Source organism: Bacillus sp. 16GRE42 (assembly GCF_019837435.1).
In the GTDB taxonomy this organism is placed as follows: domain Bacteria; phylum Bacillota; class Bacilli; order Bacillales; family Bacillaceae_G; genus Bacillus_A; species Bacillus_A wiedmannii.
On record NZ_JADAXF010000003.1, the window covers coordinates 575363 to 631752 of the forward strand.

Genomic DNA, 56390 nt, shown 5'->3' on the forward strand with positions numbered 1-56390 from the left:
TTCAATGCCTCTCGATTTACAAGCGAAAATGCTACGTGTGTTAGAAGATGGTGTAATTCGTCGAATTGGTGATAATAAGACGAGAAAAGTAGATGTTCGCGTTATTACCGCAATGAATCAGCCACCAGAAGTATGTTTAAGAGAGAATAAAATTCGTACGGATTTATATTATCGATTAAATGTCTTTTCATTATATATTCCGCCGCTACGTGAAAGAACTGAGGATGTATTATTATTAGCGTCTTATTTTTTGAACGAATATAATAAAAGTTATAAAAAAGGTGTACTTCAAATGGATAGGGAAGCGAAAGAAAGACTACAAACTTATCAATGGCCTGGCAATGTTCGTGAACTAAAACATACGATCGAACATGCTGTCATTATTGCAGAAGGGGATACACTAACAGCCAATTGTTTACCGCGTACATTTCGGAAAGAGGATCTGCCAAAGAAGAAGAGCATATTGCCACTTAGAGAAGCACTTCATCAAACGGAAAAGGAATTAATAGATCAAGCGTTAATTGAAACGGAAGGGAATATATTACAAGCTGCAAAAATGTTAGGTATCCCTCGCCAAACGCTTCAATATAAATTGAGTAAGTACGACAAAACCGCCGAATAATTGGCGGTTTTTGTGTGTTTGCACCAATAAAAGCGTGTTTACATATATAAAAAGTAATGAATATGATAGTATGTATGGATTTCATACAGTGCTTACAAATATTTTTTTGTTTATGTAATAGCGTTCTCCATACATTTACTTATCAATAATGTAAAGTTGGCATAACTATTGCTTATATAAAGGATGAGCGTATAAAAAGGGGGAATAGCAATGTTACATGATGTATACAAACCAAATCGTCACTGGAAGGATATCGAGTTGTGGAAGGATGTTACTGAAGAGCAATGGAATGACTGGGTTTGGCAATTAACGAATACGATCAAAACTTTGGATGACTTAAAGAAAGTGATTAATTTAATACCTGAAGAAGAAGAAGGCGTTAAAATTTCAACAAAAACGATCCCGTTAAATATTACACCGTACTATGCTTGGCTAATGAATCCTGATGACCCACGCTGTCCGATTCGGATGCAATCTGTACCGATCTCGGAAGAGTTATATAAAACAAAATATGATTTAGAAGATCCGCTTCATGAAGATGAAGATTCACCAGTTCCAGGGCTAACACATCGTTATCCAGACCGCGTATTGTTCTTAGTAACGAATCAATGTTCTATGTATTGTCGTTACTGTACACGACGTCGTTTTAGTGGACAAATTGGAATGGGTGTGCCGAAGAAACAATTAGATGATGCAATTGGTTACATTCGTGATACACCACAAGTACGAGATGTATTAATTTCTGGTGGTGACGGTCTTCTTATTAACGATAAAATTTTAGAATATGTATTAAAAAATTTACGAGAGATTCCGCATGTCGAGATTATTCGTATCGGAACGAGAGCGCCGGTAGTATTCCCGCAGCGTATTACAGAAAACTTATGTAATATTATTAAAAAATACCATCCAGTATGGTTAAATACACATTTCAATACTTCTATTGAAATTACAGAGGAATCGAAAAAAGCATGTGAAATGCTAGCGAATGCTGGTGTTCCAGTTGGAAACCAAGCAGTAATTTTAGCTGGTATTAACGACAGCGTTCCAATTATGAAAAAACTTATGCATGACTTAGTAAAAATCCGTGTACGTCCATACTATATTTATCAATGTGACTTATCTGAAGGTATTGGTCATTTCCGTGCACCAGTATCTAAAGGTCTTGAAATTATTGAAGGTTTACGCGGTCATACATCTGGTTATGCGGTTCCAACATTCGTTGTAGATGCACCAGGAGGCGGCGGGAAAATTGCGCTTCAACCAAACTATTTAATTTCGCAAAGTGCAGATAAAGTTGTACTTCGTAACTTTGAAGGTGTTATTACAACGTATCCAGAGCCAGAGAGTTATATCCCAGGAAGAGCAGAAGGGTACTTTAAAGAAATCTATCCAAACTACGAAGAAAAACGTTCAGATGTTGGTATTGCAGGTCTTATGAGTGATAAGAAATTTAACCTTGTTCCAGACGACTTACAGCGTATGAGCCGTCGTAAAGACTATGAAGATAATGACACTCATGCATCACTAAAAGATAAACGTGATAAGCGTGATCAACTTAAAGATAAAAAGTATCAATCGCAAATGGCTAAATTAGAAGAAAACGACAAAAAAAATGAGGGTGATGCAGTATGAATTGTATGTGGTGTGACAGTACAGAAGCGAAAGAAAGCTTGAATACTGTATATTGGGAATTACCAGATGGTACGAAAGCCATTGAAATCCAAGAGACACCATGCATTTCTTGTTCCTCATGTGGTATGGACTATCAAGCAGATCAAACAGTGAAAGAAATAGAAGATCAATTGTTTCTAATTTATACGAAAGATTTACCAAAACAACTAACATATGAAGAATTAATGGGAAGACCACGTCTATTAAAAAGAAATTATTTCGACTTTTAACCAGCTTTTATGCTGGTTTTTTTCTTTTTTGCCTTGTATAATGTATCCAAGTTAGAAAGGCAGGGAATATTTTTGAAAAAGACATTTTACCACTATATGATGAAGCATCGTGCAGCTTTATTTAGTAATGAAGTATCGAATTTAGCAGAAGCAATGTATGATGATTTAAGCTTTCCAAAGCAATCTGAAGATTATGATGAAATTAGTTCATACTTAGAGTTAAGTGGATTGCTAGAAAGTATGTCTATATTTGATGAAGCTTGGGATTTATACATACAAGAGAGATAAGAACTATATGAAATTTTTGACGTGAAGCTAGTCTATTTGCTAGCTTTTTTTACGTTGTAAATAATTTTTTTTATACAGTGATATTTTTTATTGAAAAAATTTATGAATATACGCTTCTGTGATAAGCGTTTTTATGTAGGTTGCATATACTGTTATCAAAATCACGACGTCAAAAAAAGGAGAGATATAGATGGCGAGAAAAAAGCAACCTAAATATAACGTAGGGGACATAGTCGTGATTACGCTATATGGAACCGTTGGTAAAATCACAAATATGAAGGTTTTAGATGGAGTTTACGTTTACGAAGTCAATAATCACGATGGGTTTTACGTAGAGCAAACGTTGCAGCACGTTTCAGAGCAAGATATGAAAAAAGGTGAAACTGAGTGGATTGAATTAAACTATAATTTCACATTTGGTGATCTCGTGCAAGTAACAGGATATGATAAAGATGTGTTTCGTATTGTTGGTTTTCGTACAGAAGTATGGAGATATAAAAATGACGCATGGGAAGATACTATATACGAATTGTCACGAATTACGGATGGTGAATGGTTAGAAGCGGATGAATCAGATTTAACGTTACTTGCTAATGCTCAAACGGCAAATGCAATTTTGAAGAAAATGAAACAAGATAAAGCTGGTATGAATAAATTAGATTTAGGAAAATTAAAGTCAATTAACAACTCAAAAAAAGTGAGTGTTAAGACAAATCGTCAAGAAATCATTGATGGATTACTTGATATTTATAACGATTATCAATTGTTATTCGATACATTTAAAGATGAAGAATACAAAATTGTTATGGATGTTGTTCATAATTATTTAGTTAAATTGACAGAGAAAAAATAGTTAACTAGAAAGAGAGAATGAATTGAACAACAACATATGCAGTATAAGGTATGCCTACAATTATTAAAAAAATAAAAAGCCATTTAATAAGAGAGTCTGCCCATTGATCTTCATGCATGAACTCTTCTTTTGTTTGCCCTACTTCTTGTTCTACCTCATATTGGTACTCCATAATTAAATCCCCCTTTTTGATAGCTTGTACTACCATCGTATGTATCTCGTCCAAAGGATATGACCTATAAAAAAAGAAAAACTATTTTTCTAATCTCATATACATAATTTTGAGATTTTTTCATAAAACAGAAATAAAGGAGTGATGCTCATGAAGGAAATTGAGGTCGTAATTGATACGGAAGAGATTGCGGAGTTTTTTTATGAGCAACTAATTGAAAGAGGATACGTCCCAAAACGAGAAGAAATTGAAGATCTCGCAGATATTACATTCGAGTATTTATTAGAGAAATGTATGATTGATGAAGTTTTTGATGAAGAGGATGAGTGAAAGTAACGGCGGGCTTAACTCGTCGTTTTTTACTCTTTACAAACTTGTCACAACTATAGTCGGAAATTATTGGTATAATTAAAAGAAAATTTTACTCAAGAGGTGAAGGGATGTTCAAAAAAATTATTGATTCTTTATTAGGTAGGAAAAAAAATCGTTCGTATTCTAGTAGTGATTATCGCCATAGAGGTCGCTCTTATTCAAGTAGCGATTATAAACGACGTTCATCTGGTTATGGGCATCAGCATTATAAAAGAAAACGTAAAAGCCGTAGCTTCTTTTCAAGTAGCTGATGAAATGGCGTCGTATACTAGCTTTATTTGATAGACCACTGCGAAAAAATACAATCGTTGCAGAACGTTATAAAATTGAATCAGTAATTGGAATGGGCAGTTATGGGGTTACATATGTCGTTAATGATTTACAAATAAATAGAAATAAAGTCTTAAAACAATTAAGACAAAGTAAACAAAGGTATGAGTCTGGTAGAAAATCATTTGAACAAGAGAAAATGATTTTACAAACATTAAATCATCATGCAATTCCTAGTTTATATGATCATTTCGTATGGGAGAAAAAAAGCTTTTTCGTGATGGAATATATGCCTGGTAAAAATTTCGAAGATTATATTTTCTTAGATGGGCATGCATATACAGAACGTGAAGTTTTAAAAATTTTATATGAAATATTAGAAATTGTATCGGTGTTTCATAGTAAAGGTATTATTCACCGAGATTTACGCATTCCAAACATATTAATGAAAGAAAACCAAATTAGTATTATTGATTTTGGATTAGCTAAATTGAAGGGTGAGGGTGATGAACGAGCTACAGCTTATGAAGGTGAACAAGCTTTGATGCGAGAAGTTCACTTTCGTAGCGATTTTTATGCGCTTGGTCATTTCTCGTTATTTTTATTATATGCAGGCTATGAATCTAATGAAAAACATGAAAAACCATGGTATGACGAATTAACTTTGGAAAATTATAACCGTGAAATGCTTATGCGAATGTTACAAATAAAAACGCCGTACTATGAGAATGTACAAGATTTAAAAAAAGATATAGCTTTTGCTTTAGAAAGGATGGAGGTTCCATGTTTCAAAAGTTTTTAGCAAGTGTTGGTATTGGTAATGCAAAAGTAGATACAGTTCTTGAAAAAGATGAGTATATTGTTGGAGAAGAGATACTAGGGAAGGTTCATATAACTGGTGGTTCAGTTAGCCAACAAATTGAAAGCATTTACTTAACGTTATCGACGTCGTATGTACGAGAAGTGGATGATAAAAAAGTAACAGCAACATATGATTTAGAGCGAGTTCGTTTAACAGAACCTTTTTCTGTTGAGCCAAATGAAAAAAAAGAAATTCCATTTTCATTTATAATGCCAGTTGAAACGCCGCTTACACTTGGAATGAAAACAGTTTGGGTGCATACAGGTCTTGATATTAAACGCAGTATAGATCCAAGTGATCGTGATTACATTCAAGTGTTGCCCAATGCACTATTAAATAGTGTGTTAGAGAGTGTAAATCAATTAGGTTTTAAAGCGCGTCATATAGAATGTGAAGAATTACCGTATCGATTACGTAAGCAAGTTCCGTTTGCACAAGAATTTGAGTTTGTTCCTGTTTCCGGAGAGTATTATGGGAAATTAGATGAACTAGAATTATTAATCTTACCAAGCGCTTACGATCGCTTAGAAATTATTATGGAAGTAGACAGAAAATCTCGCGGATTAGCAGGTTTATTTGCAGAGGCGCTTGATCTTGACGAGAAAGTGATTCGCTTTACAGTAACGAATGAAGATATTCCAACAATGCAAGAAAAAATTAACAATTATATTTTTTAATAAACTATGCATAAAAAAGAAATGGAGAGGAAAACTAAAACAACCGCTCCATTTTTTTGCATAGTGAGGTTATGTATGTGAAACGATATCGACATTTATACTTGTTAAGTTTTACGCTACTCATTTGTTTTGTCGTATTATCACTTTCGTATCATACCGCTTGTATTGAGAAATTTGACAATATAGTCGCGCATTTTATTCAAAGCTTTCGAAACGATTACTTGACAGCCTACTTTACTTGGATGTCTTTTATCGGTTCCAAAAGAATATATTTTCCGTTACTCATCATTCTTGTAATGTATTTTCTCGTTAGAAAAAAGTTGCTTAGCGCATTACTTCTAACAATTAATTATTATGGATCTCGTTATTTAAACAGTATGCTTAAACTATGGTACGAACGAGCAAGACCGGATGTAACGCAGCTTGTTACGGCAACTGGATATAGTTTTCCGAGCGGTCATACGATGAATGCTACTGCTTTTTTAGGATTTATTGCATACGTCACAATTACAGAAGAACGTATTACATTGCATAAAAAATTGTTGATTATTTTTATAGCGAGCTTTGTTGTATTATCTATTTCAGTTAGCCGAATATATCTTGGCGTTCACTATCCATCTGACATATTAGCAGGATGGGCAGCTGGCGGTAGCTGGCTCGTTTTATGTGTTATATTTCATAAAGCGTTCATTAAAAAAGAACCTATGTCATAATAGGTTCTTTTTCCATTGGTTCAACATGAATGTGTGCATGGTAAATGCCAAACTTTTTCCGAAGCATAGCCTCGATGTTGTCAGTAATACAATGACTTTCACCAACATCCATACGAGCATCTACCTCGATTGTAATATCAACGTACGTTTGATTCCCGTACATACGCGCGCGAATGTCTACGATGTTTTCCACCCCACCAATATGTTCAATAGCACCAGCGTACTCTTCCATCTTATCTGGATCGATTCCATCCGTTAACATATGAGAAGCTTCTACGAAAATCTCCCATGCAGTTTTACAAATAATAAGGCCGACAATTAAAGCGGCAATAGGGTCTAAAATAGGCATTTGGAACTGCGAACCGACAATACCTACTACTGTACCGATACTTACGAGAGCATCTGATAAATTATCCTTTGCAGCGGCTTCTAATGATTTACTTTTTGTTCGTGCTGCAATCTTTTTCGTATACAAATACACAAAGTACATAACGACAGCAGAAAATAAGGCTACCCATGCAGCAAGTACATTAGGCGCTGCTTGTTTCGGATTAAAAAAAGATTGAATGGCACTAATAACAACTTCTAAACCGACCGTTGCCATAATAAAAGAAGCAACAAGTGATGCAATTTGTTCCGCGCGCGAATGTCCATAAGGATGATCTGGATCACGAGGTTTACGAGAGATTTTTAGACCAATTAATATCGCTAAAGAAGCACCGATATCCGTTAAGTTATTTAAACCGTCAGCACGTAACGCGCTAGAGAGGGTAATATAACTGATGATGATTTTCATAGAGGATAAAAATATGTAGGCCATAATGCTAACAATAGCACCTTTATCAGCTTCTTTATGAGAAAGAGTATCCATTTTAATCACTCACCTTTCTACAAGGAATTTCTTTCTATAAATAGAGTACCAAACAAAACTCGTGTGGGTCTATACAAACATTGTTGACGTTTTTTAGGTTTTTAAGAAGGGGATAACAAAGTTTCGTGAAGGAAAAATATGTTGTAAAGTGCAAAGTTAGAGTGTGAAATTAATCGGGTTTTATTTCCAATTAAAAAGGGAGGGTAAGAGGATGAAAAAACTAATATTGTTCTTACTATGTATTGTTCTTATAATGATTGGTTGTAATTCATCAAATATCGAAAATATGAAGGAACATAATATTTCTAAAGTATCCGTATCTACTTTTAATGGCTACGGTGGATTAAATGAAAATTATTTTCTAAACATAGAAGACAAACAAATAATCAATGGAATTAATAATATGTTTAATGGCATGAAAAAACAAAAGAAAAGAGGCGAAACACCACAATACGATATACTAATTACATATGAAAATAGTGATACGAAGGGGATACATTTATACCTCGGAGATGAAGGGGAAAGGAGTGTAATTATGTACATTGGTCATGAAGAAACTGTATACTACACTTCTGAAGAAATGAAGAAACAACTACGAAAGATAATTGTGAAAAAAGATTAAAACCCTCTAGAAATTATTTTTCAGAGGGTTTTAATCTTAGTATGCTTCTAAAAACTCAGTAACTTGCTCTTCAGTTTTTGCGTTAGCACTGTGTAAGTGGCCTAGTTTCTCACCATTTTGATATACAAGTAAACTTGGAATACCCATTACTTGATACTCTTCAGCGATACTTGGAAACTCATCTTTGTTAATAGAATACCATCCAAACTTATTGAACTCTTCCATTACATCTCCGATAAAGTTGTCCATACGCACGCAATCTGGGCACCATGTCGTAAAGAACTTAACAACTACTGGTTCCTCACTTGCGATGATGTCTTTGAATTCCTGTTCAGATTTGATTTCTTTCATGTTTTGTTTCTCCTTTTTCACTATCAATATTTTTGGTTGTTTAGTTGGTGTATTTGCTGTGAAACGAAAACTTTTAACGAAATTCTAACTAGAGTTTTCTTTCCGAATAATTCGTTTGCAAATTGATCCACCGCAGTTTCTTGAAGTCCTGGTACAACATGGAAGTAATTGTCCAATGTGATACCTACTCTGTTAAGTCCGAAACGTTCGCTTGTGATCTGCGGATATATACCTTAGATACTAGAAACGAATATTAGGAACCTCACTTTTCTTTATAAGCTTTTTCATGAGCTGTGTCAAACTTATGAATTGTAAGGTTACTATTTTAAGTAGGGTAAATCAAATTGTATTCATGATAGCCATCGCTATAACGTTCTTCTCTCACATATTTTTATGAGATGTTTATGAAGCGACTGAAATGTAATATCGGATAAAACAAGCAATCTCTTTCCGGTACTTAGAGAAGGTAAACGGTGGTTGATCATTACTCATAAATTTTATGAGTAATGATCAACCAGCAGGAAATTCAAAAAAAGATGTAGGGGATGCATATATGATCGTTATAAGAACTTATTCGTGAAGTTGTGAGAGAAGAGATTAGGGCGGCGTTATCAGAGTTCCAGTAATAATCACAACCAAATAAAGTAATGTGGGTGAAAGAAGCGTGACTAACAAGAGGGGATGTATAGAGTGAAAGAAAAAACATGATGTGGAACGTGAAAGGGATCATAAGAACATCATAGGAATTATTTAGCGGTTAAGAAGTCAGGGGGAATTAGGGTGTTGAAATGGGGGAAGAAACAAAAACGCCCACCTTGTATTGTCTGTGAGAAACAAGAAGGTGAGCCTCAATTAAACGAAACGAATTGGATTTGTGAAAATTGTGCCCAAATTACGCATGAACAAGGTATTGAAAGAGATACCTATACCCTTTATATCTTATTCCATAAATAACAAAGCTGGTGGGCTTCTGATTCAAGAGCTATTAAATGATCGTTATTAATAGAGTTATTCGTATACATTCTGTTCTTTTGGATGTTAAGGACAGTATAATTCACATCGTTATATTCATTTGAAAATGTTGATTCATTTAATAATGTCAGTGTTGAGTTGATGTTATATTTATCAATTCGCTCTTTCTTTCCTTTGAAAAATAGTTTAATAAGATGCGGCTCATCATTAATGAGCAAACCGAGTTCAGGTGATGAGCGGACGATTAAATTATCTGATAACCAATGCGATTTACCTGGATCAAACCAAGAGACTTCTTTGTTTTTAATAAATTTTTTGTACTGCTTTATAACATCAATGTAGTTTTGCTTTTTCTTCTGGTCAACAGTTTGTACTAATGTTTCAAAACATTCAAAAGGTAGTTCGTTTTTATGAAATTTAATAACAGTTTCTCGTAATTGTTTCCAGTAATCAAAAACCGGGTGATATTCAGGTTGAGATTTTAGATTCTTTACAAAATTTGTTTTAGCTGCACTACTTTTCAGTGTGAAGTCTAAAAATTGTGTAAGTCCCACTTTAATTTCCTCCATGTTACACCCCCTTTCCAAACATTACAAATTCGATATTGGATAGGGAAATCCTGCATTTTTAAGGAGATGAACTAGATGCTAGAAAAATCGATGTTCATACACAATGGCAATTGTAAAGCTGATTCGCAAAAATGACGAATAACGTGCTTTTTTTATTTTCTTTATAAAGCGCATGCATATTCATTGATTTACAGATATGTATTACATGAGCATAGTGTTTTTGATAAATAATACAATGGTTATAAAATGGAAATAAACGAAAATGCAATTATATGAAAAAAGGTCCTGTTGTTTCCAACAGGACCTTTCCTAAAATGGCAAAGAGTAACTCTTACCTTACTCTTCTCGTATATAATACCTGAAAAAGATAGATGTGTATACAACAAGAAATTCCAATATAATTATTTGAATATAGTGTTTAAAAATAATAAGGTCGAATTTTAAATAAGGAATTAAATGACAAATGTTGATTTGTCAGGTAATTCAAATGAATTTCTATCAAATTGTAGTTAATAAAGTGATATTGAGATAATAAGATATGCAATTTTGCATACCGGATTTTAATAGCGAACAAGAGTATGAAATATCTAAATAATACGGAAGTTGAGGGAGAGTAATACTAAAATTTCATTTGTTTTTTACTGTAATAAATAAATTCATTTGAATAGAGTCGAAAAATAGAGGTTTGCCTTAGTCATTTATGAAAGTCAAGAATATTTATAACCATAGGAGTAAATACGCAGGTCCGATTTTTGTAATGATGGAGGGAATTGATGTGGACATAACTCAAAGCATGGCAAGAATAGTGGTAAATGGAAAGGATCTTCCGTTTATTTCAGTTAGAACTTCTGTATGGAATCAAGGACCTGTAAATGATTTAATTGTTTCGACAAACTTGAGAGTCGAGGAGCTTTATCAGTTTATGTGGTCGCAAGTGCCAGTAATGCTTGCGATGTATTTTCTTCAAGGAGCGGACTTAATGCGGTTTGCTAGAATTAATGAGATTAATCAAAGGGGAATGGGAGAATATATATATCATTTCACTTGGGGATAAAACGAATGTAATGTAGCTTAACAGCTGCTTTTTTATTTTGTAGAAAGAAAGTGGGGATTTTAATACCTTACAAATGTATAGTCATTAAAAAAGAAGTAGCAATATGTATAAAAATAATACAGAATTACGCTCAATATATGAGCATGATTTCTTAGAAAATTTGCTTTTATAAAGCAACCTAATAAAAGAGGGAAAACGAAGAGATAATTTGAATTTTTAACAGGTAGATGTGGGATTGAATAAGATGAAAGTAATTACTTAATGTTGGGATAGGTTATAAATGGAGAACCAACTAAAGGAAATATTTGGTGCGTTAATAGCAGCTATAGGTACAATAACTGCCGCTATTGGAAGTACACCTTTTTATTTTATAAGCAGTAATGTAAGGAAAGATTTGAATGTATACGGGAACGTATTACAAGCAGTTGGAAATGCTTTAGAGGCTGATGGTCAAGGGGAAATATCGCTTGAAAAAATCGGAAATGAAATTCAATCAATTGGTAATGTAACTGTAATATCTGGATTGGTTATTGAGTTTAAAGATGAAACAAAAATTAAATTAGTGATTGCTGGGAATTGGACACAGGCTTTAGGAGGACTTACAGCATTAGCAGATGAATTTGAGGATACTTCAGATAAAGATGAATCTTTAAATATTGTAGGAAACTTATTGCAAGCTATAGGGAATTCATTGCAAGCAATTGGGGGTATTTATGAACTGAAAACTAATAGAGAAGAGAGACAGTATGGTAAAGAAAATCAATTAAATGAAATTGAAAAAAATTCAAACATTCAAGTGAATAGCGAACCGAATGAAAAAAATAAAGAAGGTCAACTTATAGAAATAACAGGAAGTTGGATACAAGCCGTAGGTTCCGTAATTTCATTAATTGGACAAATACGTGAAGAAAGTGAGGAGTTGGAAGGGAGCGATTGATAGACTAGCTTAAAAAATTAAAATGTAACTATGTTCTAAAACGACAATGAGTAATTTTCACCTTTTTTTGATGAACCATTATTATATAAAAATCATATAATATATTGTAGGACAAGCAACCAGCTGATAATCTATTAAATACTCAAAGAGCTTACCTTTTATATATCTTCGCATCTACTGATCTAGATGCTCTTTTTTATTGAACAAAACAACCATTTGGATAGGAGGTTAATAATGGGGATGACATTAGAAGAATTAGAAAAGTGTTATAATAAAGCCTTTATTGAGGGAGCAGAGTACGTAGCTGTTCAGATTGAAATGGATGGATTTCATAGCGATGAAGTAATTATTAACGACAAATACAGTATAGATTCTAAATTAAAGTATTATAAGAAAACATACAATGAAAATTTAGAACATAGATGGATTCCAGGGATTCGTATTGTAGGTTTTGCATATGGCTATTCGTTCTCGGAAATTCTATATGAATTAGGGATGCTAGTGAAGAAATGATTAAACAAATAGCAGTTATTTTACGCGATGCCGTGCTTTTAGTGGTGTCTTTTTTGTTGTGAAGGAAAGATATAAATAAAAAGAGAGCCTAAGCTCTCTTTTGAATAGATACCTAACGTTTATGCACAGATTGGAATTCCTAATGCTATTAGGGTCAATGCTACTTGAAGAGAAAGTTCTAATCTAGCAATTTCGATTCCAGCGACTGAGACCACTAAAAGAGGTTGTCCATTAACGAACAAAACACAACTTTCCATACTTATGCCTCCTTCCGAGTAATCTAATATAGCATATGAATAAAAAATTAATACGTAATAGTCAGATTATATAATTTAATAGAATTGATAATTTAACCTATGGTATAAAAAATTTAAGTAGACTAACAGCCGATTTATTAACACCATATATGAAGGGCAAGAATATATTAGGAGTATATAAAAACGTAGGAGTGGTAAATATGTTCTTTGCAAAGTTACGCGGTAGGAATGAAGTTCCATCAGTAGAAACAGATGCTCGAGGAGAGGCTTTTTTTAAATTAAGCCTGGACAAGCTTAGCTTAAAATTCAAATTAGATTTATTCGATATAGAGGATGTAGTTGTTGCCCATCTGCATCTTGGATCAAAAGGAACGAACGGTCCTGTTGTAGCTTTTTTATTTGGACCTATAACAAATCCAGTTTCAATAGAGTGTGCAACCCTCACAGGAATGATTACTCAAGATGATTTGATAGGGCCGTTAGCGGGTCAAACATTAGGTAACCTTGTAAATGAAATCATATCTGGAAACATATATATTAATGTTCATACAGTACAATATCCTAATGGTGAAATTCGCGGACAATTGAAGTATTGCTAATGAATTATAGTATTGTAAAAAATAAAGCATCCGTTGAGGGTGCTTTTATTTGGAGGAGGATGTATTAATAAGTCATATACCTTTAATAATCTTGAAAATTCATTTTCATAGTTTCAAAAGTAAATGAATTTAATTAGACGTAGTTAATTCACTATCTCTTTAGTTTGTGAATCCATTAACAGAAAATTCAAAATCAAACACCCTCTAAAATTAAATTAGTATTAGTAGATGAACCTTGTAAATGAAATATGAAAGTGTAACAGATAATAAAAATCTTTAAACCTAATCAAAGCTAATAGATTAACTCTCCGCACCCACTGAAATAAAGAATCATAACATAAATTGTAATTACCTTTACGGAAGTGAGTTGAAAATAATGTATTATTCATATTTTGCTTCTCAAGCAGGTATGCGACCAGCGTATGGTACATCAATAACGTTTAGCGGAGCACAAAGTACAGTTCAAGCTGTTCAACAAGCGTTACAAATGCAACAACAAATGCAAATGCAGCAACAAGGTATTCAGCCATATTATTCATCCATGGAGTATTTTTATCCAGTGCAACCTATTACACCGTATGGAAGTTCTTTTCTTACCATCCCATATGGAACTGTATATAACTTATAGAGATTAGTAGAGGGATATCCAACTGATTATTAGCCCTCGCCAATCGGGCAGTTACGATCAACGCGGCTCCCACCTAACTTTCTCGCATGTGCCGAATTTTGAGGTGTGAGTCTTATTCCCCGCAAATAGAGGAAACAACTGAGGGGGATGAAATTGTGTATATGTAAGCGTCAAATAGTCCCCACCTACAATTTGTAAATAACCGATGAGATAATCACCGTACATACTACAAGTGGAATTTTTTTGATGCGAATATACCGATTAAAGAAAGAATGAGAATTATTTTATCATGACAAATGATGGTTAGTGGCTCCGTATGAAAGGATACATAAATATTTACTTACGCGAACCTGGTTGAGATGTAAAAACGAAGTCCTATCTGTGGTTATTTTGTACAGGAAGATTGTCCTAAGACTATCAAGTTACAAGGGTAGGAGAACATCTGAGTCGTTTTTTGACTGTTTTTGAAAGATATTCACAGTCATAACATCACATGTTTTGTTTATAATTGTAAATAGTTATTAAAATGTATAAATGATGTTTTTTTAAAAATAAAAAAGAAAAAAGGAAAAATAATGCAACTTTTTAATTTGTTTATTCGTGTTATGTATGAAAGGAGGAGGGGGATGGAGATTGAAGAAATATATAAAGTTTATATAAACGATGTGTATCGGTATTTATTTTCCCTTTCTCGTAGCCATCACGTAGCGGAGGACTTGATGCAGGAGACTTTTTATCGGGCGTATCTTTATTTAGAAGACTATGAAAACCAAAAGGTAAAATCATGGCTATTTAAAGTGGCATATCATACGTTTATTGATTTTGTTAGGAAAGAGAAAAAAATAACCTTTGTAGGAACGGAGGAATTAGAGACAATACAAGCAGGGGAATCTACAGAAGAGTATGTAGTCGCAAAAAATAGTTACGAGAAGTTAATTCAGATTATTCATACTTTTCCGGTGGTAGAGGCACAATCTATTTTATTATGTGACGTACATCAATTAACGTACGAAGAGGGTGCTTCTGTACTAGATTTAAAGGTAAATACGTATAAAAGTCACATATTTCGCGGGAGAAAGAGATTAAAAGAATTGTTAAAGGGGGAAAAGAGTCAAAATGACAAATGATAAACCTCATTCTGAACAAGATAATTATAAAGAATTGTTACAAGAAGCTCTTCATCAAAGACCGGCTTCACTTCCTGATGGAAAACAGGAACAAGTGTTGAAAATAGGTAAAAAAAGAGCGCGTATTACGAATGTTTTGATTGTATTTACTTTTTTACTACTTATTCAACCTATTTTATATATATCTACACTCTTATATTATACAGTGGCACCTACAAACGCAATGGAGATACGGAATGTAGTAAATCAAACGTTAAGTGTAACAGAATCAAATGTATTTTTGAAAGATAGGGACATGGAGCAAACATTGCTACCGCTTAGTTTGCAATTGCATTTTGATTTGTATAAAAGGGTAGGAAAGAAAGATATTCGAATAGGAGAAGAGAAAACAGATTATGTATTAAGTAGAGCAACGAAAGTAAGCCGTGAATATACAACAGATGAAAAAATTCCAGAAGTCCCATATGTAGATAACGAGGTGTTGTCTCATCCTAATAATTATAATGTGTCCTATAATAGTAGCGAAGAAGCGCAGGTATTAAAGGGTCTTCCGCAAGAATCTGTTGTAGAAGCATTTGTATCTTTTAGAGAATTATTAAGTGTACAAGAGGTAACGAATATGTTTCCTACTATTGATATTGTGTGGTATGCCGTTAATACAGGATTAGAGGAGAAGCAAACGAATGAAGAGGGTATGTATGTAGCCCCGATTGGCTTTCCAGCAGATATGATTTCAAGTCCAAGTGGTGCTTTTGTAAGTGATTTACCTCATGAGGAACAATTTATTGATGTGTTAAAGTCATTACAGAAGCATGAAAATTTAGCAGTGAAGCTATCTAGAGCGAAAGTATTAGAGTTGTCAAAGCGTATTTCTTTCCTTGAAAAAAATGGGATAAAAACATACGGGGCAGTTGTAACTGGGCCTAAAGTAGAAGTTGAAAAATTGATGAGCCACGAAAAAGTTAGAAAATTGAAAGTAGGTGAAGCGAGGTTATGGAATTGGCATTCTTAAAAAAAGGACAGAATCGTATGTATAAACAGGAAACGTGGATGGGGACTATTTCATTAATTATTGCCTTTCTAGCGTTATTGTATTTGAACATTATATTGCTTATTCAAGAAACATTTATAGGTAAAAGTTTTCTGCAAATAGTTGGTATTGGAGTGGTGTGCTCAGTCATAGGTATGATTACCAAAAACAAAAGTCGAAAATATGCATTGTGGGCATGTAGTTTATTTATTTTTATACTGCTGTTTTCTGTATTTGGATTTATGCTAGGTTGGATGATAAGCTTTGGGCCATAAAAAAAGAGCGAATGTAGATTCGCTCTTTTTTATGTATAAAAGTAAACTAGATAAGAGAAGAACTTATGAAATTTGAATAGTAAGCATTATACATCTAGGTTGAAGTTTTATTGATATGTTTTCCGCCCGTGTATATATAAATAGGCGCAAATTTTGGACTAAAACAATAGCTCGTCCAAACATTGCCAATCCCTCTTACATAATATGTAGTAATAAGCATGAAAGGGGAACTAGTATGTCTTGTTATTACTACTGTAAGTATTGTAAAGAGTATAAAAAGAAACAGCATGATTGTTGTAAGTGCACGAGTAAGTGTAATGACAACGAGGAGAAGCTTGTTAGGGCATCTGCATTTAGAGCTAGAAATACGGTGAATCAAACAGTTCCTGCCAATACTTTTGTAAAGGTATTGTTCCAAAATGAACAATTTGATTTAGCAAATGAGTATAATCCAGTAACGTCTATTTTTATTCCGAAGACTAGGGGAGTTTACTCTATTATTGGAACGATTGGTTTCTTTCCAAACGATCCTAGCTTAAATTATAGAGCTCGTGTAGAAATTCGTGTAAATGGAAACGCAGCAATAGCTATAGATAATGACTTTTTCGGTCCAATAAGTTTTGGAAATGTAGTAAGTGTTTCGACGATTATTCAATTGAATGAAGGAGATCAAGTTGAGGTTTATGCACAAAGTAGCATAGACGGAGTTTTAAGCACTTCGGAAGACGGCTCACATTTTGAAGCTGCAAGATTTCCTTCTCCAATTAAATAACGAAGAGAATATATTACTTTTCAGTAGGTTTAGCTAATCCCCTTTACCAAATGGTGGGGGATTATTATTGTTTTTCTAAAATATATAAGTAAATAGGTTAATTATAGTTTGTTTCAGGAGAATTTCACATGCTAGGATGTAAGGTTGAAAGTGCTAGCTTATTATGGGTATTAGATATTCTGCAGGTAATAAAAAGAGTAAAACAAAAAAATGTAACATGGTTGTGAAAATTTTTTGTTTTACATTTGCCAGTTGTCTTATAGAATAGCAAAGACATCTTGACTTATGAATATATATAAGTCCGTATAATTACGGTTTTTTTCTTTACTATATAGAAATTACATATTTAACATAGGTTTGTGTAGGTATTGCTATTGAATGGAAAGGAATAACATTAAGGCGATTACACTATATAAAAATAAAATTAATCCTAAGATGAGTAGTATGGGATACAACTTGAACATGTTGGACCTCCTTGAGTATATAAAGAATTTTAATAAATATTTGGTCAATTTAGAAGGGGAATGTATGAATGAGAATTGAATAATACACTAATTTAACAGCGATTAGTTTAAAGGAAAAAGAGCATGACATAGCTATCAAGCTCTTTTTTCAATGGCGAAGAATAAGTCTTTATATTGTCTTGTTATCCGCTAAAAACCATAGCGGACTTTAAGGGAGAGTGCCAAACTCTATTAAACTAATTTATGATCTGAGCTCATGCCCATTCATAGTTCTGAGTAGTTATTTTTTTATCAATTAATCCTCTTTGTCCAAAGCTGATAACTTCTAAGGCTTCTCTTCCTATATAGTAATTCGTACATTGGGTGTTTTCTAGTGGAGTATGCCAAGAAATTAAAAGTGCTTCTACATCTGATAATTTTTGCTCAGAATATTTACCTCCATTAGGAAATTCTAACATCCCTAACCTTACATGGATGCCTCTTGCCCCATGAATCCATTCTTTGTAATGTTCATTTAATCGTTTCGAAAAACTTCTTTTTGTTTTTCCGATATATAGTAATTTTTCCTTCCCACGATACACTCTATAAATTGCATATATACCTTTTGAAAAAGCTTCTTCATAATGATTGATTTCAGATAAATTATAAAGTTTAGACCACCTAATATGTACAATAGTCATACGTCTCACCCTTTTATCAAGATATTAAAATAAATCGTCTTTTTTCAATTTCTCAAAAATCGAAAGAAAATGCAAGGATTATAGTGAACGTATAATAAATAAAGGAGTATTGTTGATTACACATTGATTAAATTGTTTATAAGCAGCAGGTAGATTGATCGCTCATAAAATATAAAAGTGAGCAGGTTTATGTGTACAGAATGAGAGATAAATAAAAAAAGAGCATACATAAAAAGTACGCTCTAAAGAAAGATAGGTTTTATGAGTGGATAATCTCCATACGATAATATATGCTCGATTAATAAAAACGTGTAAAAAATCAATAGATTATCAATGGAATAACATGAAATGAGTAATTTTGGTCTATTCCCGTAGTCGCGGAGCTAACCAAATTGTAAGGATTGCGAATAGAATGGATTAACAACTGGATAATGATCGTACTTCAGTTTCGTATTTCTTATAGTTTGGATATTGCGTAATAGTTTGACACTTAGGTGTGGAAAGTTGATTAATTATAGAAACATTTGTAATTACCTCGTTACAAGGACCGAAAAATGTGATTTTTAGTTTTGAGTTTGGTGGAACTTTGACCACGATAGGTTTTTTTTCCATGAAATCAGCTCCTAAGACGCAGTATTGTATACTGCGTTTTTTTGTTTAGATTAATATATAATATGAAATTTTTAGTTGAGTTGATAATGATATGGAGTTTGATGGTGTGATTAGATTATGAAAAATTAGTAGAAACTTAATTAAAAGATCGTATATTTTGAAAAATAATATAGATTTTCTTTATTTATAGTATAGATAGCTAGTATTAGGCATAAGGGGCTTTCAATAAGTCAAGCTTTGAATATGATATTAAAAGGGGATGAATTGTATTGGGGTATATTATCGATATTTCAAAATGGAATGGAACTATTGATTGGGGTATTGCAGCATCTCAGCTAGATTTAGTTATTGTTAGAGTTCAAGATGGCTCGAATACGGTAGATTTTATGTATCAAAATTATGTGAATGAAATGAAGAAACGCAGTATTCCATTTGGTAATTATGCATTTTGTCGTTTTATATCTATTGCTGATGCAAGGAAAGAGGCACAAGATTTTTGGAGTCGTGGCGATAAATCTGCTAAGTTTTGGGTGGTGGACGTAGAAATTCAAACGATGATGGATATGCAAGGGGGGACACAAGCGTTTATAGATGAATTACGCCGTTTAGGTGCGAAAAAAGTAGGGCTATACGTGGGGCATCACACGTATGTATCATTTGGAGCACGTAATATTGAAGTTGATTTTTTATGGATTCCTCGTTATGGAGGAAAGAAGCCAGCATATCCGTGTGATATTTGGCAATATACTGATACGGGAAATGTTCCTGGTATTGGGAAATGTGATTTAAATCAATTAATAGGAAATAAGTCGCTTTCTTGGTTTATAGGCTCGGATCAAGTAAATCAATCTATTCAATTTAACAGAGAGAATACACAGCAATCAAATGGTATTGGTATTGCAGTTTCGAAATATTCTGATGGATATGAAATAAACCTATATGAAAATCCTGCGAATCCTCAGTTTACAGGTACAATCACTCAAAAAAATCCATTTTTAGTCTTACATGGTTATTGGGAAGACGCAGATAAAGATATGATTTGCTTAGGCAATGATAAACAGTGGGTATATGTAAAACATTTTGATGTAGAATGGTTTTATGCAGTTTCAAAATATCCTGTTGGGTATGGAGTGAATTATTATGCAGAGCCTGAATGTATAAATTATAAAGGAAATATTGATGGATCAAAATCTTTTCGTGTGTGGGGCAGAGCCAAAAATGCGGTAGATATCGGGCAAAATAATTGGATACTGGAAGAACATGTAACTATTAAGAATCTATAGGAATACGTAAAGGGTCATTTTACTGATACATAGTAAGATGACCTTTAATATTTGAACAAAAAAGAACATGATACATAGCTTATTCAAATGAAATGAATTACATGTGGAAAACACATTGTTAACACAAGTACATTGTATAGTTATTCTTATATAATAATAAAAGTGAGGTATTTTGAATTGAAAAAGAAAAAGCTATTTTTAGGAACAATTATTTCATGCGTAGTACTGGCATTATCGGCATGTGGTTCCTCAGACAATGTAGTAACATCAAAAATAGGGAATGTTACAGAGAAAGAGTTAAGTAAAGAATTAAGACAAAAATATGGGGAAAGTACTTTATACCAAATGGTGTTAAGTAAGGCGTTGCTAGATAAATATAAAGTTTCAGATGAGGAAGCAAAAAAACAAGTAGAAGAAGCAAAAGATAAAATGGGTGACAACTTCAAATCGACTTTAGAGCAAGTTGGATTGAAAAATGAAGATGAATTAAAAGAAAAAATGAAGCCAGAAATCGCATTTGAGAAAGCGATTAAAGCGACTGTCACAGAAAAAGATGTAAAAGATAACTATAAACCAGAAATGAAGGTAAGTCACATTTTAGTGAAAGATGAAAAGACTGCTAAAGAAGTGAAAGAGAAAGTAAATAATGGAGAAGATTTTGCAGCTTTAGCGAAGCAATATTCAGAGGATACTGGTTCAAAAGAACAAGGTGGAGAAATAACTGGTTTTGCTCCAGGGCAAACGGTGAAAGAATTTGAGGAAGCTGCATATAAATTAGATGCAGGACAAGTAAGTGAGCCGGTAAAAACAACTTACGGATACCATATTATTAAAGTGACAGATAAAAAAGAATTGAAGCCATTTGATGAAGTAAAAGATCAAATTCGTAAAGATTTAGAACAGCAAAGACTACAAGATACGACAGGTAAATGGAAACAACAAGTAGTTAATGATTTATTGAAAGATGCTGATATTAAAGTGAATGATAAAGAATTTAAAAATACATTTGAATTTCTAGAAAAGAAATAATGATTGGAATTAGAAAAGGGAACCTATATAGGTTCCCTTTTCTAATTAGTGTGTGTGTTATAAATAGATAGTAAGACAATATAATATTACATTTAAATATTAAGAATTACAATGGGGATTTATGTAATTATTTTAAATAGGAATGATCAATGCTTCATAGAATGTTGATATTATAATATTTCGTTTGCTTAATTTCATTAAATATAAAGTGGATTTATTAATTTCATCCCACTATTTGCATGTAGTCTGATTGGCGTGGGCTAATTAAAACCTGAATTGATTTAAGTTTTTCTTTATTGAAGTGGATAAACATAATTTACAGAATGAAACATACAATAGTATTGAAAAAATATTGATATTAAATGAAGTGAAAGCAGAGCATTCTACTAAAAAAGGGTGTTCTTTTTAGTATGAAATTTTTAGGATATAGAAAGAATGCTTTTAAACGAATTACTTAATAGATAAATATATTATGTAGGAGGAGAAAATATGAAAGTAATTTTTCAGAGAGAAGGCGGGGGGAAGGTTTTTGAATCGCATGATGAAGATATAAGTAACTTATTAGCTATTTTAAAAGAAACGAAAGGGATTAAGATTGGGATGGTTGACTATGAAGTATTAAAATACGAATTAGAGTATTTTCGTAACCCAAAAAAAGCAGTAACGGAGAGGGAATTACATATAATAGTACAACCAAAATATATGTAGTAAGGGGAGATTATGTATTCTTAAACAGTATGTACGGAAAGAGAGTGTTTACATTGCTCTCTTTTCTATAGAAATTTTGTGAGTTCGTTCTTTATAATATATGCTTTCATTTATAGTTGGTTAATAAACTTGAAAAATTAAAACTTTTTAGTTTAGGCAGGGATTTTATATTCAAGTAGATAAATGTTCATATAAAGTGTTTTTCATACAAATATTGGAGGAGTAAAAATGAGTTTAGCAAGTTATATAGGGTGCAATGTAGAAATTCCGTTAACGAATCCAGATTCCAATGATGTAATTGTTTTTGGATCGTGCTTTTCAGATGAAAGTATGCTTGAAATTGTACAAGAATTTCAATTTCAAACAAGTTACACGTATGAAGTTTCAACGAGCTGGGGCATTGAACTTGTTGAGTGGCAAATTGAAAAGGAGAAGAAAGATGCTAAAAAAAAGCTATTAGCTTTATGCTCGATTATGGAAGGTTATTTAAATGAGGGGGACTATTTTGAATTATTCAGTTGTTGGGTTGGTGATGAAGATCAGGAACGAGTGGGAGAATTAAAATTAAAAATAAATCATTTTAATATAGATGAGATTTGTATTCCGGAAAGAACGCTTGTCAGGATAGAAAAGTAAATATAGAAATATACGTTATTAGAAAAAAGCGACTTCTCTTTGTATGAAGTCGCTTTTTCTGTTGATATGTGAACGGCCTATTATATAAGAAGTGAAAAGCTCATTTGATGAAGAAAAAATAAATGATGGATAAAAATATAATTTAAATCATTCCAAAAGAACGTAGGTTCGTGTATAATTAGAACGAATGTTCTTGTGTGTGTACATAGTATACGAATAAGAAATAAAGTGAAACTTTAATTAGCGAGGTGTTCATCGTCCGTTATTTATTAGCTTTCACCAATTAAGCGTTTACGGGCAGTTGATTTTCGTATTACCTCCTCGCATATAGCGGATTTTGAGGTAGGAGCTCCACTACCTGTTAATGCGGGATAAATATGAGCCTAGCAATTATTAACGAATAATTGAGGAACAATATGTGTGAAATAGAATGGATAAATGATCAAGGAGATAAAGAAATGAATGATGTAAAGGTGCAGAAAATAGAAAGAGAATGGGTTCCATTTACAGTAATGTCGGAACAGTTGTTAAGTATGCGAAAGGTTGTTGTAGAGAAGTTTAAAGTACAAAAACCGTTCTTAACAAACGAAGCAAAAGAGAGAATTTCTGATAAATTATTAACGTCATTATTGTCTGAGAAAGAAATATTGGTGACATATTTTGAAGATGGATACATCCTTACAAGTTATATGACAGTTGTGCATATAAATCCGCTAAAGCACAGTGTAATATGTACTGACGCATTTTATAAAACTTACGTATTTAATACTTCTGATATTATTGAAATAACGTAAGGGAAGCTGAAATTTCAATTTTAGCTTCCTTTACGTTATGTTAGATGAGGGATATAAATAATGAAACGAAAAAGCAGCTAGCTTCATACTAGCTGCTGAGCCCCAGGGAAAGGGAGAAAAAGATAGGGTACTCCAAAAATCAATAATAGCTGTGTAACAGCCTGATTATAGTATAGACAAATTTAAAATTCCTAAACAGAACGATGAAAAAATAGGATTAGGCTGTACCCACTTGGTTTTGATCTGCAAGGTCAGAATCAAACGTATTAGTCGCGCTCACGCCATTAAAAGTATTAACAACAAAACCAACATTTGAAGCACCAGATCCATTATAAGCCTTCGTATTTTCTTTCGGAGAAACGTTGTAGAAATCACCTAAATTAAATGAACCGTTACTATTTTGTACAACTAAATTCCCTACAACTGAGGGCATAGTTTTCACCCGCTTTACAATCATTTGTTAACACTACTATATGGTCTTATAGTCCAAATGGTTCATGTAACAAAAATTGTGGAATAGTAAAACGTTTGAAGTGTAGCTTAATCCCGTAATAAAAGTATGCTAAAATTAATGTAAGGTTGAGTAATTAATAATAACAATTGTATAATTAATATATACGAAATCGAAGGAGGCAAAATGTAATGAATAATGTTATAAAAAAAGTAGATTTAACAGATACAAAATCAAGTAATCTTGTTGCGCTTATTTATAGCAATGAAGTTATTTTGGTTGAAGAAGCATTTTGTCCAAATGAAATAAAATTAAAGTTTAATGAAATTGCAATTTTATCGGCTATTAAAACAGCACATATAATGAAAGTAACCATGAGAAAAGAACTGGAAGCAATTTTTCATGACACTGGTGTTTTATTTGTGAAGCATAGTGTTGATTATGGTAACAGTCAATCTATCACTATGCATTTTGAACAATTCAAAAAGTTGCAAAATGAGATTGAGAATTTAAATAAAAATAGGTAATCAGACTAGATGAAGATTCTTTCATAGAGGTGAACTGTTCTATGATGAAAAATTGGTTTGAAATTTTTTCAGATGTATCTCACTGTAAGCATAAATATGGTTTTATTAAGATGCAGGATAATGAAGATTTTAAAAGAAGTAATCTACGTGTAGCTTTTATGTATCGGTGTGAGAAATGCGGGAAAGAGAAGCGGAAATATAAAAGCAATAACGAAATGAATAATGACTTTTTTGATATATAAGCAAGAGTAACTGTTATGGTTACTCTTTTTGCTTACATAAAAACTCCTACTAAAGTATGAAATGAGTTGATACTTTAGTAAATGGCTGAATGAAAAGGGAGAGTGTAAAATTTTATAAAGGAGGAGAGGTACATGCAACGAAACGAAACTGGAAAAATTGTAATGATTACAGGAGTGACGCAAGGATTAGGGCGTGCAATGGTTGATCGATTTCATGAATTGGGATGGAATATATATGGCTGTGGACGTTCAAAAGATAAAATTGAAGAATTGAAAAAATATTACGGTAATATACATGATTTTCAAATAATCGATGTTTCAGACTCCCAGCAAGTAAGTAGTTGGGCAAATTATATACTTCATAGAAATAGAGCACCAGATTTGCTAATAAATAATGCATCGATTGTTAATAAAAATGCGCCACTGTGGAAAGTAACCGCTCAAGAATTCGAAAATATAATGAATGTAAACGTAAATGGTGTAGTAAATGTAATTCGGGCATTTGTCCCAGCGATGGTAGCTAGGAAAGAAGGAATGATTATTAATATGAGTTCTAGTTGGGGCCGAGAGGGAGAAGCTGAGCTTGCGCCATATTGTGCCTCAAAGTTTGCAATTGAAGGTATCACGAAATCTATGGCACTTGAATTACCCTATGGTATGGCTGTTGTTGCTTTAGATCCGGGCGGAAGTATCAGTACCCCAATGCTGTATTCATGTGCACCACAGTATGTAAATGAATCACCCACACCTGAAATGTGGTCACGTAATGCGATTAAATTTATATTAAATATAACAATAGATAAAAATGGAGCTTCATTGACATGCCCAGAATGTACGTAAATATATATTGAATTGCCATATTTTTAGTGATACACACTTTGTCCAAAAAAGTACCTTTCAGGTGCTTTTTTGTATGATTAGCACATTATAGAATGCACAAAATTACATATAGAAAATAAATATGAGTTAGAGGATACCATTTATGTATTTCGAAAGCACTAGAAAATTTCTAAATAGGTGATAAAAATGAATCCAAGCGGTTTAAAAGTGACAGGGGCATGGTTTCAAGTAGGAGGAAATCTTACAGCGGCTATTGGGACGACAAGAGGATTTATTGGAGAAGAGAAAGTTGAATCGGATCTTGTAATTGTAGGAAGCTCATTACAAGCCCTCGGGTATATATTACAAATTATAGCGAGTAATGATACCGGAGATGAACCTGAAAGAGAAAATCAAAATATGTGTTTGGAGAATAAAATTGAAATGCTTGATAAAATGGGCATTGAGTTATTAGCATTAGGGAATATATCAAATATAATAGGAACATATTTTAATATACATGAACAATTGAAAGAGAATGATTATCTTATAATTGTCGGGAACAGTTTACAATCGATTGGTGCATTTTTAGGAGTGGAAGCGGCTTTGCTTGAGATGAAAGCAATACAGAGAATTATTATATTAGGTAATTCTCTGCAAAGTTTAGGTGCTGGACTTCAAGCGTATCAAGGTATTATTAATGTATCAAAGAACGAAATAGAAAAGGAAGACAGTACGGTTGATAAGAAAAATGAGAGAATAATAGCACTCATTGGTGTTTGGATACAAGCGATAGGAACTTCTATTTCTGCGATTGGATTAACTATAATAGAGGAAGAAGAAAGATTAGAAAAAATAGATATGTGAAAATACACATTTGATAAAGGTAGGGAAATTTCAATTTTACATATGTGGTAGGATTGAAGTAGTAGGTTTTTAGGCATATGAATAGAATATATAAGAATAGAGATAAAAAATACAAAACAAGGAGTTTTCAAGAGATGATGTATTTATTGGCAATTCTACTACCACCTGTAGCTGTATTATTTTGCGGAAAACCATTTCAAGCAATCATTAACTTCATATTAACATTAATATTTTGGGTTCCAGGAGTTATACATGCGATATTAGTTGTACATGATAAAAAAGCAGACCGGAGATTAAAAAAACAAATTCAAGCATATGATGAAATGAATAAGAGGGATAGAAGATAGCTAAGTCGTGAAATGATTAAAAAAAGAAAGGGGGGACTACCTCCTTTCTTTTTTCATTCTGTTTAAGTTTAAATTTTAGTATAGCGGTAAGAATTTTTAATATAAGTATTGTGATAATTAGTTTTAGATTGTGCACTTAATAAACCGGTGTAAATATTTTCAGGCACGTTAAAGAAATCATACATTCCATTCTTTAATTGAATGCGTAAAATCATAGAAAAAGGATTATAGCCAACAGCAACTATATTTTTTGAACTCACGGGAGATAGCTTCATCATTACGCAACTCCTCACTTTTCATTTTTTATTATTTCTTGTAGATGTTGAGTTTGTGGTGTTGAAATCCTTATAATTAAAGAGGTATTATACTTATATGCAATATATTAAATGTTTGTTATACGTAATAATAAGGAAGTTCACACGAAGTACATATCGTTGTGCTATTTTTATTTCACCTTTGATTTATAAATAAGAAAATATTGACCATTTGAAAAAAAGGTATATTATTTATACGAGGTATAAAAATTCACTTTTTACATTCTATGCTTAAAGGGGCAGCATTATTAGGGTAAATAGAAGTGAAAATAGTTTGTATACGAAGAATTCTAAAAATTATAATCTGTGAATTAGGAAAATATTGAATGCTCCAGGTCAATATACTTTCTTAATTAACTTCAGTTTAGAAAGTGACCTCAATATTTTTAAGTAAATCAACGGGAGAATTGAAAGGCAGGAGAAAGTAACATGTCAGAAAATTATCGTTCTCGAGAGGAGCGACGACAAGTTAAAAAGAAAAAACAGCCAGCTTCTAAAACACAAAAACCAAAAGGGAAAACATCGTTCTTTCGTAAGTTTTTAATTACTTGTTTATTACTTGGTATTGTTGGTTTAGTGGCAGGGGTTGCTACCTTCTTCGTAATGATTAAGGATGCACCAAAACTTGAGAAAGCAAAACTTGTTAATCCGTTATCCTCAAAAATTTATGATAAAAATGGCGATTTGGTTTATGAATATGGGAAAGAAAAACGGACGAATGTTACGTATGATCAAATTCCTAAATTAGTAGAAAATGCATTTTTAGCAACAGAAGATGCACGTTTTTATGAGCATAGCGGAGTAGACTTCAAAGGTACTGCCCGTGCTGTGTTGGTGAGCCTTAAAGGAGATTACGGTTCACAGGGTGGAAGTACGATAACGCAGCAGGTTATTAAAAACTATTTCTTATCGATGGAAAAAACATCAAAACGTAAGGTTCAGGAAATATATTTAGCGTATAAGCTAGAACAACAGTATTCAAAACATGAAATTTTAGAAATGTATTTAAATAAAATTAATTTAGGAAACCGTTCGTATGGTATCGCAACAGCAGCACAAAACTACTATGGTAAAGAATTAAAAGAGTTAACATTACCAGAAGTTGCGATGCTTGCAGGTTTACCGAAAGCACCGAATAACTATGATCCAACGAAAACGGACAATATTCAAAGAGCAACAGAAAGAAGAGATGTTGTACTAAAATTAATGAATCGACATGGTTATATTACGAAGGCAGAAATGGAAGAAGCTTCGAAAGTTAAAGTAACAGATGGACTTAAAACTGCAACTGTACAAGCAATGCCATATCCTGCATTTATGGATGCAGTTGTGAAAGAAGTAGAAAAAGAATTGCCAGATGCTAATATTGGTTCTGACGGTTTGGAAATTTATACAACTTTAGATAAAGATGCACAGAAAGCTGCTGATAGGATATTAGATGAAAATATTATTAACTATCCAAATGATAAATTCCAAGGTGCTTTCACATTTATGGATACGAAAACAGGTGAGGTTCGTGCTATAGGTAGTGGGCGCGGTGAAAATAAAGCAGTATTTAAAGGGCATAATATGGCAATTGAATTAGATCGTGCAGCTGGTTCGACGATGAAGCCAATCTTTGATTACGGTCCTGCAATTGAATACTTAAAATGGGCTACATATCATCAAATTGATGATTCTCCATTTAAATATTCAACTGGACAAGAACTTCGAAATGCGGACAGAAGTCATTTAGGCCCAATTACTATGCGTGAAGCATTAAAAATGTCGCGTAACGTTCCAGCAGTTAAAACTGCAAAAGAAGTAGGACTTAATAAATCAAAGGAATTCTCTGAGAAATTAGGTATTACATTTAATAAACCGCTGGCAGAATCAACAGCTATAGGTACAAATGAAGTTTCACCAACTGAAATGGCGGGTGCTTATGCGACATTTGGTAATGGTGGAAAGTATGCAAAACCGCATTTTGTTAAGAAAGTAGTTTATCCAGACGGCAAGTCACAAAGTTTTGAGCAAAAACCAAAACAAGTTATAGCTGACTCTACAGCATATATGATCACTGATATGCTTCGTTCAGTAGTAACATCAGGTACTGGTACAGCAGCAAATATTAGCTCTTTAGATGTAGCTGGTAAAACAGGTACAACAAACTATGCTTCAAAACAATTAGCTCAATATAACATTCCAGAAAGTGCGACTCGTGATAGTTGGTTTGCAGGTTATACGCCGCAATATACGATGGCGGTATGGACTGGATATATGAAAGATGGTAAAGACGAGTATATTAGTAGTAAAAATACGAAAATTGCACAGTTGATCTTTAAAGAAATGATGAGTGAGTTTGCTACTGACAAATCACGCTTTAAAATGCCAAGTAGCGTTATTCAAGAAGGTAGTGAGCTACGTATAAAAGGTGAAAAACGTGATTCTTCACCAAATACGAGCGTACCGGATACAACGGAACAACCAAAACAAGATCAAAAGCAAAAAACTGAAGAAGAGAAAAACAAAGAAGAATTAAAGAAACAAGAAGAGCTTAAAAAACAAGAAGAACAAAAGCAACAAGAGGAACTGAAGAAGCAAGAAGAACAAAAGAAACTAGAAGAGCAAAAGAAACAAGAAGAAGAAAAGAAACAAAATGAACAAAATAATGGAAATGGCCAAGGAACGACACCTCCAGCAAATAACGGAGGAGGCCAAGGAAATACAACACCTCCAGCAAATAATGGAGCTGGTCAAGGAAATACAACACCTCCAGCGAATAACGGAGGAGGTCAAGGAAATACAACACCTCCAGCAAATAATGGAGGAGGCCAAGGAAATACAACACCTCCAGCAAATAATGGAGCTGGTCAAGGAAATACAACACCTCCAGCGACCACACAACCAGATACTGGCGGGAATGCAGGAGAAGCCCCTGTCAATAATGGACAATAAGAGAAGTTAATAAAAAGTACAAAAAAGCACTTAAGATTTGTAAAAATTACAATCTTAAGTGCTTTTTTATCGTTTAAATTAAAATGTTGATTATTGATTTCCTACAGAAAAGTCTATAGTAAGCAGTTTATAGGTTTTTAGGATTAAATAGTTGTTCTGTGAAATTACTACATAATTTTCTATTTGAAGTATTATTTTCGTTAAAATGCAGCAGCTATGCAAGGATGAATTTAAATGTTAAAAGTACCGTGGAAATTTTGGAAATAAATAGAAGGGAAATGATAAAAAACTTGAGCCTGAGGTAATGGAGGATAACTTTGGCTTTGAAAGGTGGTACTACTTGGATGTGCGCCATGATGCCAAAATGAGGGAGTAACTTGACCTGGAATTTGATATTGTTGCCAAGTTGCAGGAAGTTCAATTCCTACATCGGAACTAGCTGTATGAACGGCTGGAACGTGTATCCCAAGAGTCGAAGGAACGACGGCCGTTACTCTTGAAGATACCCACATAACATAATCACTCCTAAGTTGTGATAATAAAGTAGTATATTCTTTTCACGCGTATAAAGGTACATATAGATAGGACTTTAGGCTAATGTATACTTATAAAGTTGTAAGACCAATTTATATTGATGGTGGACCATTTATTATAAAAAGTTACGTCTATTTACGGAGGGAAAAGGGACTGAGAAAATGTAAAATGGAGGTGTTAATTGCAAGAATATACGTGTTTATGGAGGAATTTTAATGGAACGATTATGGACGAAATCATTTATTCAAATGACTTTCGCAATGTTATTTTTATTTACAGGATTTTATTTACTTGTACCAACGCTCCCGCTCTTTATTAAAGAGATAGGCGGCAATGAATCACAAGTTGGACTCATGATGGGAATGTTTACAATAGCTGCAGTTGTAATACGACCGATTATTGGAGGGATGTTAGATCAATATGGTAGAAGATCGTTTATTATTTTCGGACTCATCCTTTTTGGGCTAACGATGTATTCCTATAATTTAGCATCGACTATAGTCCTTTTAGCAGTTTTACGCGTTATTCACGGAGTGACATGGGCTGTTTCTACAACAGCTGTTGGAACAGCGATAACTGATATTATTCCAGATTCACGCCGTGGTGAAGGTATGGGTTGGTACGGGATGGCTATGACAATTGCAATGGCAATCGGCCCAATGATTGGATTATCGGTTGTACAACATTATTCATTTCACGGTCTATTCTTGTTGGCAACTCTTTTATCCTTTATGGCAGTCCTATTATCGTTCATGACGAAAATGCCATTCACACCACAAAAAGAAAAAGGGAAAATGCAGTTGTTTGAAAAATCGGTTCTATCCATTACAATTGTAGTTTTCTTTTTATCATTTGCATATGGAGGAATTACGACGTTTTTACCGCTATTTGCATCTTCAATCGATGTGAATCCTGGGACATTCTTTCTTGTATATGCAGTTGCTTTAACGATTGTAAGACCAATTTCAGGAAAACTATTAGATAAGTATGGAGAAGTATTTATTATACTCCCGGCACTATGTATTACGATTATCGCGATAGTTGTATTAACGATTTCAAATAGTTTAATAGGGGTAGTTATCGCAGCTGCATTATACGGTGTTGGATTCGGTTCAGCACAGCCCGCATTACAAGCAGCGATGCTTACAATTGTTGATCCGAGTAAAAGAGGAGTTGCTAACGCTTCATTCTTTACTGCATTTGATTTAGGGATTGGACTTGGTGCGATTTTACTTGGAGTTATTTCGCAAATGTTTGGTTACCGTATTTTATTTGTAGGTAGTGCAATTTCAGGACTAATCGCTTTCATTATTTTTGTCATTTTTGTAAAACAGCGATTAGGTAAAAAAGAATTTGCGTAAACGGGAGTAACAAAGATGAAAATTTCAATTGAACTTAACGATTTACAATGGTTAAAGGATAACATAATAATAGTTCAATTCAGCCGGCCTATTCTTTAGGGATAGTTTCTGAGAAATCAGATGGGGAAATCGTGTCAGTTGAGAAAGAAGTCATTCTATTTTGGGAGATGTTTATAATCTTTGGTACTTTAAAACTATCATTTAGTTAAATGTTACTATGAGGAAACGGAAGAAATTCAATTTAATTATGTGAAATAATAACTTTTTTAAAAATAAATAAGTTTTATATAAGAATTATATTGATGAGATAGTGAAATAAATATCATGTAGAAACGAGTTGTATATGTGTACAGCTCGTTTTTTTTATTTTCTTAAAAAAATTGGTTGAATGATATATTCTGTGGGATTTTCTGAGTCATCCTTATATTTTGTTTTAATAAGACATATAAAGAAGTCAGTCCTTTCTTTATAAAATGTGAAAATTATTTTTGAAAAATTGTATTGTTACATCGGTAAAAGTATAGGAAACTTATCATTATAAAATAAATTGAAATCTTCTAAAAACTCTGATACATTGAAATAGAAATGTAGTTTCACGATTTTGTAAAGGCTTACAGTTATGTGCACGAAGATCTATTAGGATTGGAGGAAATAATGATGAAAGCTGAAGAAAAATTTTCCCCGGGATTAGATGGTATAGTGGCAGCGGAGACGAAAATTTCGTTTCTTGACACAGTGAAAGGTGAAATTGTAATTCAAGGGTATGATTTAATCGAACTCTCAAAAACAAAAGAGTATTTAGATATTGTGCACCTTTTATTGGAAGAACATCTACCGAATGAGGATGAAAAAGCACAACTTGAAAAGAAATTAAAAGAAGAATACGCGGTACCAGAAGGTGTATTCAACGTATTAAAGGCATTACCGAAAGAAACGCACCCGATGGATGGATTGCGTACAGGTGTGTCCGCATTAGCTGGTTACGATAATGATATCGAAAACCGCTCGTTAGAAGTAAACAAAAGCCGCGGGTACAAATTATTGAGCAAAGTACCAAACATTGTAGCGAATAGCTATCATATTTTAAATAATGAAGAGCCAATCCAGCCTCTTCAAGAATTAACATATAGCGCGAATTTCTTCTATATGTTAACAGGTAAAAAACCAACTGAACTTGAGGAGAAGATCTTTGATCGTTCCCTTGTTTTATATAGTGAACATGAAATGCCAAACTCTACATTTACAGCGCGCGTTATTGCATCAACGCAATCGGACTTATATGGTGCTTTAACAGGGGCAGTTGCATCTTTAAAAGGTAGCTTACACGGTGGTGCGAACGAAGCGGTTATGTACATGCTGTTAGAAGCTGGTAATGTTGAGAAGTTTGAAGAGTTGTTACAGAAGAAATTATATAACAAAGAAAAAATTATGGGCTTTGGACATCGTGTGTACATGAAGAAGATGGATCCAAGAGCACTGATGATGAAGGAAGCTTTGAAGCAGTTATGTGATGTAAAAGGTGATTATACACTATATGAAATGTGTGAAGCTGGAGAAAAGATTATGGAGAAGGAAAAAGGAATTTATCCGAACCTTGATTATTATGCAGCTCCAGTATATTGGATGCTTGGTATTCCAATTCAACTTTACACACCAATCTTCTTTAGCTCTAGAACAGTAGGACTATGTGCGCACGTAATTGAGCAACATGCGAACAATCGATTGTTCCGTCCACGTGTTAATTATATTGGCGAGCGACATGTACTTAGTAAATAAGAACAACTGGGGAGTTGTTAGCGCCGCCCGCTAGATGGGTGTTTGACCGACACCCATCATTAATAATAACGAATTTTCGACAGAAAGGGAAGAATAGTATGATTAAAACAAATGAAATTAAACAAAAAGATGCATTATTAGAAGAAATTGCGGATTATGTATTAAATAAAGAGGTAACTAGTGCAGAAGCATTCAGTACTGCTCGCTACGTATTACTTGATACGCTTGGATGCGGAATTTTAGCACTACAATATCCAGAGTGTACGAAATTACTAGGACCAGTTGTACCAGGAACAATCGTACCAAATGGTACACGTGTACCAGGTACGTCATATGTGCTTGATCCAGTGAAAGGTGCATTTAATATCGGATGTATGATCCGTTGGTTAGACTATAACGATACTTGGCTTGCAGCAGAGTGGGGACATCCATCTGATAACTTAGGCGGAATTTTAGCAGTTGCAGATTATATTAGCCGTGTTCGTATTTCAGAAGGAAAAGAACCATTAAAAGTACGTGAAGTATTAGAAATGATGATTAAAGCACATGAAATTCAAGGTGTACTAGCTTTAGAAAATAGTTTGAATCGTGTTGGTCTTGACCACGTATTATACGTAAAAGTAGCAACAACTGCTGTAGTTGCAAAAATGCTTGGCGGAACACGTGAAGAAATCTTTAATGCATTATCACATGCATGGATTGATAATTCTAGTCTTCGTACATATCGTCATGCACCAAATACTGGCTCACGTAAATCATGGGCAGCAGGTGATGCAACAAGCCGTGGTGTTCATCTTGCAATGACTGCTCTAAAAGGTGAAATGGGTTATCCAACAGCATTATCTGCACCAGGTTGGGGATTCCAAGATGTATTATTCAATAAACAAGAATTAAAGTTAGCAAGACCGTTAGAGTCTTATGTAATGGAAAATGTATTATTTAAAGTTTCATACCCAGCAGAGTTCCATGCACAAACAGCTGCAGAGTGTGCTGTGAAATTACATCCAGAAATTAAAGAAAGATTAGATGAAATTGACCGTGTTACAATTACAACTCATGAATCAGCAATTCGTATTATCGATAAAGAAGGTCCATTAAATAACCCAGCTGATCGTGATCATTGCTTACAATACATTACGGCAATTGGTTTATTAAAAGGAGATATCGTTGCGGATGATTATGAGGATGTAGTAGCAAATGATCCACGTGTAGATGAATTACGTAATAAGATGGTTGTTGTTGAAAACAAACAGTACAGTTTAGATTACCTTGACCCGAACAAGCGCTCAATCGCCAACGCTGTTCAAGTTCATTTCAAGAATGGCACTGTAACAGAAAATGTGGAATGTGAATATCCACTTGGTCACCGTTTCCGTAGAGACGAAGCAATTCCAAAAGTTGTTCAAAAATTCACTGCAAATATGGCAGGTCATTATTCTAGTAAGCAGCAAGAACAAATTCATGAAGTTTGTCTAAATGAAGAAAAACTAGAAAATATGAATGTAAACGAATTTGTAGATCTATTTTTAAATTAATGATAGGGGGAATTTAGAATGGCTTGGGTTGTGAATAAACAGTCAACACAAGAGGAGCTTGCGAATCGCTTCCGAGCTTTAGTAGAAGCAAATGAAATTTTGCAAATTCCAGGTGCACATGACGCAATGGCAGCTTTAGTTGCGAGAAATACAGGATTTTCAGCTCTTTATTTATCAGGAGCTGCTTATACTGCAAGTAAAGGACTGCCTGATTTAGGAATCGTGACGTCTACTGAAGTAGCAGAGAGAGCAAGAGATCTAGTAAGAGCTACAGACTTACCAGTTCTTGTTGACATTGATACAGGATTTGGCGGTGTCTTAAACGTAGCGAGAACAGCGGTAGAAATGGTAGAAGCGAAAGTTGCAGCTGTTCAAATTGAAGATCAACAATTACCAAAGAAATGTGGACATTTAAATGGTAAGAAACTCGTTACTACAGAAGAATTAGTTCAAAAGATTAAAGCGATTAAAGAAGTTGCACCAAGCTTATATATTGTGGCACGTACAGATGCTCGAGGTGTAGAAGGCTTAGATGAAGCGATCGATAGAGCGAACGCCTATGTAAAAGCAGGTGCAGATGCGATATTCCCTGAAGCACTTCAATCAGAAGAAGAGTTCCGTCTATTTAATAGTAAAGTAAATGCACCTTTACTTGCGAATATGACTGAGTTCGGGAAAACGCCGTATTATAGTGCAGAGGAATTTGCGAATATGGGCTTCCAAATGGTTATTTATCCTGTAACTTCACTTCGTGTTGCAGCGAAAGCATATGAGAATGTGTTTACTTTAATTAAGGAAACAGGTTCTCAAAAAGATGCACTTTCAAGTATGCAAACGAGAAGTGAGTTATATGAAACAATTTCATATCATGACTTTGAAGAATTAGATACTGGAATTGCAAAAACAGTATTATCAGAGGATCAATAGATAAAACAACTAAGGCGATGAGAATACATCTTTGGCAAAACGAACTGCTTGATGTGAAAATTCATCGCCTTCTGTTTTCAAAAATAAGAAATTCCACTCATCGTAGACGAGCATACGTAGTAGCAAGTAAGGCCGAAATGATAGGGGGATTCAGATGGAGAAAACGAAGTTACCGTGGGATGAATTTTTTTCACTTAATAAAAATGTGAATCATAGTTTCTTTACGCCAGAAGATTTTTCCGGAGATGAAGATTTAATCGCAAAAACGACAGAACAATTCGTTAAACAAGAAATTGTTCCACAAATGGAGACTATTGAACAACATAACTATGAAGTTTCTCGTCAATTATTTGAGAAAGCTGGAGAACTTGGATTATTAAGTATCGAGGTCCCAGAAGAGTACGGTGGATTTGAGTTAGGAAAGGCAGTTTCAGGGCTTGTAGCAGAAAAAATGGGATATGCTGGTGCATTTAGCGTTTCCTTTAATATACACGCTGGTGTAGGTACATTGCCTTACATATATTATGGAACGAAAGAACAAAAAGAAAAATATTTGCCGAAAATTGCGTCTGGAGAATGGATTGGGGCTTATGCTTTAACTGAGCCAAATGCTGGTTCTGATGCTTTAAGTGCAAAAACGAGTGCTGTATTAAATGAAGATGGAACTGCTTGGAAGTTAAATGGTGAGAAGCAGTGGATTACAAATGCTCATATGGCAGATGTATACGTTGTTTTTGCGAAGACAAATAAAGGAATGACAGCGTTTATTGTCGAAAGAACATGTGAAGGTGTATCCATTGGACTAGAAGAAAAGAAAATGGGGATTAAAGGTTCTTCAACGGCTACCCTAATTTTAGAAGATGTTGTCATCCCTGCTGAAAATGTTTTAGGGGAAGTTGGGAAAGGGCATCACGTAGCTCTTAATATCCTTAACTTTGCTAGACTAAAGCTGGCTTTTGGAAATATTGGAACAGCAAAACAAGCAATTGGTTTATCGGTTCAATATGGAAAAGAGCGAAAACAGTTCCAAACAGAATTAGTAGATTTTACGATGATTCAAGAGAAAATTGCAAATATGATCATTGCTACATATGGAGCAGAAAGTGCAGCTTATCGTACAGCAGGTGTCATTGATGAAGCAATTCATGAGAGTGATGAAGATCTTATGAAGAAAATGTCTCAATTTGCAATTGAATGTGCACTTAATAAAGTAAATGCTTCTGAAACACTTGGTCATATCGTAGATGAAGCTGTACAAATTCATGGTGGTTACGGTTATATGCAAGAGTACGAGGTAGAACGATTATATCGTGATGCTAGAATTAGTCGTATTTTTGAAGGAACGAACGAAATTAATAGATTAACAGTTGCCAAAATGTTAATGAAGCAAATGGAACAAATTGAAGATACTGAAGTAGAAATTGATGTAGAAAATGTCGAAAGAAACCATCGTTACATTTTATTAGCAAAAAAATTGTTGAAACAATCTTTGAAAACGCTCTCTAAAACTCCGGGGTTGAAAATTGATCAAGAGCAAGAATATTCACGTGTATTATCAAATATGTTAACGGACGTGTACGTCATGGAATCAGCATTTTTACGTACGAGTAAAGCAATTAGTAAAAATGGTGATGAGAAAGAGCGTACGAAACAAATGATAACTGACGTTATTTGTGAAGAAGGCTATCGTAATGTAGAAGAAGCAGCGGTTTCTATACTTTCAGCGGCTGTCACAGAAGAACAAGATAGACACGTGATTTTAACTGAAATTCGTCAATTATTAGTGCCTTTATACACGAACGTATTTACAAAAAAGAGAGAAATTGCGAAAGCTATTATAAATCGTGGAAAGTATATTGTGTAAATAGGAGGAAAGCGATATGAAAAAGATTGGTTTTATCGGTTTAGGTAACATGGGTCTTCCAATGTCTAAAAATTTAGTTAAATCAAGTTACACAGTATATGGTGTGGATTTAAATAAAGAGGCTGAAGCTTCCTTTGAAAAAGAAGGAGGAATTATCGGCTTATCAATTTCAAAACTAGCAGAAACATGTGATGTGATTTTTACAAGTTTACCTTCACCTCGCGCTGTTGAAGCGGTATATTTTGGCGAAGAAGGCTTATTTGAAAATAGCCATTCGAATGTAATTTTAATTGATACAAGTACTGTATCTCCACAGTTAAACAAACAGTTAGAGGAAGCTGCGAAGGGAAAGAAAGTAGACTTTTTAGCCGCACCTGTTAGTGGTGGGGTAATTGGAGCCGAAAACCGTACATTAACGTTTATGGTTGGTGGATCGAAAGAAGTATATGAGAAAACGGAATCTATCATGAGCGTACTAGGCGCGAATGTTTTCCATGTTAGTGAGAATATTGATAGTGGTACAACAGTGAAATTAATTAATAACTTATTAATTGGTTTTTATACAGCTGGTGTGAGTGAAGCTTTAACATTAGCGAAAAAGAATAATATGGATTTAGATAAAATGTTTGATATTTTAAATGTAAGTTACGGTCAAAGCAGAATTTATGAGCGTAATTATAAAAGTTTCATTGCAACTGAAAACTACGATCCAGGCTTTACTGTAAATTTATTAAAGAAAGATTTAGGATTTGCAGTAGATTTAGCGAAAGAAAGCGAACTGCACTTACCAGTTAGTGAGATGCTATTAAACGTATATGAAGAAGCAAGTGAAGCTGGGTACGGCGAAAACGATATGGCTGCTTTATATAAGAAAGTTAGTGAACAATTAATTTCTAATCAAAAATAATAGAATTATATACATCATAAAAAAGGAGAGAATATAATGATTACAACTGAAATTAAACGAGTAAAAAATCATATTAATGGTGAGTGGGTAGAATCTACTGGTACAGAAGTAGAAGCAGTTCCAAATCCGGCGACTGGAAAAATTATCGCTTACGTTCCATTATCTCCGAAAGAAGATGTTGAAAAAGCTGTTGAAGCGGCAAAAGCAGCATACGAAACATGGTCTAAAGTACCAGTTCCGAATCGTTCAAGACAATTGTATAAATATTTACAGCTTTTACAAGAAAACAAAGACGAGCTTGCAAAAATCATTACGCTAGAAAATGGTAAAACGTTAACGGATGCAACTGGTGAAGTACAGCGTGGGATTGAAGCGGTAGAACTTGCAACATCAGCACCAAATTTAATGATGGGACAAGCTCTTCCGAATATTGCTAGCGGCATTGATGGATCGATTTGGCGCTATCCAATTGGAGTTGTTGCTGGTATTACACCGTTTAACTTCCCAATGATGATTCCATTATGGATGTTCCCACTTGCAATTGCTTGCGGTAATACGTTCGTATTAAAAACATCTGAAAGAACGCCACTTTTAGCAGAGCGACTTGTAGAATTATTCTATGAAGCTGGTTTTCCAAAAGGAGTATTAAATTTAGTACAAGGCGGAAAAGATGTTGTAAATAGCATTTTAGAAAGTAAAGATATTCAAGCTGTTTCGTTCGTTGGCTCTGAGCCGGTAGCTCGTTACGTGTATGAAACAGGTACGAAACACGGGAAACGTGTACAAGCGTTAGCTGGTGCGAAAAACCATGCGATTGTAATGCCAGATTGCAATCTTGAGAAAACAGTGCAAGGTGTAATTGGATCTGCATTCGCAAGTAGTGGAGAGCGCTGCATGGCATGTTCAGTAGTAGCGGTAGTAGATGAAATTGCTGATGAATTCATCGACGTACTAGTAGCAGAGACGAAGAAATTAAAAGTAGGTGACGGTTTCCACGAAGATAATTATGTTGGACCATTAATTCGTGAATCTCATAAAGAGCGTGTATTAGGCTATATTAATAGCGGTGTAGCAGATGGAGCAACTTTATTAGTTGATGGCCGCAAAATTAAGGAAGAAGTTGGAGAAGGTTACTTTGTAGGTGCGACAATCTTTGATGGTGTAAATCAAGAAATGAAAATTTGGCAAGATGAAATTTTTGCTCCAGTATTAAGCATTGTACGAGTTAAAGATTTAGAAGAAGGTATTAAATTAACAAATCAATCTAAATTTGCAAATGGCGCGGTTATTTATACGTCAAATGGTAAACATGCACAAACGTTCCGTGATAATATCGATGCTGGTATGATCGGTGTAAACGTAAACGTTCCAGCACCAATGGCATTCTTCGCATTTGCAGGAAATAAAGCTTCCTTCTTTGGTGATTTAGGTACAAATGGTACAGATGGTGTTCAATTCTATACACGTAAAAAAGTTGTAACTGAGCGCTGGTTTTAATATAGAGTGAACAGCCAAATCAGTTGTTAAATGAAAACCACCACTATTAATAGTGGTGGTTTTCGTCTTGTTAATTATTTTTTTCAAAAGCTAGTTTAATACCAAAACCGATTAAGACGATTCCTGTTAAGCCTTGAATATAACGTTGCGTCCTCGGTTTTTTCATAAAAGCACTAATTTTATTAATTAAAAATATATAAAAAGCGAACCAAATAACTGTTAAAACGAGGTAAGTAAGACCCATTACCAGAAGTTGGATAAACGTATTATGATTTGGATTTAAAAATTGCGGTAAAAAGGTTAAAAAGAAGACTGCAACTTTAGGGTTTAATAAATTCGTAAGAAACCCTTGGCGAAAGCAAGAAGTGTGTTCATCTTCATTATTTAAAGATATATCGTTCGTATCAAAGCCTTCTTTGTTTCTTACCGCTAAAAGGGCTTTAATGCCAATATAAATTAAATATAGAGCTCCAACGTACTTGAAAATAGAAAATAAAAGAGCTGACTTTACAATAATTGCGGAAAGTCCGATTACTGCTGCTAAAGTATGAATTAAAAGTGCAACACATGTACCGAACACTGTTTTCACTCCACCGACTTTACCAGCAACCAATGTATTTTTCGTCGCCATTGCAGTATCAGGACCGGGTAAAATAATAAGACAAATAGACATAATGATGAAAAGAAAATAATTTTCAATCATAGTTGCTCCTCCTTTTTTATTTTTAGAATATTTGATTAAAAATAGTGTAGCACATATTTTGATTTAATAAAATTAAATTTTATTAAAAATTATTAAATGAGAAAGAGGCTATATAGTAGTGGAATTTCACTACTATATAGCCTCAATTTTAGCCCGCATGACCGGACGATCGGTGAGGGCTAATAATAAGCGGGCAATGAACCCCCACTTATTAATGTTTCACCTTATTATGCATTAAGTAAGTTAAAGAATCGATTTACATCTTCTTCTGAAACATCACTTAACTGCTTATATTTATAATTCGGATTTTGATCTTTATCAACGACAACAGAACGTACTCCTTCGAAAAAATCCGCATGTCTCATGAAATTTTTAGCAAGTACAAGGTCGGTAGCAAAACATTCTTCAACGGACTTATCTTGTCCATCAATAAACTGTTTTAATGTTACTTTTAACGAAATAGGAGATTTTGATAATAGCGTTTCTTTCGTTTTTAAAGCAAAGGAACTTTGATCTTTCTCCAATGAATGGATGATTTCTTCAATTGTATCGAATGCAAAATGTGAATTCATTTCTTCTAATGAAGGAGCAAGTTCACTTTCTAAGCTTGGAGCAGTTGCAAATGTACGAATGACTTTTTTTAAATTAGTATGTACATCATCTTCTTTATGCCAATTTACACTTTCAAGTTCAGTAAGGAAATTTGGTAATGAATCAGATGTCATAAAGTAATCAGCAGCGTTTATAAATAATACGTCAGCAGCTTTTAAAACAGCTGCTGTTAAAGCAACATATCGGCCAGCAAACCCTGGAGCTTTATTTAAGAAATATGCAGCACCGACGTCTGGGAAGAAGCCGATATTCATCTCTGGCATTGCCCATTTCGTACGCTCAGTTACAATTCGATATTTTGCACCATTTGTAAGACCGACACCACCACCCATTACAATTCCATCTAAACAAGCGATGATTGGTTTTTTATATTGATAAATATATGTATCAATTTCATACTCTTCTTCAAAGAAACGTTCCGCATGCTGTAATGCAGCTTCATTTGAACGTGCTTCATAAAGAGTTTTAATGTCGCCGCCTGCACAAAAACCTTTAGTGCCAGCTCCTTTTAATACGATAAGCGCAATTCGCTCATCATGTTCCCATTCTTTCAGTTTTTGCCCGATTGGTTGCAACATGTCATAAGATAAAGAATTAAGTGCTTTTGGGCGGTTTAAAGTAATTGATGCAACGCCGTTTTCGCTAATAGAAAATAAAACGTGTTCAGTCATAATTCATCCTCCCTTACATATCTTCTTATTCTTAATTCTTGATACGTACTGAAATGTCCTTTATAAATTTTGTCTAAAGTTGACGGTATGTGTTAATTTGTATACCGCATATTTTGACGAGATATATTTGCAGGATTTTTGAGGTCGAAAATGAATATTACAACATTACTGTAATTGTAATTATTTGAAATTATCATGATAAACACGCTATTATATATGTGTAAATTGTACATAATCACTTCAAAAAGAGTATTTGAAGTGATTATGATGAAAGAAAAATTGCTTTTCATTAGAAATAGAGAAAGGAGAAATCGGAATGCCAGGACCTTTACTATTGTCGGTGATTATTTTGTCTTCTTTAATGATAGGGATAACGCAGTATTTTCATCATACAGATACGACAGAGGAAGTGAAGGATAAAGTACGGCTTGTATTTCCGATTTTTATCATATCTATTTCTTTTTGCATTTTATTAAATAAGGATGGGTACATTATCGCAGTATTTTCATTTTTTGTAGCGATCGTTTTCATTACAGTTTTATATTATGTAATGAAAGACTTTATACAAAAATAAAGATGTCACATTAGACATTTTTATTTTTACAATAAATAAAATTTCACATACCGTATTATATGTAAAAATAAAAAACATATAGCGGTAGAAAAGTGTGTACTTTGCCGTGTATTTACTTGTCAATCTTGCATAGCCAATATACTATTAATAATGTGGAAATTAGAAAAAGGGGTTGTATCTGTCATGAAATTTGAGATGCACACAAAAATTATTTCAAATGAAAAAGAAGTAAGATTACATATAGAAGAAAACATATTTCAATTAAAATTGGATGGTTATCACTTATTTACAGTTCAAGAAATATTGCCTTTATATAAATCAAATGAAGAAAGAATTGGTAGTGCAATGATACAAAAGTTAGAGTGGGAAAACGGAAAAACTACAATAAACTATCAACTCGTATCACTAAAATCAGTAAATTAAAAGGAGCAGGAAACTATGAAGTTATTTCATACAGCGGATTGGCATTTAGGAAAGCTCGTTCATGGCGTGTATATGACTGAAGATCAAAAGATTGTATTAGATCAGTTTGTACAAGCTGTTGAAGAAGAAAAACCAGATGCGGTAATTATTGCAGGGGATTTATATGACCGAGCAATTCCACCTACGGAAGCAGTAGACTTATTAAATGATGTTTTACAAAAAATAGTGATTGATTTACAAACACCAGTTATCGCGGTTGCAGGAAACCATGATAGTCCAGATCGTATTCACTTTGGAAGTAGTTTAATGAAGAAACAAGGATTATTTATTGTGGGGCAATTTCAATTTCCATATGAGCCAATTATATTAAATGATGAATATGGCGAGGTTCACTTCCATCTCGTTCCATATGCGGATCCAAGCATAGTTAGACATGTTTTGAAAAACGAAGATGTACGTTCTCATGATGATGCGATGCGTATTTTTATGAATGAGCTTTCTGAAACGATGGATAAAGAAGCAAGACATGTATTTGTTGGTCATGCATTTGTAACTTCTGCGGGAGAAGCGGAAGAGAATACAAGTGATGCAGAACGATCACTTTCAATTGGTGGTGCTGAATACGTAAATAGTCATTATTTTGATAAGTTTCATTACACAGCGCTTGGACATTTACATCAAGCGCATTTCGTACGTAATGAGACAGTTCGATATTCAGGTTCTCCACTTGCATATTCTATTTCTGAAGAAAAACATAAAAAAGGATATTATATTGTGGAACTGGACGAGCAAGGTGAAGCAACAATTGAAAAAAGGTTACTTGCACCACGTCGTAAAATTCGAACAGTAGAAGCGAAAATAGATGAATTATTACAACATCCAGTAAGTGAAGATTACGTGTTTGTAAAATTATTAGACGAAAATCCTGTCTTGCAGCCAATGGAAAAAATACGCTCTGTATATCCAAATGCAATGCATGTTGAAAGATCTATTCAAAGACGAGAGTTCACAGAGTCAAATGAAGTAACTGTTTCAAGACATAAAACGGATGATTTATCGTTATTAAAGGCTTTTTATAAAGAAATGAAAGGCTTAGATTTATCAGAAGAGAAAGAACGTCTATTTGTAGAAGTACTACAAACAGTGCAAGAACGGGAAGGTGAACGAGGATGAGACCGATTCAGCTAATTATGACAGCATTTGGGCCATATAAACAGAAAGAAGTAATCGATTTTAACGATCTTGGAGATCATCGTATTTTCGCCATTTCTGGGAATACAGGAGCTGGAAAGACAACGATTTTTGATGCGATTTGTTATGTGTTATATGGTGAGGCAAGCGGAGAAGAACGTAGTGATACGAGCATGCTTCGCAGTCAATTTGCTGATGATAATATGTATACAAGTGTAGAACTAACCTTTCAGTTAAAAGGGAAACGTTATGAAATAAAACGACAACTTGGACATAAAAAACAAGGGAACAAGACAATTACGGGACATGCAGTAGAACTATATGAAGTGATTGATGAAGAAAATGTTCCAGCTGTTGATCGTTTCCATGTAACGGATGTAAATAAAAAAGTGGAAGATTTAATTGGTTTAAGTAAACATCAATTTAGCCAAATTGTTATGTTACCACAAGGGGAATTCCGAAAACTATTAACATCTGAGACAGAAAACAAAGAAGAAATTTTACGTCGAATTTTTAAAACGGATCGTTATAAGTTAATGCGTGAGTTACTTGATCAAAAACGAAAACAATGGAAAGACGTTTTACAAGAAAAGCAGAAAGAGCGAGAGTTATACTTCCGTAATGTTTTTAAATTACCAATCCGCGATGGAGCATTATTAGAGACATTAGTGGAACAAGAACATGTAAACACGCATCAAGTAGTAGAAGCATTAGAACAAGAAACAGCTGCGTATAAGGTAGAGGTTGAGCAATTACAACTAGAACAAGATGTTCAAACGAAGCAATTAAAAGATGCTGAAACTCGTTTTCATACAGCGAAATCTGTAAATGAGAAATTTATAGATTTACAACAAAAGAATGAGAAATATAATACTTTACAAGGAAATCGTACCGTTATTGAAATGAAAGAAACATCTTTTAAACGTGCGGAAGAAGCGAAGCGCTTATTACCATTTGAACAATGGTATGAAGAAGCAATGCAAAATGAGCAGAAGGCTGAAAGTTTGTTAAAACAAATAATCGCCAAAAAAGAAAATATAACGAGTAGCTTTGAACTTGCTCAGGAGAAATATGAAGCAGTAAAGAATAAAGAACCTGAGAGAGAAAATGCAAAAAAACTTGTTCAAAGATTAGAAGAGTTACAACCGATTATTGCATCATTGGCTGAGAAACAATTGAATTTAAAAAATGCAGAACTTCAAGTAGGGAAACTAAAAGAAAGTATGCAAAACTTAGATCGACAATTAGAGGAGCATACAAATCAAAAACAGCTAATGTCTGGTGAATTACAGCAATTAGAACGAGCACTTGAGCAATATGTAGCTAAAGTAGAAGAACTAACGAATATGCGAGAAGATGCAAAAGTTTTAAAGCAAGCATATGATGTTTGGCAAGAAAAACAAAAATTCGAGAACGAAAAAGAAGCGGCATACAATAAGATGCAAATGGCAGTGAACGCATATGAAAATATGGAACGCCGCTGGTTAAGTGAACAAGCTGGTATATTAGCTCTTCATTTACATGATGGTGGATCTTGTCCAGTATGCGGTAGTACGAACCATCCGAAAAAAGCTACAGAACAAAGTAATGCGATCGATGAAAAAGAGTTAAATGATTTAAGAGACAAGAAGAATATTGCTGAAAAGTTACATGTTCAATTAGAGGAGAAATGGAATTTCTATCATCTTCAATATGAGCAGGTAATAGAAGATGTTAAGAAGCGAGGCTATCGCTCGGAAGAATTAGTTGAAACATATAGTGCGCTTGTTCAAAAGGGAAAGCAATTAGCAACTGAAGTGAATACGTTAAAAGCAAGCGAAGAAACGCGTAAGCAAACTGCTGTGAATATAAAAAGCGTAGAAGAAAAAATAGATGCACTTCAAAAGCAAAAGCGTGAGGTAGAAACAGAGCAGCACCGTATAGAAATGGAGTGTATGCAGCTTCGTACGTCATATGAACATGATAAGAAAAATATTCCTGAAAACTTACAAACAGTCCAAGCTTGGAAAGTCCAGTTTGACCAAGCTATGCATGAACTCAAATTAATGGAGGACGAATGGAAGAAAGTGCAGGAAGCGTATCAACATTGGCAAAATGAAAATATACGAATTCAAGCAGAACAGGAAAGTGCTTCTAATCAATTTGAAGGTACAAAATTAAAGAAAGAAGAGACGTTTACGCGCTTTATGAAAGAGCTTGAACAGAGCGGATTTACAGATCAATCCACGTATAAAGAAGCTAAATTAAGTGATATTGAGATGGAGATGTTACAAAAAGAAATTCAAAGTTATTATTCATCTCTTGAAGTGCTTGCAAAACAAATTGAAGAGTTACATGCTGAATTAAAAGATAAAGAGTACATGGATATTACGGCGTTAGGTGAACACATAATAGAATTACAAATTAATCTCGATATAATAAAAGAAAAACGCCAACGTGCGCAAACTGCGGTAACATATATTTCTGATTTACATGAAAACATTAGACGAATTGATGAACAAATTCATGAGGAAGAAAAAGCTTTCCAAGAACTTGTTGATTTATATGAAGTAATGAAAGGTGATAACGAAAGCCGTATATCATTTGAACGTTACATCTTAATTGAGTATTTAGAACAAATTGTTCAAATTGCAAACGAACGATTACGTAAATTATCAAATGGACAATTTTATTTAAAACGAAGTGAACGAGTTGAGAAGAGAAATCGTCAAAGTGGATTAGGCTTAGATGTATACGACGCATATACAGGTCAAACACGCGATGTAAAAACATTATCTGGCGGTGAGAAATTTAATGCATCACTTTGTTTAGCGCTTGGAATGGCAGACGTCATTCAATCGTATGAAGGTGGTATTTCCATCGAAACGATGTTTATCGACGAAGGTTTTGGTTCATTAGATGAGGAGTCATTAACAAAAGCAGTTGACGCCTTAATTGACTTACAAAAATCAGGCCGATTTATCGGTGTTATTTCACACGTTCAAGAGCTGAAAAACGCAATGCCGGCTGTGTTAGAAGTAACGAAGCAGAAGGATGGGTGTAGTCAGACTAGGTTTGTGGTGAAGTAAGTTCAATTGTAATTCATGCACAAAGTATTGTTTGCGATTTTCTAGTAAAGAACTTATGAACAAACAAATGCCGTCTCTTTTTAGAGACGGCATTTGTTTGTTATTCAGAATTAAATAATTCACCTAAGAGTTATCTGTAGAAGGCGGTGTATTTTCCAAGCGATTATACGTTTTAAAGGCCGAAATTGCCGAGATAACACCACCGACTAAAAATAAAGCTGATCCACCGACCAATATGATACGACTGACATATGTTTCGTGCGCTTCTTCAACTTCTTCTTGTAACATTGTTGGCATTTGAAATCCCCCTAAACAACATTTATTTTGTAGATAGTATATACAAACGCCTAAAATATGTTAAAATCACTGGATAGTATTATGAGGATGTATATAGTTAGATGTGAATTGTTTGAAAAATCTTCATTACAAATTTATGCTAACTTCACATAGAGCACATATTAAAATTGTATTATGTATATGTACCAAATAAATAAAGTGAATTGTATTTCGTTCTGTTTTTAAAAATTTAAAATTCTATTATTTTTATATAAAGGTTTCACATCGGAGTTTTAAATATTTTGGAAATAGATCTAAATAAGAGGAATTCATATAAAAGGGGAATGTCTTATGACAACATATACGAATGAAATGAGAAAAAGTTTAGTTTCAGAAGAAGATGTAGATATTTTAAAAATCATGGCGCATCCAATCCGATTACAAATTGTAAATGAATTAAGTACGAGAAAAACTTGTAACGTAACACAATTAACAGAATTACTAAATATTCCACAATCGACTGTTTCGCAACATTTATCAAAAATGAAAGGTAAAGTGTTACGAGCTGAGCGAAGAGGTTTAGAAATTTATTATCATATTAATAATTTAAAAGCGAGTAAGATTGTAAGTGTTTTAGGATATATAAACTAATGAAGTGTTTTCATATAAAATAGCCGCTGCTGGTGAGCAGGGGCTATTTTTTGTTGTTTTATGTATTCGCATTTAAAATTTTATAGTTTTTATGATTTACAATTGTTCGATCAAATTCAAAAGTACCACCGCTTACATCTGTAATTTCAACTAAGACCGATTCAGTATAAAGTTTTAGTACAGATCCCGTAATTTTTAAATTATTTCGTTGAAAAAGTATAGTATCGCCTACGTTTGCTTTCATAGTACCTCCTCATTAAAGACAGAAATATTTTTTTATTATATATATTAAACCACGTAAAGCTATATTAGTGAATATTTAGTTTTATTTTTTTAAAAAATATTTGTTGTTTTATTGATAAATAAAACTAAAGTACATCGTAGTGTAAAAAGTGTTTTTTTCTGTTTGTATAGGAAAATCAAAATTTTGCAATCTAGCCATCATATAAATTGAGACATAATTTTTATAAAAGAAGATGATAAAACCGCTGTAAGTCGTATTGATGCAAAACATTATAATAGCTACTTACGTATTTAATAATTCGTTTTTTGTATTTCGACCTTCGTTTTCTGTAACTGATTCCATATTTTTGACGCTCTATCTTGTAAGTGCTTACATAATCAGGGACATCTTATACAATGAAGGTGTTAAATCAAATGAGGTGGCCAATATGAACATAAAAAAAGAAAATTTAGCGAATAGCATTGAAATAGAAAGAGGAGGCGGAATGATATGAAAAAATCAAATGTTAATCCATGGCTTGTTGTCCTTGGCACAGTCATAGTACAAATGGGACTTGGGACGATATATACATGGAGTTTATTCAATCAGCCTTTAGTTAGTAAATATGGTTGGAGTCTAAACGCTGTTGCTATAACTTTCTCAATTACTAGTCTTTCCTTAGCGTTTTCAACTTTATTTGCGAGTAAATTGCAAGAAAAGTGGGGACTTCGAAAACTTATTATGATAGCTGGACTAGCGTTAGGACTAGGATTAATACTTAGTTCACAAGCTTCCTCATTATTATTGCTTTATGTACTAGCAGGGGTTGTTGTAGGTTATGCAGATGGTACAGCATATATCACTTCACTATCCAATTTAATAAAGTGGTTTCCAAAGCGTAAAGGTTTAATTGCTGGTATTTCTGTCTCTGCATATGGTTCGGGTAGCTTAATCTTTAAATATATTAACGCACAGTTAATTGAATCAGTTGGTGTATCACAAGCGTTTATATACTGGGGTTTAATTGTTACAGCTATGATTGTCCTTGGCGCTTGTTTAATCCATCAAGCTGCAGATCAAGGAGCAGTTCATGAAACAAAAACTCAGGAATATACAACGAAAGAAATGTTAGGCACAAAACAAGTATACTTATTATTTATTATGTTATTTACATCATGTATGAGTGGCTTATACTTAATTGGTATGGTAAAAGACATTGGTGTTCAACTTGTAGGGCTTAGCGCAGCGACAGCAGCTAATGCGGTGGCTATGGTTGCAATCTTCAATACATTAGGTCGTATTATTTTAGGACCGTTATCAGATAAAATTGGCCGTTTAAAAATCGTTACTGGTACATTTGTTGTTATGGCAGCTTCAGTCTTGGTTTTAAGTTTCGTAGATTTAAATTATGGTATCTACTTCGTATGTGTAGCAAGCGTAGCGTTTTGCTTTGGTGGAAATATCACTATTTTCCCAGCTATCGTTGGTGATTTCTACGGTATGAAAAACCATAGTAAGAACTACGGAATTGTGTATCAAGGATTTGGATTTGGAGCACTTGCAGGTTCCTTTATCGGTGCTCTTCTAGGTGGATTCAAACCAACCTTCACGGTGATCGGTGTATTATGTGTCGTATCATTTGTTATCGCAATATTAATTCAAGCACCTAAGCAGAAAAAAGAAAAAGAAGAAGAGTATCGCAGTGTAGCATAAGTATATAAATCTTCTATCACACTATAAATACGAAAAAGCATCCTATTAAATAGGGTGCTTTTTTATGAATGGTTGTAACGAAGTTATATAATTTTTGGGATTTTTTGAGACAAAAAAGTTAGTGAAATACCAATTTGGATTATATTGGAATATTGAAAAATGATACATCATATTCGAAATACGAATTAAATCTTAAATTATAAACAAGACATACATTAGTAATTGCAAGATATATTTTATCGGTATTTTCAGAAAAATATTGAGAAAATATGTACTTGAGTTTTTGATAAGGCTTTGTAAATGAAGGTATCTACAGTTAATCTTCTACAAGTTTAAAAAGAGGGGGATGAATTAAATGTGTAATGTAAGTACTTATTAATGCTTTTAGATGTAATTGTATTGAGAATCACTAAAATGTTTTATCTGAAAAATAAAAATAGGTTGACAAGTTTATTGAGAAAGATTATCATTTCGGTGTAAGAATATTAAATGAAAAACATTATCAATGAATAATATTTTGATGAAAAGTACACTTGACCAATTAGTTTAGTAAGTGTATTATTTTTTACATCGATAATGATAATCGTTATCATTATTTGTTTAATTAGATTAATTTTCAAATGAAAGGATAGAGGAAATGAACATAGGGGAATTTGATAAGAAAACGGTTTTAGTAACTGGTGCAGCCCAAGGTATAGGTAGTGTTGTAGCAAACATGTTTTTAGAAAGAGGAGCTACAGTTATTGCGGCTGATCAAACTGAAGAGGGGTTAAACGTACTCTTAAATCAAAATGAATTAAATGAAACACGTGTGAAAACGTTTCGTTTAGATGTGAGTGATAGTGTCGCTGTTGAAGATATGGTAAAGAGTATTGAAAATGATATAGCACCGATAGATATATTAGTAAATGTTGCAGGAGTTTTACGTATGGGAGCAATTCACTCTTTAAGTGATGAAGATTGGAATAAAACATTCTCTGTAAATTCTACAGGAGTTTTCTATATGTGCCGAGCAGTAAGTAAATATATGATGCAAAGAAAGTCAGGGGCAATTGTTACAGTTGGTTCAAATGCAGCAAATACGCCCAGAATGGAGATGGCTGCGTATGCTGCATCAAAAGCTGCAACGACGATGTTTATGAAGTGTTTAGGATTGGAACTTGCAGCGTATAACATTCGCTGTAACTTAGTTTCTCCAGGTTCTACTGAAACTGAAATGCAAAGGTTACTATGGGCTGATGAGAATGGAGCAAAAAATATAATTGCGGGTTCTCAAGATACGTATAGACTCGGTATACCGTTACAAAAAATTGCACAGCCTTCAGAAGTTGCTGAAGCAGTATTGTTTTTAGCTTCAGATAAAGCGAGTCATATTACAATGCACAATTTATGTGTCGATGGCGGAGCTACATTAGGAGTTTAATAAAAAATTCAGGGGGTTACTATACTATGAATGAATTTACGGCTGTAAAGGAACTGTCAGAAAAATTACTAGAAGATTATAAGACTGAATCTTCATTCTTTTTTGCTTCACCAACTCGAACGATATTGACAGAAGGAGGATTTACTACAGTAAAGCATCGTGAAATTGAAAGTTTCCCAGAGCTTGTGCAAGCAGTATTACGTAATGCAAAACAAGCAGGAAATCCGAATCCTATCGTTGTCGGTGCCTTGCCATTTGATCGAAGAAAAGAAGTTCAACTTATCGTACCAGAATATAGTAGGATTTCCGAGTGTTTACAATTGGATACAACAAATCAGCTTGAAACACATGAGAACTTAACATTTGAAATGACGCCTGTACCAGATCCTGAAGTTTATATGAATGGTGTAAAGCAAGGGATTCAAAAAATAAAGGACGGCGATTTAAAGAAAATCGTTCTATCTAGATCGCTAGATGTTGAATCTTCCGAAAAGATTGATAAGCAAAAACTCCTTCGAGAATTAGCAGAGCATAATAAGCATGGTTATACATTTGCTGTGAATTTACCGGAAGATGAAAACGAGTGTAATAAGACATTAATTGGAGCAAGTCCTGAATTACTCGTTTCACGTAATGGTATGCAAGTTATTTCTAATCCGTTAGCTGGTTCAAGACCACGTAGTGATGATCCAGTAGAAGATAAGAGAAGAGCAGAGGAATTACTTTCTTCTCCGAAAGATTTACATGAACATGCGGTAGTAGTGGAAGCGGTTGCTGCTGCGCTTCGTCCATACTGTCATACATTACATGTTCCGGAAAAACCAGCCGTTATTCATAGTGAAGCGATGTGGCATTTGTCTACTGAAGTGAAAGGTGAACTAAAGGATCCAAATACTACTTCTTTGGAATTAGCAATTGCTCTTCATCCTACGCCAGCAGTTTGCGGTACGCCGATGGAAGAAGCGAGAGAGGCGATTCAAAAAATTGAGCCATTTGACCGTGAATTCTTTACAGGAATGCTAGGGTGGAGCGATTTAAATGGAGATGGTGAATGGATTGTTACAATTCGCTGTGCTGAAGTGCAGGAAAATACACTTCGATTATTTGCAGGAGCAGGAGTTGTTGCTGAGTCAAAACCAGAAGATGAGTTAGCAGAAACATCAGCTAAGTTCCAAACAATGCTGAAGGCTTTAGGATTAAGAGATAATTCGCTGAATCAAAAATAGGGGGAAGAAAGAATGTTAACAGGTTATACGGAATGGCCAGAAGAATTTGCAAATCGTTATCGAGAAGTAGGATGTTGGCCTGGAGAAACTTTTGGTTCGTTGTTAAGAGAACGTGCTGAAAAGCATGGAGATGAAATTGCGGTTGTAAGTGGTGATACGCAAATAACATATAGTGAGCTTGATAAAAAAGTAGATCGCTTAGCTGCAGGCTTACTGGATTTAGGAATAAAGCAAGAGGATCGAGTTGTAATCCAATTACCTAACATTATCGAGTTTTTCGAAATATGCTTTGCGCTATTTCGCATTGGGGCACTTCCTGTTTTTGCACTACCTTCACATCGAAGCAGTGAAATTAGTTATTTTTGCGAGTTTGGTGAGGCGAGTGCTTACGTTATTTCAGATAAGGCTCTCGGCTTTGATTACCGAAAACTAGCAAGAGAAGTAAAAGAAAAAGTGCCTACTTTACAACATGTAATCGTAGTAGGAGAAGAAGAAGAATTTGTGAGTATAAATGAACTTTACATGGATCCCGTTCCATTACCAGAAGTTCAGCCAAGTGATGTTGCGTTTCTCCAATTATCAGGAGGGACAACAGGACTTTCTAAATTAATTCCTAGAACACATGATGACTATATTTATAGTTTACGTGTTAGTGCTGAAATTTGTAATTTGAATGCAGATAGCGTCTATATGGCTGTTCTTCCAGTAGCACACAATTACCCGATGAGTTCGCCTGGTACATTTGGAACTTTCTATGCGGGTGGAAAAGTAGTGTTGGCAACTGGTGGTAGCCCAGATGAGGCATTTGCTCTTATAGAAAAAGAAAAAGTTACGATTACTGCTCTCGTTCCACCATTAGCAATGATTTGGCTTGATGCAGCTTCTTCTCGTAATAACGATTTATCGAGCTTAGAAGTGATTCAAGTAGGTGGTGCTAAGTTTAGCGCTGAGGTTGCAAAGCGCATACACCCTACATTTGGATGTACGTTACAGCAAGTGTTCGGTATGGCAGAAGGGTTAGTAAATTACACAAGATTAAATGATCCTGAAGAAATCATCATTCATACACAAGGGAGACCGATGTCTACATTCGATGAAGTAAGGGTCGTTGATGAAAATGATAACGATGTGAAACCTGGTGAAGTAGGTAGTTTATTAACACGAGGGCCATATACAATTCGTGGCTATTATAAAGCGGAAGAGCATAATGCAAGGTCATTTACTGAAGATGGATTTTATCGCACAGGTGATCTTGTAAAAGTAAATGAACAAGGTTACATCATTGTAGAAGGTAGAGATAAAGATCAAATTAACCGTGGTGGCGAGAAGGTTGCTGCTGAAGAAGTTGAAAATCATTTATTAGCACATGATGCAGTACATGATGTAGCCATTGTATCAATGCCTGATGATTATTTAGGGGAACGTACTTGTGCCTTTGTTATAGCTCGAGGACAAGCTCCAACAGTAAGCGAATTAAAAATGTTTTTAAGAGAACGGGGTATAGCGGCTTATAAGATTCCAGATCGAATTGAATTTATTGATTCATTCCCGCAAACAGGTGTTGGAAAGGTAAGCAAAAAAGAGTTACGTAAAGTCATTACTGAAAAACTTATTACGGTAAAACAATAAAAAATATAAAAATTGGAAGGAAGTGATTAGATGGCTATCCCATCTATTTCAGTATACAAAATGCCAGTTGAATCAGAACTACCAAAAAATAAAGTGAACTGGAAACCAGATCCGAAACGTGCGGTTCTTCTAATCCATGACATGCAAGAATATTTTCTTGATGCATATAGCGATAAAGAATCACCAAAAGTAGAACTTATTTCAAATATTAAGGTGATTAGAGAAAAATGTAAGGAACTTGGTATACCAGTTGTTTATACAGCACAACCAGGTGGACAAACGTTAGAACAACGAGGGTTATTACAAGATTTCTGGGGGGACGGTATTCCTGCTGGACCAGATAAAAAGAAAATTGTCGATGAACTTACTCCTGATGAGGATGATATATTCTTAACAAAATGGAGATATAGTGCATTTAAAAAGACAAATCTATTAGAAATCTTAAATAAACAGGGAAGAGATCAACTTATTATTTGCGGTATTTATGCGCATATCGGCTGCCTTTTAACAGCTTGCGAAGCATTTATGGATGGTATAGAGCCGTTCTTTGTAGCAGATGCAGTTGCTGATTTTTCATTAGAGCATCATAAACAAGCATTGGAGTATGCATCTAATAGATGTGCAGTAACGACATCAACAAACATACTGTTAAAAGATTTACAAAGTGTAAAAAGTGATGAGAGTGAAGGAATCACTATACAGGAAGTGCATGAACTAGTTGCACAACTACTTCGTGAGCCAGTAGTGAGTATTGATATTGATGAGGACTTACTAAATAGAGGACTTGATTCGGTCAGAATTATGAGTTTAGTAGAGAAGTGGCGTCGCGAAGGGAAAGAAATAACTTTTGCAGATTTAGCAGAACGTCCAACTGTTTCCGATTGGTACAGTTTACTATCTTCACAGACAGCACAGGTACTGTAACAAATAGACTACATAATAAAGGGGTAGTAAAGAATGCCTAATAGTCAAAAGCTTCGCCATTCGTTATCATCTGCGCAGACTGGTATGTGGTTTGCACAACAATTAGATCCGCTGAATCCGATTTATAATACTGGGGAATATGTTGAAATAAATGGAAATATTAATCAAGGAATTTTCGAATTAGCAGTACGTAAAGTTGTAATGGAAGTAGAAGCACTACATGTTCGTTTCGAAGAGGATGAAATTGGTCCGTGGCAAGTTATTGAGAAATCGTCAAATTTTCATATGCATTTTATTGACGTTCGTAAAGAAGAAGATCCTGAAGAGGCTGCTAAAGTATGGATGAAAAATGATTTATCTATGCCCGTGGATTTAAAAGAGGATAAATTATTTACTGAAGCACTTATTCAAGTGGAAAAAAATCGGTTCTTTTGGTATCAGCGCATCCATCACATTGTGATGGATGGCTATGGATTTTCACTTCTTAGCCAAAAGGTAGCGAGAGAGTATACAAAACTTATAGAAGAAACAAATAAGAAAGAGAAACCATTTGGTACTCTTTCAAAGATTGTACAAGAAGATATTGTATATCGTGAGTCGAAACAATTTCAGGAAGATCGTACTTTTTGGTTAGAGAAGTTTGCTGATGAACCAGAAGTTGTAAG

Annotated in this window: 64 protein-coding genes and 2 pseudogenes (2 of these 66 running past the window's edge); 51 read left to right on the forward strand and 15 right to left on the reverse strand. The window is 34.0% G+C overall.

The window, feature by feature from the left end:
- The 5 genes from rocR to ILS93_RS19390 form a co-directional block, all read left to right on the forward strand.
- Positions 1-622, forward strand: the final stretch of a protein-coding gene (gene rocR, locus ILS93_RS19370; protein ID WP_081257456.1) for an arginine utilization transcriptional regulator RocR. 764 nt of this gene lie to the left of the window's left edge; 622 of the gene's 1386 nt are visible here — the last part of the coding sequence; the start codon falls outside the window, past its left edge; it ends in the stop codon at positions 620-622.
- A 210-nt stretch (positions 623-832) separates the two neighbouring features.
- Positions 833-2254, forward strand: a complete 1422-nt coding sequence (gene kamA, locus ILS93_RS19375; RefSeq protein WP_000902134.1) for a lysine 2,3-aminomutase — start codon at positions 833-835, stop codon at positions 2252-2254.
- On the forward strand, positions 2251-2523 hold the full coding sequence (locus ILS93_RS19380) for a YokU family protein (protein WP_000995761.1): 273 nt from the start codon (positions 2251-2253) through the stop codon (positions 2521-2523). Before kamA ends, ILS93_RS19380 begins: the two co-directional genes overlap by 4 nt.
- A 72-nt stretch (positions 2524-2595) precedes the next feature.
- Positions 2596-2811, forward strand: coding sequence for a YozE family protein (locus tag ILS93_RS19385; RefSeq protein WP_000750728.1), 216 nt, complete (start codon positions 2596-2598; stop codon positions 2809-2811).
- 190 nt (positions 2812-3001) lie between these two features.
- Complete coding sequence (locus ILS93_RS19390) at positions 3002-3664, forward strand: hypothetical protein (protein WP_000101496.1); 663 nt, start codon at positions 3002-3004, stop codon at positions 3662-3664.
- A 4-nt stretch (positions 3665-3668) separates the two neighbouring features.
- Here ILS93_RS19390 and ILS93_RS19395 read toward each other — a convergent pair whose 3' ends face one another.
- The gene (locus ILS93_RS19395; RefSeq protein WP_000456535.1) at positions 3669-3836 is read right to left on the reverse strand and encodes a DUF3930 family protein; all 168 of its coding nucleotides are present in this window, start codon (positions 3834-3836) and stop codon (positions 3669-3671) included.
- A gap of 150 nt (positions 3837-3986) precedes the next feature.
- Here ILS93_RS19395 and ILS93_RS19400 point away from each other — a divergent pair, with 150 nt between their 5' ends.
- From ILS93_RS19400 to ILS93_RS19420, 5 genes are all read left to right on the forward strand, one after another.
- Positions 3987-4166, forward strand: a complete 180-nt coding sequence (locus ILS93_RS19400; RefSeq protein WP_000658451.1) for a YozD family protein — start codon at positions 3987-3989, stop codon at positions 4164-4166.
- Between the two features lie 110 nt (positions 4167-4276).
- A complete protein-coding gene (locus ILS93_RS19405) occupies positions 4277-4459 on the forward strand; it encodes a hypothetical protein (RefSeq protein ID WP_000473373.1) in 183 nt (60 codons plus the stop codon).
- Positions 4459-5280 (forward strand): serine/threonine protein kinase, encoded by an 822-nt coding sequence (locus ILS93_RS19410; protein WP_064477327.1) that lies wholly within the window; start codon positions 4459-4461, stop codon positions 5278-5280. Before ILS93_RS19405 ends, ILS93_RS19410 begins: the two co-directional genes overlap by 1 nt.
- The gene (locus ILS93_RS19415; RefSeq protein WP_064477326.1) at positions 5262-6017 is read left to right on the forward strand and encodes a sporulation protein; all 756 of its coding nucleotides are present in this window, start codon (positions 5262-5264) and stop codon (positions 6015-6017) included. The genes ILS93_RS19410 and ILS93_RS19415 overlap by 19 nt, the downstream gene beginning before the upstream one ends.
- A 77-nt stretch (positions 6018-6094) precedes the next feature.
- Positions 6095-6730, forward strand: a complete 636-nt coding sequence (locus tag ILS93_RS19420) for a phosphatase PAP2 family protein (protein ID WP_064477325.1) — start codon at positions 6095-6097, stop codon at positions 6728-6730.
- On the opposite strand, the gene ILS93_RS19425 is transcribed toward ILS93_RS19420, so the two are convergent.
- Entirely contained in the window at positions 6720-7601 is an 882-nt protein-coding gene (locus ILS93_RS19425; RefSeq protein WP_000380378.1) for a cation diffusion facilitator family transporter, read from the reverse strand. The two genes, ILS93_RS19420 and ILS93_RS19425, sit on opposite strands and share 11 nt — an antisense overlap.
- Before the next feature lie 211 nt (positions 7602-7812).
- On the opposite strand from ILS93_RS19425, the gene ILS93_RS19430 reads away from it, so the two are divergent.
- Positions 7813-8223, forward strand: a complete 411-nt coding sequence (locus ILS93_RS19430; RefSeq protein ID WP_098102808.1) for a YhfM domain-containing protein — start codon at positions 7813-7815, stop codon at positions 8221-8223.
- A gap of 36 nt (positions 8224-8259) precedes the next feature.
- On the opposite strand, the gene ILS93_RS19435 is transcribed toward ILS93_RS19430, so the two are convergent.
- Positions 8260-8574 carry a thioredoxin family protein gene (locus ILS93_RS19435; RefSeq protein WP_064477323.1) on the reverse strand — a complete coding sequence of 105 codons (315 nt, stop codon included), beginning with the start codon at positions 8572-8574 and terminating at the stop codon, positions 8260-8262.
- A gap of 95 nt (positions 8575-8669) precedes the next feature.
- Positions 8670-9017, reverse strand: a pseudogene (locus ILS93_RS28980) (site-specific integrase); the annotation flags it as partial.
- Positions 9018-9354: 337 nt separating this feature from the next.
- Here ILS93_RS28980 and ILS93_RS19445 point away from each other — a divergent pair.
- Positions 9355-9528, forward strand: coding sequence for a hypothetical protein (locus ILS93_RS19445; protein ID WP_154131299.1), 174 nt, complete (start codon positions 9355-9357; stop codon positions 9526-9528).
- On the opposite strand, the gene ILS93_RS19450 is transcribed toward ILS93_RS19445, so the two are convergent.
- The gene (locus tag ILS93_RS19450; RefSeq protein WP_064477322.1) at positions 9507-10115 is read right to left on the reverse strand and encodes a hypothetical protein; all 609 of its coding nucleotides are present in this window, start codon (positions 10113-10115) and stop codon (positions 9507-9509) included. The genes ILS93_RS19445 and ILS93_RS19450 overlap by 22 nt on opposite strands.
- Positions 10116-10815: 700 nt before the next feature.
- On the opposite strand from ILS93_RS19450, the gene ILS93_RS19455 reads away from it, so the two are divergent.
- From ILS93_RS19455 to ILS93_RS19465, 3 genes are all read left to right on the forward strand, one after another.
- Positions 10816-11169, forward strand: coding sequence for a hypothetical protein (locus ILS93_RS19455; protein ID WP_064477321.1), 354 nt, complete (start codon positions 10816-10818; stop codon positions 11167-11169).
- A 280-nt stretch (positions 11170-11449) separates the two neighbouring features.
- Positions 11450-12106 (forward strand): DUF6944 family repetitive protein, encoded by a 657-nt coding sequence (locus ILS93_RS19460; protein WP_064477320.1) that lies wholly within the window; start codon positions 11450-11452, stop codon positions 12104-12106.
- 234 nt (positions 12107-12340) lie between these two features.
- Positions 12341-12619 (forward strand): hypothetical protein, encoded by a 279-nt coding sequence (locus tag ILS93_RS19465; protein ID WP_064477319.1) that lies wholly within the window; start codon positions 12341-12343, stop codon positions 12617-12619.
- Positions 12620-12738: 119 nt separating this feature from the next.
- Here the strand turns inward: ILS93_RS19465 and ILS93_RS19470 are convergent, their stop codons facing one another.
- A complete protein-coding gene (locus ILS93_RS19470) occupies positions 12739-12876 on the reverse strand; it encodes a DUF3956 family protein (protein ID WP_000443219.1) in 138 nt (45 codons plus the stop codon).
- Positions 12877-13076: 200 nt separating this feature from the next.
- On the opposite strand from ILS93_RS19470, the gene ILS93_RS19475 reads away from it, so the two are divergent.
- From ILS93_RS19475 to ILS93_RS19500, 6 genes are all read left to right on the forward strand, one after another.
- Positions 13077-13475 (forward strand): CHRD domain-containing protein, encoded by a 399-nt coding sequence (locus ILS93_RS19475; protein ID WP_064477318.1) that lies wholly within the window; start codon positions 13077-13079, stop codon positions 13473-13475.
- 376 nt (positions 13476-13851) lie between these two features.
- Positions 13852-14103 carry a DUF3947 family protein gene (locus ILS93_RS19480; protein WP_064477317.1) on the forward strand — a complete coding sequence of 84 codons (252 nt, stop codon included), beginning with the start codon at positions 13852-13854 and terminating at the stop codon, positions 14101-14103.
- 626 nt (positions 14104-14729) lie between these two features.
- Positions 14730-15230 carry a sigma-70 family RNA polymerase sigma factor gene (locus tag ILS93_RS19485; RefSeq protein ID WP_222661134.1) on the forward strand — a complete coding sequence of 167 codons (501 nt, stop codon included), beginning with the start codon at positions 14730-14732 and terminating at the stop codon, positions 15228-15230.
- Positions 15220-16242: an anti-sigma factor gene (locus ILS93_RS19490; protein WP_064477315.1), complete on the forward strand. Its 1023-nt coding sequence runs from the start codon at positions 15220-15222 to the stop codon at positions 16240-16242. The genes ILS93_RS19485 and ILS93_RS19490 overlap by 11 nt, the downstream gene beginning before the upstream one ends.
- On the forward strand, positions 16224-16535 hold the full coding sequence (locus ILS93_RS19495; RefSeq protein ID WP_064477314.1) for a hypothetical protein: 312 nt from the start codon (positions 16224-16226) through the stop codon (positions 16533-16535). The genes ILS93_RS19490 and ILS93_RS19495 overlap by 19 nt, the downstream gene beginning before the upstream one ends.
- A gap of 235 nt (positions 16536-16770) precedes the next feature.
- Complete coding sequence (locus ILS93_RS19500; protein ID WP_064477313.1) at positions 16771-17307, forward strand: C1q-like domain-containing protein; 537 nt, start codon at positions 16771-16773, stop codon at positions 17305-17307.
- A gap of 718 nt (positions 17308-18025) precedes the next feature.
- Here the strand turns inward: ILS93_RS19500 and ILS93_RS19505 are convergent.
- Both ILS93_RS19505 and ILS93_RS19510 read right to left on the reverse strand, forming a co-directional pair.
- A complete protein-coding gene (locus tag ILS93_RS19505) occupies positions 18026-18451 on the reverse strand; it encodes a GIY-YIG nuclease family protein (RefSeq protein ID WP_081257454.1) in 426 nt (141 codons plus the stop codon).
- A gap of 417 nt (positions 18452-18868) precedes the next feature.
- Positions 18869-19063 (reverse strand): hypothetical protein, encoded by a 195-nt coding sequence (locus ILS93_RS19510; RefSeq protein ID WP_000412573.1) that lies wholly within the window; start codon positions 19061-19063, stop codon positions 18869-18871.
- Between the two features lie 269 nt (positions 19064-19332).
- Here ILS93_RS19510 and ILS93_RS19515 point away from each other — a divergent pair, with 269 nt between their 5' ends.
- The 5 genes from ILS93_RS19515 to ILS93_RS19535 all read left to right on the forward strand — a co-directional run bounded on the left by ILS93_RS19515 (position 19333) and on the right by ILS93_RS19535 (position 23513).
- On the forward strand, positions 19333-20346 hold the full coding sequence (locus ILS93_RS19515) for a glycoside hydrolase family 25 protein (RefSeq protein ID WP_098102810.1): 1014 nt from the start codon (positions 19333-19335) through the stop codon (positions 20344-20346).
- 177 nt (positions 20347-20523) lie between these two features.
- Positions 20524-21375 (forward strand): peptidylprolyl isomerase PrsA, encoded by an 852-nt coding sequence (locus ILS93_RS19520; RefSeq protein WP_064477310.1) that lies wholly within the window; start codon positions 20524-20526, stop codon positions 21373-21375.
- A gap of 489 nt (positions 21376-21864) precedes the next feature.
- Positions 21865-22083, forward strand: a complete 219-nt coding sequence (locus tag ILS93_RS19525) for a hypothetical protein (protein WP_000864293.1) — start codon at positions 21865-21867, stop codon at positions 22081-22083.
- A gap of 228 nt (positions 22084-22311) precedes the next feature.
- Entirely contained in the window at positions 22312-22719 is a 408-nt protein-coding gene (locus ILS93_RS19530) for a hypothetical protein (RefSeq protein WP_064477309.1), read from the forward strand.
- Positions 22720-23177: 458 nt separating this feature from the next.
- A complete protein-coding gene (locus tag ILS93_RS19535) occupies positions 23178-23513 on the forward strand; it encodes a YolD-like family protein (protein ID WP_064477390.1) in 336 nt (111 codons plus the stop codon).
- Positions 23514-23730: 217 nt separating this feature from the next.
- Here ILS93_RS19535 and gerPF read toward each other — a convergent pair whose 3' ends face one another.
- Entirely contained in the window at positions 23731-23946 is a 216-nt protein-coding gene (gerPF, locus tag ILS93_RS19540; RefSeq protein ID WP_001141565.1) for a spore germination protein GerPF, read from the reverse strand.
- 209 nt (positions 23947-24155) lie between these two features.
- Between gerPF and ILS93_RS19545 the strand changes: the two genes are divergently transcribed.
- From ILS93_RS19545 to ILS93_RS19565, 5 genes are all read left to right on the forward strand, one after another.
- Positions 24156-24491: a hypothetical protein gene (locus tag ILS93_RS19545; RefSeq protein WP_064477308.1), complete on the forward strand. Its 336-nt coding sequence runs from the start codon at positions 24156-24158 to the stop codon at positions 24489-24491.
- Positions 24492-24532: 41 nt separating this feature from the next.
- Entirely contained in the window at positions 24533-24733 is a 201-nt protein-coding gene (locus tag ILS93_RS19550; RefSeq protein ID WP_064477307.1) for a hypothetical protein, read from the forward strand.
- 132 nt (positions 24734-24865) lie between these two features.
- Positions 24866-25573, forward strand: a complete 708-nt coding sequence (locus tag ILS93_RS19555) for an SDR family oxidoreductase (RefSeq protein ID WP_064477306.1) — start codon at positions 24866-24868, stop codon at positions 25571-25573.
- Between the two features lie 186 nt (positions 25574-25759).
- Positions 25760-26419, forward strand: coding sequence for a DUF6944 family repetitive protein (locus tag ILS93_RS19560; RefSeq protein WP_064477305.1), 660 nt, complete (start codon positions 25760-25762; stop codon positions 26417-26419).
- 134 nt (positions 26420-26553) lie between these two features.
- Positions 26554-26766: a YqaE/Pmp3 family membrane protein gene (locus ILS93_RS19565; RefSeq protein WP_064477304.1), complete on the forward strand. Its 213-nt coding sequence runs from the start codon at positions 26554-26556 to the stop codon at positions 26764-26766.
- Positions 26767-26834: 68 nt separating this feature from the next.
- Here ILS93_RS19565 and ILS93_RS19570 read toward each other — a convergent pair whose 3' ends face one another.
- The gene (locus ILS93_RS19570) at positions 26835-27044 is read right to left on the reverse strand and encodes a KTSC domain-containing protein (protein WP_000977083.1); all 210 of its coding nucleotides are present in this window, start codon (positions 27042-27044) and stop codon (positions 26835-26837) included.
- Positions 27045-27509: 465 nt separating this feature from the next.
- Between ILS93_RS19570 and ILS93_RS19575 the strand changes: the two genes are divergently transcribed.
- Entirely contained in the window at positions 27510-30017 is a 2508-nt protein-coding gene (locus ILS93_RS19575) for a transglycosylase domain-containing protein (protein WP_064477303.1), read from the forward strand.
- A 230-nt stretch (positions 30018-30247) separates the two neighbouring features.
- Here ILS93_RS19575 and ILS93_RS19580 read toward each other — a convergent pair whose 3' ends face one another.
- Positions 30248-30529: a hypothetical protein gene (locus ILS93_RS19580; RefSeq protein WP_222661136.1), complete on the reverse strand. Its 282-nt coding sequence runs from the start codon at positions 30527-30529 to the stop codon at positions 30248-30250.
- 237 nt (positions 30530-30766) lie between these two features.
- Here ILS93_RS19580 and ILS93_RS19585 point away from each other — a divergent pair, with 237 nt between their 5' ends.
- The 8 genes and pseudogenes from ILS93_RS19585 (at position 30767) to ILS93_RS19620 (ending at position 40418) form a co-directional block, all read left to right on the forward strand.
- The gene (locus ILS93_RS19585) at positions 30767-31912 is read left to right on the forward strand and encodes an MFS transporter (RefSeq protein ID WP_088046824.1); all 1146 of its coding nucleotides are present in this window, start codon (positions 30767-30769) and stop codon (positions 31910-31912) included.
- A gap of 15 nt (positions 31913-31927) precedes the next feature.
- A pseudogene (locus ILS93_RS19590) lies at positions 31928-32170 on the forward strand (HesB/YadR/YfhF family protein).
- Between the two features lie 396 nt (positions 32171-32566).
- Complete coding sequence (gene mmgD / locus ILS93_RS19595; protein WP_064477300.1) at positions 32567-33688, forward strand: citrate synthase; 1122 nt, start codon at positions 32567-32569, stop codon at positions 33686-33688.
- 98 nt (positions 33689-33786) lie between these two features.
- Entirely contained in the window at positions 33787-35223 is a 1437-nt protein-coding gene (gene prpD / locus ILS93_RS19600) for a 2-methylcitrate dehydratase (protein WP_222661138.1), read from the forward strand.
- A gap of 18 nt (positions 35224-35241) precedes the next feature.
- A complete protein-coding gene (prpB, locus tag ILS93_RS19605; protein WP_063261135.1) occupies positions 35242-36150 on the forward strand; it encodes a methylisocitrate lyase in 909 nt (302 codons plus the stop codon).
- Between the two features lie 154 nt (positions 36151-36304).
- Complete coding sequence (locus tag ILS93_RS19610; protein WP_064477298.1) at positions 36305-38014, forward strand: acyl-CoA dehydrogenase family protein; 1710 nt, start codon at positions 36305-36307, stop codon at positions 38012-38014.
- 16 nt (positions 38015-38030) lie between these two features.
- Complete coding sequence (locus ILS93_RS19615; protein ID WP_064477297.1) at positions 38031-38921, forward strand: NAD(P)-dependent oxidoreductase; 891 nt, start codon at positions 38031-38033, stop codon at positions 38919-38921.
- 36 nt (positions 38922-38957) lie between these two features.
- Positions 38958-40418: a CoA-acylating methylmalonate-semialdehyde dehydrogenase gene (locus tag ILS93_RS19620; protein ID WP_064477296.1), complete on the forward strand. Its 1461-nt coding sequence runs from the start codon at positions 38958-38960 to the stop codon at positions 40416-40418.
- Between the two features lie 70 nt (positions 40419-40488).
- Here the strand turns inward: ILS93_RS19620 and ILS93_RS19625 are convergent, their stop codons facing one another.
- Positions 40489-41121, reverse strand: coding sequence for a LysE family translocator (locus ILS93_RS19625; protein WP_222661140.1), 633 nt, complete (start codon positions 41119-41121; stop codon positions 40489-40491).
- 227 nt (positions 41122-41348) lie between these two features.
- On the reverse strand, positions 41349-42404 hold the full coding sequence (locus ILS93_RS19630; RefSeq protein WP_222661142.1) for an enoyl-CoA hydratase/isomerase family protein: 1056 nt from the start codon (positions 42402-42404) through the stop codon (positions 41349-41351).
- A gap of 316 nt (positions 42405-42720) precedes the next feature.
- On the opposite strand from ILS93_RS19630, the gene ILS93_RS19635 reads away from it, so the two are divergent.
- From ILS93_RS19635 to ILS93_RS19650, 4 genes are all read left to right on the forward strand, one after another.
- Positions 42721-42978: a hypothetical protein gene (locus ILS93_RS19635; protein WP_046955733.1), complete on the forward strand. Its 258-nt coding sequence runs from the start codon at positions 42721-42723 to the stop codon at positions 42976-42978.
- Positions 42979-43161: 183 nt separating this feature from the next.
- Positions 43162-43401 carry a DUF2584 family protein gene (locus tag ILS93_RS19640; RefSeq protein ID WP_000667347.1) on the forward strand — a complete coding sequence of 80 codons (240 nt, stop codon included), beginning with the start codon at positions 43162-43164 and terminating at the stop codon, positions 43399-43401.
- Between the two features lie 15 nt (positions 43402-43416).
- Positions 43417-44574 (forward strand): exonuclease SbcCD subunit D, encoded by a 1158-nt coding sequence (locus ILS93_RS19645; RefSeq protein WP_098102830.1) that lies wholly within the window; start codon positions 43417-43419, stop codon positions 44572-44574.
- Positions 44571-47660 carry an AAA family ATPase gene (locus tag ILS93_RS19650; RefSeq protein ID WP_222661144.1) on the forward strand — a complete coding sequence of 1030 codons (3090 nt, stop codon included), beginning with the start codon at positions 44571-44573 and terminating at the stop codon, positions 47658-47660. Before ILS93_RS19645 ends, ILS93_RS19650 begins: the two co-directional genes overlap by 4 nt.
- Positions 47661-47783: 123 nt before the next feature.
- Here ILS93_RS19650 and ILS93_RS19655 read toward each other — a convergent pair whose 3' ends face one another.
- The gene (locus tag ILS93_RS19655; RefSeq protein WP_064477291.1) at positions 47784-47957 is read right to left on the reverse strand and encodes a hypothetical protein; all 174 of its coding nucleotides are present in this window, start codon (positions 47955-47957) and stop codon (positions 47784-47786) included.
- Positions 47958-48287: 330 nt separating this feature from the next.
- Here ILS93_RS19655 and ILS93_RS19660 point away from each other — a divergent pair, with 330 nt between their 5' ends.
- A complete protein-coding gene (locus ILS93_RS19660) occupies positions 48288-48587 on the forward strand; it encodes an ArsR/SmtB family transcription factor (protein ID WP_064477290.1) in 300 nt (99 codons plus the stop codon).
- A 58-nt stretch (positions 48588-48645) separates the two neighbouring features.
- Here ILS93_RS19660 and ILS93_RS19665 read toward each other — a convergent pair whose 3' ends face one another.
- Complete coding sequence (locus tag ILS93_RS19665; protein WP_000646787.1) at positions 48646-48831, reverse strand: YkvS family protein; 186 nt, start codon at positions 48829-48831, stop codon at positions 48646-48648.
- Positions 48832-49320: 489 nt separating this feature from the next.
- Between ILS93_RS19665 and ILS93_RS19670 the strand changes: the two genes are divergently transcribed.
- The 6 genes from ILS93_RS19670 to ILS93_RS19695 all read left to right on the forward strand — a co-directional run.
- Positions 49321-50523, forward strand: coding sequence for an L-lactate MFS transporter (locus ILS93_RS19670; RefSeq protein ID WP_064477288.1), 1203 nt, complete (start codon positions 49321-49323; stop codon positions 50521-50523).
- 637 nt (positions 50524-51160) lie between these two features.
- Positions 51161-51946 (forward strand): 2,3-dihydro-2,3-dihydroxybenzoate dehydrogenase, encoded by a 786-nt coding sequence (gene dhbA / locus ILS93_RS19675; RefSeq protein WP_064477287.1) that lies wholly within the window; start codon positions 51161-51163, stop codon positions 51944-51946.
- Between the two features lie 26 nt (positions 51947-51972).
- Entirely contained in the window at positions 51973-53172 is a 1200-nt protein-coding gene (gene dhbC, locus ILS93_RS19680) for an isochorismate synthase DhbC (RefSeq protein WP_098102828.1), read from the forward strand.
- Positions 53173-53184: 12 nt separating this feature from the next.
- Positions 53185-54801, forward strand: a complete 1617-nt coding sequence (locus ILS93_RS19685) for a (2,3-dihydroxybenzoyl)adenylate synthase (protein WP_088046890.1) — start codon at positions 53185-53187, stop codon at positions 54799-54801.
- A 30-nt stretch (positions 54802-54831) separates the two neighbouring features.
- Positions 54832-55725 (forward strand): isochorismatase family protein, encoded by an 894-nt coding sequence (locus ILS93_RS19690; protein ID WP_064477284.1) that lies wholly within the window; start codon positions 54832-54834, stop codon positions 55723-55725.
- 33 nt (positions 55726-55758) lie between these two features.
- Positions 55759-56390, forward strand: partial view of an amino acid adenylation domain-containing protein gene (locus ILS93_RS19695; RefSeq protein ID WP_098102827.1) — the 5' end (the start) only. The gene runs 6529 nt beyond the window's last position; only the first 632 of its 7161 coding nucleotides appear in the window; its start codon is at positions 55759-55761; its stop codon lies beyond the right edge, outside the window.

Excerpts from the sequence above, each read along its gene's own strand:
- ILS93_RS19490 (WP_064477315.1), top strand. The coding sequence starts at position 15,220 with ATGACAAATGATAAACCTCATTCTGAACAAGATAATTATAAAGAATTG.
- dhbC (WP_098102828.1), top strand. The coding sequence starts at position 51,973 with ATGAATGAATTTACGGCTGTAAAGGAACTGTCAGAAAAATTACTAGAA.
- ILS93_RS19430 (WP_098102808.1), top strand. The coding sequence starts at position 7,813 with ATGAAAAAACTAATATTGTTCTTACTATGTATTGTTCTTATAATGATT.
- ILS93_RS19615 (WP_064477297.1), top strand. The coding sequence starts at position 38,031 with ATGAAAAAGATTGGTTTTATCGGTTTAGGTAACATGGGTCTTCCAATG.
- ILS93_RS19575 (WP_064477303.1), top strand. The coding sequence starts at position 27,510 with ATGTCAGAAAATTATCGTTCTCGAGAGGAGCGACGACAAGTTAAAAAG.
- ILS93_RS19455 (WP_064477321.1), top strand. The coding sequence starts at position 10,816 with ATGAAAGTCAAGAATATTTATAACCATAGGAGTAAATACGCAGGTCCG.
- ILS93_RS19625 (WP_222661140.1), bottom strand. The coding sequence starts at position 41,121 with ATGATTGAAAATTATTTTCTTTTCATCATTATGTCTATTTGTCTTATT.
- kamA (WP_000902134.1), top strand. The coding sequence starts at position 833 with ATGTTACATGATGTATACAAACCAAATCGTCACTGGAAGGATATCGAG.
- ILS93_RS19555 (WP_064477306.1), top strand. The coding sequence starts at position 24,866 with ATGCAACGAAACGAAACTGGAAAAATTGTAATGATTACAGGAGTGACG.
- ILS93_RS19610 (WP_064477298.1), top strand. The coding sequence starts at position 36,305 with ATGGAGAAAACGAAGTTACCGTGGGATGAATTTTTTTCACTTAATAAA.
- ILS93_RS19640 (WP_000667347.1), top strand. The coding sequence starts at position 43,162 with ATGAAATTTGAGATGCACACAAAAATTATTTCAAATGAAAAAGAAGTA.
- ILS93_RS19630 (WP_222661142.1), bottom strand. The coding sequence starts at position 42,404 with ATGACTGAACACGTTTTATTTTCTATTAGCGAAAACGGCGTTGCATCA.
- ILS93_RS19450 (WP_064477322.1), bottom strand. The coding sequence starts at position 10,115 with ATGGAGGAAATTAAAGTGGGACTTACACAATTTTTAGACTTCACACTG.
- prpD (WP_222661138.1), top strand. The coding sequence starts at position 33,787 with ATGATTAAAACAAATGAAATTAAACAAAAAGATGCATTATTAGAAGAA.
- ILS93_RS19510 (WP_000412573.1), bottom strand. The coding sequence starts at position 19,063 with ATGGAAAAAAAACCTATCGTGGTCAAAGTTCCACCAAACTCAAAACTA.
- ILS93_RS19665 (WP_000646787.1), bottom strand. The coding sequence starts at position 48,831 with ATGAAAGCAAACGTAGGCGATACTATACTTTTTCAACGAAATAATTTA.
- ILS93_RS19535 (WP_064477390.1), top strand. The coding sequence starts at position 23,178 with ATGAATGATGTAAAGGTGCAGAAAATAGAAAGAGAATGGGTTCCATTT.
- ILS93_RS19390 (WP_000101496.1), top strand. The coding sequence starts at position 3,002 with ATGGCGAGAAAAAAGCAACCTAAATATAACGTAGGGGACATAGTCGTG.
- ILS93_RS19620 (WP_064477296.1), top strand. The coding sequence starts at position 38,958 with ATGATTACAACTGAAATTAAACGAGTAAAAAATCATATTAATGGTGAG.
- prpB (WP_063261135.1), top strand. The coding sequence starts at position 35,242 with ATGGCTTGGGTTGTGAATAAACAGTCAACACAAGAGGAGCTTGCGAAT.
- ILS93_RS19435 (WP_064477323.1), bottom strand. The coding sequence starts at position 8,574 with ATGAAAGAAATCAAATCTGAACAGGAATTCAAAGACATCATCGCAAGT.
- ILS93_RS19525 (WP_000864293.1), top strand. The coding sequence starts at position 21,865 with ATGAAAGTAATTTTTCAGAGAGAAGGCGGGGGGAAGGTTTTTGAATCG.
- ILS93_RS19645 (WP_098102830.1), top strand. The coding sequence starts at position 43,417 with ATGAAGTTATTTCATACAGCGGATTGGCATTTAGGAAAGCTCGTTCAT.
- mmgD (WP_064477300.1), top strand. The coding sequence starts at position 32,567 with ATGATGAAAGCTGAAGAAAAATTTTCCCCGGGATTAGATGGTATAGTG.
- ILS93_RS19465 (WP_064477319.1), top strand. The coding sequence starts at position 12,341 with ATGGGGATGACATTAGAAGAATTAGAAAAGTGTTATAATAAAGCCTTT.
- ILS93_RS19405 (WP_000473373.1), top strand. The coding sequence starts at position 4,277 with ATGTTCAAAAAAATTATTGATTCTTTATTAGGTAGGAAAAAAAATCGT.
- ILS93_RS19505 (WP_081257454.1), bottom strand. The coding sequence starts at position 18,451 with ATGACTATTGTACATATTAGGTGGTCTAAACTTTATAATTTATCTGAA.
- dhbA (WP_064477287.1), top strand. The coding sequence starts at position 51,161 with ATGAACATAGGGGAATTTGATAAGAAAACGGTTTTAGTAACTGGTGCA.
- ILS93_RS19635 (WP_046955733.1), top strand. The coding sequence starts at position 42,721 with ATGCCAGGACCTTTACTATTGTCGGTGATTATTTTGTCTTCTTTAATG.
- ILS93_RS19400 (WP_000658451.1), top strand. The coding sequence starts at position 3,987 with ATGAAGGAAATTGAGGTCGTAATTGATACGGAAGAGATTGCGGAGTTT.
- ILS93_RS19685 (WP_088046890.1), top strand. The coding sequence starts at position 53,185 with ATGTTAACAGGTTATACGGAATGGCCAGAAGAATTTGCAAATCGTTAT.
- ILS93_RS19565 (WP_064477304.1), top strand. The coding sequence starts at position 26,554 with ATGATGTATTTATTGGCAATTCTACTACCACCTGTAGCTGTATTATTT.
- ILS93_RS19410 (WP_064477327.1), top strand. The coding sequence starts at position 4,459 with ATGAAATGGCGTCGTATACTAGCTTTATTTGATAGACCACTGCGAAAA.
- ILS93_RS19670 (WP_064477288.1), top strand. The coding sequence starts at position 49,321 with ATGAAAAAATCAAATGTTAATCCATGGCTTGTTGTCCTTGGCACAGTC.
- ILS93_RS19655 (WP_064477291.1), bottom strand. The coding sequence starts at position 47,957 with ATGCCAACAATGTTACAAGAAGAAGTTGAAGAAGCGCACGAAACATAT.
- ILS93_RS19570 (WP_000977083.1), bottom strand. The coding sequence starts at position 27,044 with ATGATGAAGCTATCTCCCGTGAGTTCAAAAAATATAGTTGCTGTTGGC.
- ILS93_RS19580 (WP_222661136.1), bottom strand. The coding sequence starts at position 30,529 with ATGTGGGTATCTTCAAGAGTAACGGCCGTCGTTCCTTCGACTCTTGGG.
- ILS93_RS19480 (WP_064477317.1), top strand. The coding sequence starts at position 13,852 with ATGTATTATTCATATTTTGCTTCTCAAGCAGGTATGCGACCAGCGTAT.
- ILS93_RS19470 (WP_000443219.1), bottom strand. The coding sequence starts at position 12,876 with ATGGAAAGTTGTGTTTTGTTCGTTAATGGACAACCTCTTTTAGTGGTC.
- ILS93_RS19460 (WP_064477320.1), top strand. The coding sequence starts at position 11,450 with ATGGAGAACCAACTAAAGGAAATATTTGGTGCGTTAATAGCAGCTATA.
- ILS93_RS19550 (WP_064477307.1), top strand. The coding sequence starts at position 24,533 with ATGATGAAAAATTGGTTTGAAATTTTTTCAGATGTATCTCACTGTAAG.
- ILS93_RS19660 (WP_064477290.1), top strand. The coding sequence starts at position 48,288 with ATGACAACATATACGAATGAAATGAGAAAAAGTTTAGTTTCAGAAGAA.
- ILS93_RS19585 (WP_088046824.1), top strand. The coding sequence starts at position 30,767 with ATGGAACGATTATGGACGAAATCATTTATTCAAATGACTTTCGCAATG.
- ILS93_RS19475 (WP_064477318.1), top strand. The coding sequence starts at position 13,077 with ATGTTCTTTGCAAAGTTACGCGGTAGGAATGAAGTTCCATCAGTAGAA.
- ILS93_RS19425 (WP_000380378.1), bottom strand. The coding sequence starts at position 7,601 with ATGGATACTCTTTCTCATAAAGAAGCTGATAAAGGTGCTATTGTTAGC.
- gerPF (WP_001141565.1), bottom strand. The coding sequence starts at position 23,946 with ATGCCCTCAGTTGTAGGGAATTTAGTTGTACAAAATAGTAACGGTTCA.
- ILS93_RS19545 (WP_064477308.1), top strand. The coding sequence starts at position 24,156 with ATGAATAATGTTATAAAAAAAGTAGATTTAACAGATACAAAATCAAGT.
- ILS93_RS19380 (WP_000995761.1), top strand. The coding sequence starts at position 2,251 with ATGAATTGTATGTGGTGTGACAGTACAGAAGCGAAAGAAAGCTTGAAT.
- ILS93_RS19530 (WP_064477309.1), top strand. The coding sequence starts at position 22,312 with ATGAGTTTAGCAAGTTATATAGGGTGCAATGTAGAAATTCCGTTAACG.
- ILS93_RS19500 (WP_064477313.1), top strand. The coding sequence starts at position 16,771 with ATGTCTTGTTATTACTACTGTAAGTATTGTAAAGAGTATAAAAAGAAA.
- ILS93_RS19395 (WP_000456535.1), bottom strand. The coding sequence starts at position 3,836 with ATGGAGTACCAATATGAGGTAGAACAAGAAGTAGGGCAAACAAAAGAA.
- ILS93_RS19690 (WP_064477284.1), top strand. The coding sequence starts at position 54,832 with ATGGCTATCCCATCTATTTCAGTATACAAAATGCCAGTTGAATCAGAA.
- ILS93_RS19485 (WP_222661134.1), top strand. The coding sequence starts at position 14,730 with ATGGAGATTGAAGAAATATATAAAGTTTATATAAACGATGTGTATCGG.
- ILS93_RS19560 (WP_064477305.1), top strand. The coding sequence starts at position 25,760 with ATGAATCCAAGCGGTTTAAAAGTGACAGGGGCATGGTTTCAAGTAGGA.
- ILS93_RS19650 (WP_222661144.1), top strand. The coding sequence starts at position 44,571 with ATGAGACCGATTCAGCTAATTATGACAGCATTTGGGCCATATAAACAG.
- ILS93_RS19495 (WP_064477314.1), top strand. The coding sequence starts at position 16,224 with ATGGAATTGGCATTCTTAAAAAAAGGACAGAATCGTATGTATAAACAG.
- ILS93_RS19415 (WP_064477326.1), top strand. The coding sequence starts at position 5,262 with ATGTTTCAAAAGTTTTTAGCAAGTGTTGGTATTGGTAATGCAAAAGTA.